Here is a 57671-nt window from a genome sequence, read left to right on the forward strand (position 1 = left end):
GGGTGGGGGGTGCGGAGTCGGTCGAGGTGGGTGGCGAGGTCGTCGAGTCGGGGGTGTTCGAAGATGGCGCGTACGGGGGTGTCGATGCCGAGGCGTTGGGAGATGGTGTCGGCGAGTTCGGCGGCGAGGAGGGAGTGGCCGCCGAGTTCGAAGAAGGAGTCGTCGGGGGTGATGGTGTCGGTGCCGAGGACGTCCTGCCACAGCTCGATCAGCACGGCCGTGGTGGCACTGCCCGCCGAGGACTTCCGGTCGGGGCCGGCGCCGTCGGCGCCGCTCGCGGTGAGGCGGACCCGGGGCGTTCGGTCGCCGAGCCGCTCGCGCAGCAGGGCCAGCGCCTCGGCCGGCACCTCGGAGGCATCCGCGGCCGCGTCGAGGGTCAGCCGGGCCGCGAGGTCGGCGTCGCCGCCGGTCGGCGTCACCACGGCACGCAGGACCGCCGGGTGGCTCCCGATCAGCCTGGCCACCTCACGGGCGTTCACCGTGCCTGCCGCTGTGCCGACCCGCTCGCCGAGCGTGCCCACCAGAGCGTGCGGGTCCTTCGCGACGGCGGTCAGCACCTCGGTGTAGTGCTCCGCCATCACCGTCAGCAGGGTGTGGCCGACCGCCCCGGTGGGGTCCTTCCACAGCACGTGGGTGCCGCCGCTGTCCTCCCGGACCATCACCGCGAGGGTGTAGTCGGCGCTGCTCTCCATGTCGAGCAGGCTCAGCACGCACGAGGCCCCGTCCACAGCCCCGTCCGCGCGCAGTTCGAACCGTTGCACGTCGACGTCCTGGCGCAGCCCGGCATGCCAGTACTGGAAGACCGTCTGGTGGCTGCGCGCGTGCGCCTGCCATCCGGTGAGGCCGACCTCGCGCAGGATCGCCGGCAGCGGCAGGTCGCCGTGGGTCATCGCGGCCCGGACCTCACCCCGCAGGGTACGGATCAGATCGGCGTAGCTGTCCGTCCCCCTGACCTGCCGACGGATCGGCAGGGCGTTGACGAAGTAGCCGACCTTGTCGCGGAGTTCCTCCTCGGAGCGGCCGTGGAACGGGATCGAGGCCAGCAGGTCGTCCTCGCCCGCGAAGCGCCGCAGCAGCGCGAAGTACGCGCCGAGGAGCACGGTGAAGTACGACACGCCGAGCTCCTCGGCCCGCTCCCGCAGGCGCGGCACCAGCGCGGCGGGCACCTCGGTGCTGAGCACCGTGTAGCCGGGCTCGTCCACCGTGGCGGGCAGCTCGAAGCCCGTGCCGCTGCCGAGCGCGGCGCGCCAGTGGGCACGCTGGGCGTCCCCGGCGGGAGTGTCGGCCAGCTCGCGCGAACGCCGGGCGAAGGCGGTCAGCGGCCCGATGTGGTCGGCCGGGGCCAGGGGCCGCCCGGCGTAGGCCTGGCGCAGCGCGTCCAGCACCAGCAGGATCGAGGCGCCGTCATGGACGAGATGGTGCACCGCGATCAGCAGTACGCTGCCCTCACTGCCGTGCAGCACGTCGACCCGGGCCAGCGGTCCCGAGGTCAGGTCGAACGGCCGTTGCCAGGTACGCCGGACCGCCTCCTCCATGCTGCCCGTCACGGTGTGCTCGGCCACCGGGATCGGCGGCGCGTCGGCCCAGCCGAGCCGCAGGCCCGCTGGCCCGTCCAGCACCCGGGCGCGCAGCTGCGGGTAGGCCGTGCCGAGCGCGGCGACGGCCTGCCGCAGCCGCTGCGGGTCGAGCGTGCCCTCGATCCGGAACGGGGTCGGAATGATGTGCGTCCACTGCCGGGGGTCGAGCCGCCAGGAGATCCACATGGCCTCCTGGCCGACCGAGAGCGGGAGTTCGCACACGGTCGCGGCGCCCGTCCCCGCAGGGACACCGGGGCCGGCCGCCTCGGTGCGCGGGCCGGGCGTCCCGTGGGTGTCGGTCATCGTCGGTTCCTCACTCATCGGCCGGCTCCGGAGGAGTCGGCGGTGGTCACGTGGTGGAGCGCAGGGGCAGGCTCCGCAGCCGTCGGCACGACGGTGCCCAGCCGTGCGACGGCGGCCCCGGCGGATTCGGGGCCCTCCTCCTGGGCGCGCTGGTGGAGCAGCGAGGCAAGGCGGGCCCTGGCCGTGGTGCAGTAGACGTCGGCCAGGTCCTGCACCTCCTGCTGACCGGCGGTGGTCGCGCTCGCGGCCCGCGCCAGGGTGAGCGACATCGTCAGCAGTTCGGTCGCGGTGCGGTTGAGCAGGATCAACAGGCGCTGCCTGGATGCGAGTTCGGCGCGCTGCGGGTGGCGGCGGGTCAGTTCGAGGCAGTCGTGACCGAAGCGGTGGACCTGCTCCCGTACGAAGCTCAGGTGCTCCAGGTTGCGGGCCGAGAGCGCGTGGTCGTCGCCGAAGTCGGCCGGCGGGGCCTGCTCCGCCGCCAGCTCGGCCGCGTGGTCGGGCTCGGGGTAGTAGTAGGACAGCAGGGTCCGGCCCGCGCTCCAGTTGTCCAGCAGGAAGTCCACACCGCCGGTGATCCGCAGGCCGCGCACGTCCCGGAAGGCGCGCTCCACGGCGAGCGGGGGCACCTGGCGCCGCTGCTTGCTCTGCGCGCTCTCGTAGCCCTCGCCACCCAGCATCGACAGGGTCCGTTCGGCGATCCGCCAGCCGAGCACCGAGCAGATGTTCTTCGACGCGTTCTGCTCGAACTTGAGGTTGACGGCCGTGCCGTGGTCCTCGCCGAGCAGGCTCCAGCGGGCCGTGCTCTCCAGCGCGAAGGTCTCGGCCTGTGTCTCGGCCAGCCGGCGCTGGATCTCCTCGTACTCCCCGAGCCCCCGGCCGTCCACCGAACGGCGCGCCACGAAGTCCCGCGCCCAGGACAGGCAGAGCTTCGCGGTGGCCAGCGAGGGCGCGGCGATGATGTACAGCCGGCCTCGGACCACCAGCAGTGAGACCGCGGGGGTGAGCCGCGAGGTGTGCTCCGGGTCCGGCTCGGCGAGCGCCAGCTCCGCCGGGACCCGGACGTTCTCCAGGTCGAGCCCTCCGAACGGCAGCCCGCGCATCCCCATCAGCTCCTGCGAACCGCTGCGCCGCACCCCAGGGGTGTCGGCGTCGACGAAGAAGAGCCGGTTGCGCTCGCTGCCGTCCGGTGCCCGCACCGAGGCGGTGACGCTGAACAGGCCCCCGCTCGGCGCGTTGACGACCTGGATCTTCCGCCCGTTGAGCAGGTAGGCGGCGCCGTCCTCCACCGGGACGGCCGTCGTGGTGCGCCCCTGGTTGGCGGCGCCCGAGGGCTCCGTGTCGGCGCTGCCGGACAGGCCCCCCGCCAGCACATGGCTCCTGACCCGGTCGGCCAGCGGACCGGGAGGCAGCACGGGGAGGAAGGCACCGGCGCCCAGGGCGTTCTCGATGCCCAGCAGCACCGCGACCGGCAGGCACCAGGAAGCGGCCTCCTCGATCACCCGGAAGGTGTTGAACGAGGAGAGGCCGTGGCCGCCGACCTCGGAGCCGGCCTGCAGCCTGAGGTAGCCGTGGCTGCCCAGATCGTCCAGGAACCCGTCCGGCAGGCTGCCCTGGACGTCGACCTCGGTGGGGTCGATCCGCTCGCGCAGAAAGGCGCCGACGGCAGCCACCGCCGCGTCGCCGCGCTCGCGGTCCTCGGGCCGCTGCTCGGGGAAGGGGTGGATCAGGTCCCAGCGGAACCGGCCCTGGTACAGCTCCTCCAGGAAGCTGGGCCGGTCCGGATCACTGGCGAGGTTGCGGGTGCGTGGAGCCATCACAGTCCTTCGGGGTACCGGAACAGGTTTTCTGACGAAGTGTCAGCCGACGGGCGACGGCTGGGGTGCCTGCCCCTGCCAGGCGGAGAGCGCCTTGCGGTCGGTCTTGCCGGACGGGTTGACCGGCAGCTCGGCCAGGTGCACGAACCGCCCGGGGAGCATGTGCGCGGGCAGCGACCGGCGCGCGTGCACGGTCAGGCGCTCCGCGAGCTCCTGCCGCTCCCCGTCCGTCGGCGGCGCGGTGTCGGGTGTCGTGTAGAACGCGGTGAGCATCGGCTCGCCGATCCGGCTGACCGTCCTGACCACCACCAGTTCCCGGACACCCGGGGCGTCCTGGAGCCTGGCCTCGACCTCGCCGAGCTCGATCCGGAAACCGTTGATCTTCACCTGGTCGTCGGCCCGTCCGGCGTAGCAGAACATGCCGTCCGGCAGCAGCCTGGCCAGGTCGCCGCTGCGGTAGTGGCGCCGGGTGCCGCCACCGGGAACGGGCAGCAGCGGGAAACGCTCCGCGGTCAGCTCGGGCCGGTGCAGGTATCCCAGCGCGACACCGGAGCCGGCCACCAGGATCTCGCCGGTCTCGCCGGGGCGGACGGGCGCGCCGTCCTCGCCGACCACCAGCATCTCCCAGCCGTCCAGCGCCTCGCCGATGTCCAGCGCGAACGCGGAGCCCTCGGGGGCGTCCGCCGCCCGGTCCAACTCCTCTTCGGTGAAGAGCCGGTAGGTGACGAAAACGGTGGCCTCGGTGATGCCGTAGGTGTTGACGAACCGGGTCCGGCGTCCTGCCTCCGCCCGCCACGCCCGCACGTCCCGGATGTCGACCGACTCACCGCCGAAGATCACATACCGCAGCGTCGACGGCACCACGCCGGTGCGCCGGGCCGCCCGCGTCAGGTGGCGGAAGACCGAAGGCACCACGTTGAAGACCGTCACGCCCTCGTGCACCAGCAGCTTCAACGTCGCCTGCGGCGAGGCCGCCGTCCGGTGCGGCACCACGACCAGCGTGCCGCCGCTCAGCAGCGCGCCCCAGATCTCCCAGACCGAGAAGTCGAAGGAGTACGAGTGGAAGAGGGTCCAGACGTCGTCGTGGCGCAGCTCGTAGCGGCGGGCGCAGGCCCGGACCAGGGCCACCACGTTGCGGTGCGGCACCTGGACGCCCTTGGGGCGGCCGGTGGAACCCGAGGTGTAGATGACGTACGCGGGTGCGTCGGCCGTCACGGAGACCGGGGGAGCGGGCACCGGGGCACCGGGCTGGGTGAGTTCGTCCAGCCGCAGTACCGGAAGCTCCGCGAGCTCGGCAGGCACCGGCTGGTCGGAGACGATCAGGCCGAGCCGGGCGTCCTGGGCGGTGAACAGCAGACGCTCGACCGGGTAGCCGGGATCGAGCGGCACGTAGGTGTGCCCGCTCTTGAGCACCGCGAGCATCGCAACGACCACGTCGGCCCCGCGCTCCAGGTGCAGCCCGACCAGTGCCCCGGGCTGCGGGCAGCGGCCGTGCAGCTCGGCCGCCAACCAGTCCGAGCGCACAGCGAGTTGGGCATAGGTGAGCGAGCCGAGGGCGTCCCGCACCGCGACCTGGTCGGGGAATCGGGCGGCACGCTCGTCGAACAGCTCGTGCAGGAGCGGGTTTTCGGGGGAGAGCTCGTCGGGCAGTGGCGCGCCGACGGCCGCCGGGTCGGCGGGGGAGTCGATGCGGACGACGTCGGTCATGGGCAGGGCCTTCGCTGAGGTCGGGGTCTTCTCGGTGGTCCGCGCCGCGTTGGCGGGCCGCTGCGCGGGAACGGTGCTCACAGCGCCAGCCTGATCCGGCGGCTGCGCAGCCAGCCGTCCAGCTGGAGCACCATCTCGGTGTCGGCCCGTCCCAGCCAGCCGCCGCGGTCCAGCAGCCTGGGATCGTCCACCACCTTCCAGGCGGACGGCAGGTCCAGCAGCGGCAGCACCGGTGCGCCCGGGTCCTCCAGCACCTGGCGCAGCCGGGTGGCCAGCGACTGCTTGTACCCGGCGTGGTAGGTGATCGGGAACGGCACCTTGGGCCGCTCCAGCACCGAGGTGGGCAGCAGATCCTTGGAGATCGCCCGCAGCAGGCTCTTGTCCCGGCCGTCGAAGGACTTCATCCGCCAGGGGACGTTGTAGAGGTACCCGAACAGCCGGTGGTCGGAGAACGGGAAGCGGACCTGGAGCCCGGCGGCGGCGCCCAGGCGCTCCGAGTGGTTGACCGCCTGCTCGTACAGCCTGGTCATGTGCAGCCAGTCGATCTCGCGGGCGCGCCGGTCGTCGTCGGCCGCACCGGCCAGGTGCGGTACCTCGTCCCTGGCCTCCTGATAGCGGGCCGCGCAGAAGGAGGTGTAGTCCATCTCGCGCAGCAGCTCGTCGTCGAAGAGCCCGTTGCCGATGCCGTGCGTCATCCCGAAGGTGCGGGCCCGTTCGATCCACGGGAAGGTCCGGTGCTCGGAGGAGGCCCGCTCCTGCCCGCTGATCAGGCCGCCGAACACCGCGTCGGCGGCCTCCCCGCTGAGCGCCACCGGCGTGTGCTCGGCGACCTGACGGTAGAACAGGTAGGGGGTGAGGTTCTTGTCGCCGAACGGTGAGGGGAAGTCCTTGGCGGCCAGGACCGCCTCCAGAGCCAGTGGATCGGTCAACTCGCCCGGCTCGACCAGGACTTCGCGGTGGTCGCAGCCCAGTCGCTCCACCACGGCCTGGGCGAACGGCCGGTCGGGCACCGCGGCGGCGCTGTCGCCGAAGGAGACCGTGAAGGTGTGCGGAGCGCCGCCCGCGACCTCGGAGACCAGGCCGGTGAGGGCGCTGGAGTCCAGGCCCCCGGAGAGCAGGACCGTCGGCGTCCCGGCGCCCGCCTCCCTTGAGATCACGTCGTCGAGCAGGCCGCGTGCGGTCTCGATGGTCTGCGCCAGGTCCTGGGTGTGCGGCCGGGCCTCCAGCGACCAGTAGCGCTGCTCGACCACCCCGTCCTTGCCGAACCGCACCAGGTGCGCGGGCCTGACCTCGCGCAGACCGCGCAGCACCGCGTGCCCGGGCCTGCGCACCTGGGCCAGCACCGAGCACAGGCCCTCGGCGTCCAGTTCGGTGCTCACCAGCGGGTGCGCGGCCAGGGCCGCCACCTCGGAGGCGAACAGCACCCCGTCGGGCAGCGGCAGATAGCTCAGCGGCTTGACCCCGAACCGGTCGCGGCAGAGCAGCAGTTCGGAACTTCTGACGTCCCAGACGGCGAACGCGAACAGTCCCTCCAGCTTCTCGGCGACCGCGCGGCCCCAGCGCAGATAGGCGCGCAGCACCACGTCCGCATCGGTGGCCAGCGGGCCCCGGCGGCCGTCCGAGGCCAGCTGCGAGCGGAGCTCTGGGGCGTTGTAGAGCACCCCGTCGAAGGTGATCACGGCGATCGGGCCGCCGTGCTCCTGGACGACGGCGGGCTGCGCGCCCACCGTGTCCAGGGCATCGGCGCGATGGCCGAGGACGGCGGAGCGGCTGGACCACAGCCCTTCGCCGTGGCGGCCGCGTGTGGCGAGCCGGGCCGTCATCACGGACGCGGCCAGACCCTCGCGGGTCAGGTCGCGGCCACGGTCGACCCAGCCGGCGATCCCGGACATAGCAGTACCTCTCGGAGGAAGGAAGGAGCGGAAGGCGGACGCCGGTGGGCGCGGACCGGCTCGGTCAGTCGACGAGCAGCGGCAGTTCGCGCACCCCGCGGACCGAACCGGCCCGCCAGCGGAGCTGGTCGGCGGGCACCGCGAGTCGCAGCGTCGGGTGGCGGCGAAGCGCCGTGGCGAGGGTGATCTCGACCTCCAGCTGGGCCAGCCGGGCACCGATGCAGTAGTGCAGGCCGTAGCCGAAGCCGAGCTGCTTGGCGGTCGCCGTCCGGGTGACGTCGAAGCGGTCGGGCTCCGCCCAGCGGCGGGGATCGCGGTTGGCGGCGGCCACGCCGAGGATCACGTAGGAGCCCTGCGGGATCGTCACACCGCCGATCTCGACGTCTTCCAGCGCGTAGCGGTTCAGGCCCGGGTTGACCGGGCCCTCGAAGCGCAGCACCTCGTCGACGACGCCCGGCAGCAGCGCGGGATCGGAGCGCACCGCGGCCAGCTGATCGGGGTGCTGGAGCAGGGAGAGCACCGCACTGCTGATCAGCTGTGCCGAGGTCTCGTAGCCGCCGAACAGCAGCAGCCCCGCCATGCTGACCAGTTCGTCGTCGGTCAGGCCCTGGCCGCCGGTGGTGACCTTGGTCAGCTCGCTGAACAGGTCGGGGCCGGGTTCGGCGCGCCGCGCCGCGACGAGGGAGCGTACGTAGGTGTCGAAGGCGTCCAGGGCCTCGATCGTCCGGCGGGCGGCCTCGTCGTCCGGCACGAAGCCGCCGAGGACACTGGCCGCGGTGCGGAACAGGTCCGCGTCCGAGGACGGTACGCCCAGCAGCTCGCAGATCACCGTGATCGGCAGCTGGTTGGAGACCGCCTCCACCAGGTCGAACTCCGTGCGCCCGTCGAGCGCGTCGAAGAGCTCGTCGGTGATCTCCTGGATACGTGGGCGCATGCCCTCGATCCGCTTGGCACTGAAGGCCCTGACCACCAGCTTGCGCAGCCGGTCGTGGTCCGGCGGGTCGAGGTTGGCCATCGCCCGGCCGAGCAGCCTGCTGGTGCGCAGCGCTACCTGCCAGCTCGGCGGCAGCGGCTCGGGCGGCAGCACCTTCTGCAGGCCGCGGGCCAGTTCGTTGCTGAGCCGGGGGTCGGCCAGCGCCGCCATCACCTCGTCGTAGCGGGTGATCAGCCAGCGCTCGGTGCCGTTCGGCAGCTGTACCCGGTGGACGGGGCCTGCTTCGCGCAGTCGCTCCAGGTCGGGGAAGGGGTTCTGGGTGAAGTCGGCGTCGAGTTGGTGGACGGTGTCGGCTGCGCCCGCGAGGTACGGGCAGCTCGCCTGATCGGTCTCTGACACGGGGATCCTCTGTCTGCCGGACGGTTGGTCCGGGCATGGCTAGATCGGTCGGGTTCGTTCGGTCTCGTTCGGCTCTACGGGGGGCGCCGGCTCCGAAGGTGCGGCGCGGGAGGGGCTCGGCCCGGGCCGGGCACGCGGGCAGGGCTGCGCCCGGAGCCCGGCCGCCTCGGTGTGCGGTGGGAGCCGTCGTACGGTGGGGCGGAGCTCAGTCCAGCGGTTCGAGGTACGGCCGCAGCCGGCCCGCGAGTGTGGCGGCGTGCTCGGGGCCCAGGGCCGACCAGTGGTCGCCGGGCACCGGCTCGACCCGTACCTCGCCCTGGTAGAGCGGGGCGAGGCGCCGGGCGAGCTCCGCGCACAGGGTCCTGTCGGCCGCCGCCTTGAACAGCACCAGGCCGCACGGGGCGGGCTGCGGACGGTGGCGCAGCATCGCGGTGAGGTTCGCGTTGTGCACCCGGACGAAGTCGGGCACCCCGGCGGCGGTGGCCCCGGCGAGGTCGCCGATCCGGTTCAGCCCGCCCTGTGCCGCGTCGCCGTCTCGGCCGGGACCTGCACCGATCAGCTTCGAACGGCCGCGCTTGACCAGCGCCTCCACCTGGAAGGACAGCGCCTGCTTCAGCCAGCGGGGCCGGGTGGCGACCGGGCGGCCCCCGGTGTCCGGCAGATAGCCGTCGATCGCCAGCAGCAGCCGAACCTGCGCTCCCTCGGCGGTGAGCTGACGGGTCATCTCATGGGCCACCATCGCCCCGAACGACCAACCGCCCAGCAGGTAGGGGCCGTTCGGTCGGGCGCGGCGCAGGACCCCCACCTGGTGGGCGGCGATCTGCTCCAGCCGGTACAGCGTGCGGCGCCGGTCGTGCATCCCCGGCGACTCGATGCCGTAGACGGGGCGGGAGTCGTCCATGGCCGCGGCCAGGTGGCGGTAGCTCAGCGTGCTGCCGCCCGCCGGTGCGAGCAGGAACAGCGGGTTACGCGGGCCGCCGTCGCGCAGCAGGGTCAGTCCCGGGACGTCGGGCACCGCGGTACGGCCGGCCGACGACGTGCCGGTGGTGCCGGTGGCGCGGGCCGCCGTCGGGGTGCCGGCCTCCGGCGCCTTCTCCCGCACCATCGCGACGAGCTGGCGGAAGGTCAGAGAAGTCGCCACGGCTGCGGCCGGGATCTGCGCGCCGGTCTCCGTCCTGACCTGGGCGAGTAGCCCCACGATCATCAGGGACGAGCCGCCGAGCTCGTAGAAGTCGTCTCCCGGGAGGGCGGTGCCGACACCCAGCGAGGCGCGCCACAGCGCTGCCACCCGCTCCGCGAGCACGTCGAAGGAGCCGGCCCGGCCGGTCCCGGCCGGCTCGGGCTGCCCGCCCCGGGGCGCCAGGGGCTGCGCCGGCCGGTCTGCGGGCTGCACGGACCGGGTCTCGACGGCCTGCTCCGCGACGGGGCGGTCCTCGATCGGCCGCTCCCCGGCGGACTGCCCTCCGGTGAGCTGCTGTCCGGCGCTTGCGGGCTGGTCCTGGCGGGGTGCCGGGCGGCAGCGGGTGCCCGCCATCGGGTGCGGCGGGAGCGAGACCAGCCGGCTCCGGCCGTCCGGGCGCAGCTCATCCCAGGGCACCTCCACTCCGTGCTCCCAGAGGCGGCCGAGACCGCGCAGCACGGCGGCGCTCTCCTGCCCGGGGTCGCGACCGAGGAGCGGCACGGCCGCGGCCGGGACCTGAGTACCGAGTGAGCCGCCGAGGGTCTGCCGGGTCAGGCCGTCGCCCGGCCCGAGCTCGATCAGGACCTTCGCACCGCTGCCCGTCAGGGTGCGCAGCCCGTCCTCCAGGCGCACCGTGCCCAGCAGCTGCCCGGCCCAGTACTCGGGATCGCCCACAGCGGCCGGGTCGGCCCAGTCCCCGGTGAGATTCGAGGCGAACGGCACCCGGGGGGCCTGGTGTGCGGTCGCGGCCACCGCCCGGCGCAGCGCATAGGCCGAGGACGCCATCAGGGGCGAGTGGAAGGCGTGCTCGGTCTCCAGCAGCCTTCCCTGGACGCCAAGTTCGCGCTGTGCCCCGGCCAGCTCGGTGATCCGCGAGACGGGGCCGGAGAGGACCACATGGTCGCCACCGGCCACCGCGAGGGACACGTCCGCATCGAGCAGGGCGGCGGCCTGGTCCGCACCGATCCGCAGGGCCAGCATGCGGCCCGGAGCGGCGTCGTGCATGGCCTGGGCACGCTGCCAGACCAGGCCGAGCGCATCCGGCAGGTTCCAGACGCCGGCCACCGCGGCGGCGGTGTACTCGCCGATGCTGTGCCCGAACAGCGCGGCCGGGTGCACCTCCCAGCTCTCCAACTGCCGGGCGAGGCCGTAGCCCAGGATGAACAGGCCGAGCTGCTGGTGCCTGGTGTCGGCGAACCACGCCGGCGGGGTAGCCGGGTCGAGCATGGCGGCGATCTCCACGCCGAACCGCCGCCGCACCTGCTCGCGGCAGTCCTCGAAGACGTCCCGGAACACCGGCAGGAGGGTGTGGGCACCCAGCCCGTAGCCCGCCCGCAGGGCGCCCTGGCCGGGGAAGAGGAAGGCCGTCTCGGGCTCGCGCCCGGCGAGTGTGACCCGCTCGGCCTCGCGCAGCCGCTGGGCGGCCTCGCCGGGGGCGCCGGCCGCCACCGTGACCCGGTGGCGGAAGCGGCGCCGGGCGGCGAGGGTGCGGGCGGTGTCGGCGAGGGCCGGGGCATTCGGTGCGCCGAGCCGGTCGGCGAGCTGCTCGCGCAGGGTGTGCAGCGTCTCGGGGGAGGACGCCGACAGACACAGAACGGCCGGCTCCACCACCGGCTCGGCGTCCTGCCGGCCTTCGTGCTGCCCGGCTTCCTCGGGGCCGGTCGGCGGCGCCTCCCCGAGCACCACATGTGCGTTGGTCCCACCGATCCCGAACGAGCTGACCCCGGCCAGTCGTGCTCCCCCGCCCGCCCAGGGTCTCAGCTCGGTACTGATCCGGAACGGCGTGGTGTCCAGTTTGAGTTCGGGGTTGGGGCGCTTGAAGTGCGGGGTCGGCACGAACTCGCGGTGCTGGAGCATCAACGCGGTCTTGATCAGCCCGGCGACGCCGGACGCGGCCCCGGTGTGGCCGATGTTGGCCTTCGCGGCACCGAGCAGGCAGTAGCCGACGCGGTCGGTGCCCGCCCGGTACGCCGCGGTGAGCGCGGCCAGCTCGACGGGGTCGCCGACCCGGGTCCCGGTGCCGTGCGCCTCCACATATCCGATCTCGTCCGCCCCGACACCGGCCTGAGCCAGCGCCAGCTCGATCACGTCGCGCTGGCCGGTCACCGAAGGAGCGGTGAACCCGATCTTCTCGCCGCCGTCGTTGTTGATCGCCGAACCGTGGATCACCGCGATGACACGGTCCCCGTGCTCCAACGCGTCGTCCAGCCGTTTGAGCACCACCACACCGACCCCGCTGCTGCTCACCGTTCCGCTGGCGGCGGCGTCGAAGGCACGGCAACGGCCGTCCTTGGAAAGGATGTTGCCGTCCTGGTAGAGGTAGCCCCCCGCCTCCGGCAGCCGGACTGTCACGCCGCCCGCCAACGCGGTGTCGCACTCGTAGCCGAGCAGCGCGCGGCAGGCCTGGTGCACCGCGACCAGGGAGGTCGAGCAGGCGGTCTGGACGGTGACCGCAGGGCCGCGCAGGCCCAGCTTGTAGGCGACGCGGGTGGCCAGGAAGTCCTTCTCGTACCCGATGATCCGCATGGTGGCCCGAGCCGGGTCGGCGCCGGAGGCGAGGGGCGCCGCGGCGGTGTCGCAACCCGCGTAGACGCCGATCCAGCCGTCGGTACGGGCCGGGTCGGTACCCGCGTCGTCCAGGGCCTGGGCCGCGCACTCCAGGAACACCCGCTGCTGGGGGTCGATCCCCTCGGCCTCGGCCGCGCTGTAGCCGAAGTGCTCCCAGTCGAACCGGTCACCGCCGGCGATCACGCCACGGGCCGGCACATAGTCCGGATGTCCGGCCAGCGCCGGATCCACACCCGCGGCCAGCAGCTCGTCCTGACTGAAACGGCTGATGCCGTCCGCGCCTGCCCGCAGATTGCGCCAGAACTCCTCGACGTCCCGGGCTCCGGGTAGGCGGCAGGACATCCCAATGATCGCGATCGCGTTTTCATGGCTCATCGGGACAACCCTTACTGGGAGCAACTGAACGGCGGGCACCCGGTCCGGCCCACTGCGGATCGCGCGGTGAGGGCCTGAGCCGAGGAGTGGTGCGCCCCGGCCACGGAGGCGGGCCGAAGCGTCACCGTTTCCGTCGCGGGCGCTGCTCGCCTCCTGACATCCCGAAAGCTAGCCGCAGTTGATCAATGGTTGATCTACGAAAGATCAACTGGCCGTTGATGGACGTCGACCGGCTTCGACGACCGCCGGGGTGCACGTACCCGTCTGCCGGGAACAGTCCCGGTCGACGGCGTCGTTGATCGCCGCCCACCGACCGTGCCGACCGGGTAGTCCCGTCCTCCCCGGTCCCGCAGAGTTCGACGGGCGAAGCCCCGCCCCTATCTCCGTGCGTCAGCCTCGAAACTCAAATCGCCATCGCGCGTGCCACGCTCAATTCAGGTTGAGACCGTGGGCGCGCTGCACAGCGGCACCGGCGCTCCGGCCGAGCGCCCCGACCTGCTCTGACGTACCGTCTGGTCGCTCGGTTCTTGCGGATGCACTTTGCTGGTGCGGGTGTCCCCGAGATGGTGACGCGCCGGACGAGCGAGTGGGTGGCGGGGCAGCGCCCGCCTGAGTATCAGCGTCAACAGCAGGGTTAGCGCGCACGAGCACCAGTGGACGGTGCGCACCCGGCTACCGAGGCGAGTGCCCCCGAGCAGGTTCCGGAGGCCGGCACACCGACCAGCAGTCCGACCCGGACGGTGCCGACGGTCCGCCCGGGATGCTGGCAGATGCAAGCAGGCGGTGTCTTTCGTCGCTGGTTGATCCTCCAGTCCGCAGGTGAATCACTGGTGTGCGGCACCACTCGTTCCGGCCGTCCTGCGTTGCTTCAATCGCCGTAGTCGAGTTGTCGAGGACGGTGGAGCGACGTGGATCTGAACACGGTGGCGGAGATGCGCGACGCCCGCCGTCGCGATACCTGGCGGCCGGGGGATGCCTGGTTGGGCGGCGGCACGTACCTGTTCTCCGAGCCACAGCCCCATATCCGCCGGCTGATCGACCTGAGCCGGATGGGCTGGGAGCCGCTGACGGTGACCGCCGAGGGAGGCCTGGAGATCGCCGCGACCTGCACGATCGCCGAGCTCTCCCGCTTCCCGAAGCCGGCGCGGTGGACCGCCGGGCCGCTGTTCGAGCAGTGCTGCCGGGCGTTCCTCGCGTCGTGGAAGATCTGGAGCATGGCCACCGTCGGCGGCAACCTGTGCAACGGGCTGCCCGCCGGACCGATGATCTCGCTGACCGCAGCGCTCGACGGCGTCTGCCTCCTGCAGTCCCAGACGGGCGCTCTGCGCCAGCTCCCGGTCGCGGACTTCGTCATCGGCGCCGGTGTCAAGGCGCTCGAACCCGGCGAGCTGCTCCGTTCGATCACCCTGCCGGCCCGTGCACTGGGCAGTCGCACGGCGTTCCGGCAGGCCTCGCTCTACGGGTTGGGCCGATCCGGTGCGCTGGTGATCGGCGCACTCGACCCGGTCGACGCGATGCTCACCATCACCGTCACGGCCTCGACTGTGCGGCCGATCCGCATGCGGTTCGCGCTGCCGCCGAACGCCGAGGCCCTGCGCGAGGCGCTCGAGTACGCGATCGAGCCGAACGAGTACTTCGACGACATCCACGGACTTCCGGCCTGGCGACGGCACATGACCTTCCGCTTCGCCGAGGAGATCCGCCGCGAACTGACCGAGGAGGGCGGACGATGAGCTTCGCGATCCGCGTCAACAACCAGGACTTCGACGCCGAGCCCCGCCCGGGCCAGTGTCTGCGCACCTACCTGCGCGACCGTGGCTGGTTCGGGGTGAAGAAGGGCTGCGACGCGGGCGACTGCGGTGCCTGCACCGTGCAGGTCGACGGCAAGCCCGTGCACAGCTGCATCTACCCCGCCCGGCGCGCCGAGGGCCGCTCGGTGACCACGGTCGAAGGGCTGGCCAAGGACGGTGAACTGCACCCGATGCAGCAGAAGTTCCTGGATGCCCAGGGCTTCCAGTGCGGGTTCTGCACCGCCGGGTTCCTGATGACCACCGCGGCCCTCGATGAGGAGCAACTCACCGACCTGCCCCGGTCGTTGAAGGGAAACCTGTGCCGCTGCACCGGCTACCGCGCGATCGAGGACGCCATCCGCGGGGTCAAGCACACCGAACAGCCGTGCGCCGGGCAGGCCGTCGGCCGCAGCCTCGGCGCGCCCGCCGGACCGCAGGTGGTCACCGGCACCGCCCGCTACACCTTCGACGTCGAGGTGGAGGGGCTGCTGCACATGAAGCTGCTGCGCTCCCCGCACCCCCACGCCCGGATCGTCTCCATCGACACCTCAGCCGCGCTGCGGGTGCCCGGCGTGCACCTCGTGCTGACTCACCACGATGCGCCGGACAAGCTGTACTCCTCCGCCCGGCACGAGCACCCCACCGAGGACCCGGACGACACCCGGGTGCTGGACGACGTGGTCCGCTTCGTCGGGCAGCGCGTGGCGGCAGTGGTGGCCGACAGCGAGGGGGCCGCCGAGGAGGGCTGCCGCCGGATCGTCGTCGAGTACGAGGAACTCCCGTACGTTGTCGACCCGGAGCTGGCGATGCTGCCTGGCGCACCGGTGATCCACCCGAAGGGACCGGAGTCGCGCATCCTCCGTGCGGCGGACAACGTCTGTGGCGAGGTGCACGGCGAGATGGGCAGCGTCGAACAGGGTTTCGCCGAGGCGGATGTCGTCTACGAGGAGATCTTCCAGACCCAGCGGGTGCAGCATGCTAGCCTGGAGACGCACGGCTGTGTCGCCTGGTTCGAGGAGCACGAGGAGACCGGCGAGGAGCGGATCGCGGTCCGCTCGTCCACCCAGGTGCCGTTCCTGACCCGGCGTGCGCTGTGCGCGCTGTACGACCTCCCGGAGGACAAGGTCCGGGTGGTCGCGGGCCGGGTCGGCGGCGGGTTCGGCGGCAAGCAGGAGATGCTGACCGAGGACATCGTCGTGCTGGCTGCGCTGAAGCTGCACCGTCCGGTGAAGCTGGAGTTCACCCGCCCCGAGCAGTTCTACGGCGCGACCACCCGCCACCCGTTCAAGATCACCGTGAAGGTCGGCGCCCGGAAGGACGGCACCCTGACGGCTCTGCAATTCCGGGTGGTCGCCAACACCGGCGCGTACGGCAACCACGGCCCGGCGGTGATGTTCCACAGCGTGGGCGAGTCGATGGGCGTGTACCGGGCGCCGAACAAGAAGGTGAACGCGTACTCCGTGTACACCAACTGCGTGCCCGCCGGGGCTTTCCGCGGCTACGGACTCGGCCAGGTCACCTTCGCCCTGGAATCGGCGATGGACGAACTGGCCCGTCGGCTGGGCGTCGATCCGCTGCTCCTGCGCGAGAAGAACGTCATCGGCCCCGGCGACCATATGGAGGGCCCCTGCGGCGAGGAGGAGGATCTGCACATCGCCAGCTACGGCCTTGACCAGTGCCTCCAGGTGGTGCGCAACGCCCTCGCCGACGACCGCAGCGCCGAACTGGCCCCCGAGGGCTGGCTGGTCGGTCAGGGCTTCGCGATGGCCGCCATCGCCACCGGCCCGCCCGGGGGCCACTTCGCCGACGCCACGGTGAAGCTGCTGGAGGACGGCACGTACGACATCGCCGTCGGTACGGCGGAGTTCGGCAACGGCACCACCACCGTGCACAAGCAGATCACCGCCGGGGCGCTCGGCACCACGGTGGACCGCATCGCCATCCGGCAGTCCGACACCGACGTCGTGCGGCACGACACCGGCGCCTTCGGCTCCGCAGGTACGGTGGTGGCGGGCAAGGCCGTGATGAAGGCCGCCAACGCGCTGGCCGAGCAGATCCTCTCCTTCACCGCCGAGTACGCCCGCACCTCCCGCAGCCTGCTGCGGCTGACCGCCGACGCGGTCGAGTGCGACGGGCGACTGGTCTCGCTCAAGGAGATCTTCGAGGCCGCGAGCGGCAAGGGAGCCGACCTCGCAGCCGACGGGCACTGGGGCGGCTCACCCCGCTCGGTCGCCTTCAACTCGCAGTGGTTCCGGATCGCCGTCGACCCCGGCACCGGCGAGATCAAGATCCTGCGCAGCGTCCACGGGGCCGACGCCGGCAAGGTCATGAACCCCCTGCAGTGCCGCGGCCAGGTCGAGGGCGGCGTCGCCCAGGCCCTCGGCGCCACCCTCTTCGAACAGGTCCTCGTAGACGACCGCGGCGAGGTCACCACCGCCGCCTTCCGCCGCTACCGCCTACCCGCCTACGCCGACGTGCCGCGCACCGAGGTCCACTTCACCGAGACCTTTGACGCCATCGGGCCGCTCGGCGCCAAGTCGATGAGCGAGAGCCCCTTCAACCCCGTCCCGCCCGCCTTCGCCAACGCCCTGCGCGACGCCACCGGCATCCGCTTCACCGAGGCCCCCTTCCTCCGCGACAAGGTCTGGCAGGCCATCACCGAGCACCGCGCGAGGACGCGTGCGCAAGGTGGGTGAGAGGTCCTCTCCGGTCTGAACCGCCGTCTCCGCGAGCCACCGGCACCCGTATCGGCTCGGCCGGATCCGTCACCTCCTGCCGGATCACGGTGCCTTCGGTGCGCAGTCCGAACTGCCGCAAGCGCGACAGCAGGCGGCGCTCCCGGACCGCGGCCCACAGGCACGCCGCTCCGGCGGCGGTGCAGAACGCGACGCCCACGGCCATTGCCGTTCCTGGCATGCCTGGCCCCTGTTGATTCGAAGGATGGCGGACGAGATCGTGCAGGTGCGTCACACGTCGTGCCGGAACGCGTGGACCCAGATCACAAGCTGGGTTTTTCCGGCGCCGCCAGAGGCGGAGTCGTCGAGGCACTTACCGGATCCCGGGTTGTAGGGAGTTGTTCCCACAATGCGCCACACCTGGTTCCACCGGCCGTTGCACAGGTCGAGATCGACCGGGGCCCCGTCGCCGGTGTAGCCCTCTCCGATGTCCAGGCACCAATTGTTGTACGCCGCATAGTGGATGGGCGCTCGCCGCGTCCGGCGGCCTGGCGGGCCCGCTCGGAGGGCACCGGGCAGGCGGCTATCGCGCGCCCTGGTGCTCGCGGGCGAAGGCGGTCATGTGCTGGAGGGCGTGCGCGGTGGAGTCGGGAGCGAAGGCGCTGTCGAGCCCTTCGGCCGCGCCTTCGGCCGCCTCGGCGGCGCGGGGCAGCATGACGGCCTCGTAGGCCTTGACCGCGTCGTCGAGGTTCACCTCGGCGGCGATGCGCTCGGCGAGTTCGGCGGCGTCCATCATGGCCAGGTTGGCGCCCATCCCGGAGAACGGGGACATCAGGTGGGCCGCGTCCCCGAGGAGGGTCACGCCGGGGGTGGAGGTCCAGGTGTGCGGGACGGGGAGGGCGAACAGCGGCCGGTTGACAAAGCCGCCGTCGCTGTCGGTGATCAGGCGCAGCAGGGCGGGAGACCAGCCGGTGAAGTGCCCGCACAGCGCCTCGCGCACGGCCTCGGGGTCGTCCATGTCGAGGCTCTCGCACCAGTCGCGGTCGATCCGCAGGCCGGCGTAGACGCGGATGTGGTGGTCACTGTTGCGCTGGGCGACCAGGCCCTTGCTGTCGGCCAGGGCCATCATGCTGCCGTCGCCCACCAGGGCGGCGAGTTCAGGGTGGCGGGTGTCGGCGTCGTCGAGACCCGTCTCGACGAACGTCACCCCGGTGTAGCGGGGGATGGCGTCGCTGAGAAGCCGGCGCACTCGCGACCAGGCCCCGTCGGCGCCGATGACGAGGTCGACGACGGTGCTGGTGCCGTCGGCGAAGTCGAGGCGGTGAGTGCCGTCGCCCAGGGGGGTGGCGGAGGTTAGCTTCTGGCCCCACCGCACAGTGGCGGGCGCGAGGGAGTCCAGCAGCAGGCCGCGCAGCCGGCCCCGGTCGATCTCCGGCTTGTAGCCCTCTTCGATGCCGGGGGCGGCGTCGAACAGGACGGTGGCGTCCCGGTCCAGCAGGCGTACCCGCTGGCCCTCGGGGCGCGCGAGTGCGTGGAAGCGGTCCAGCAGGCCGGCCGCGCGCAGGGCCCGCTGGCCGGAGTCGGCCTGCATGTCGAGGGTGCCTCCCTGGGCACGGGCGCTGCCGGAGGCGTCGAGGTCGTGGACGGTGACCGCGATGCCGTGCTGCTGGAGTATCCGTGCGCAGGTCAGGCCGCCGGGGCCGGCGCCGATGACAGCGATGCGGGGTGTGGACGTGGTGTTGCTCATGGCGAGGTCCTCTGCTTGAAGTGGGCTGCTGAGCCTCAGGGTTGAGGGGGCCGACAGGCCTTCGCGGGCACCGCGGCGGCGCCGGGAAGCCCCAGCTGGATCCAGAAGAGCACACTCACTAAAAAAGTGCAACGAGTCAACTTTCGAATCGAGTCAGCCGAAGGTTAGGATGGTGCCCGTGAGCGAGACGATGGGGCGCCGGGAGCGCAAGAAGGCCGCCACCCGCAAGGCGCTGGCTGACGCGGCGTTGGAGCTGTTCCTTGAACGCGGCTACGACCAGGTGAGCATCAAGGACGTGGCCGAGGCCGCCGACGTGTCCACCACGACGCTGTTCAAGCATTTCTCCGGCAAGGAGGCGCTGGTCTTCGACGAGGAGGCCGAGATCGAAGCCGGCCTCGTCGCCGCGGTGCGCGAGCGCCCGCCCGGCCGGCCGATCCCGGCTGCCCTGCGCGACTACGTCCTGCTCGCGCGGATCGACGCCGCCGCCGACCCGGGGTTCGCCCCGTTCCTCAAGCTCATCGACGACACCCCGGCACTGCGCGACTATGCGCACCGGATCTGGATGCGCCACGAGACCGCCCTGGCGCACGCCATCGCCGAGGACATCGGCGCCCCCGAGGACGACACCACCTGCGCAGCCCTGGCCCACTTCGCACTGGAAACTGTCAACCTCGCCCGCGGCCAAGCCGATCCGCGTCGGACCGTCCAGCACGCCTTCGATCTGCTGGACCGCGGCTGGCAGGCAGCCACCCACAACCGCACTGCCGCTGACTGACCGGCCCTACCAACCGCTCCGCTACAGGCCCTTCGACAGTGGTAGCGGGCGCGTCACCGTCAGGTGGACGGATCGGCGGCCGCACTGATGGAGCCGTTCGCCACATCGCGCCACATCGCCCAGACCGGGCAGCGGTTCGACTGTGTGCAGCCAGCAATCACGTCCATGCCGCGACATCGGGCCGCATCGGGGGCTTGGAGCGCGGGGCGTCGGTCTGGTGTGTGCGGGTTCAGCGGTCGGAACCTGGGCTGCGAATGCCTGCGGGGCCTTTGACGGTGTGCAGGACCAAAGAGCTTTCGAAGCTCTGGACAGCCGCAAGCGTGGAGATGGCGGTCGTCAGGTACGTGTAGATCCCTGGGATGCTGGGGGTGGCAACGCTGGCGTACAGGTTGCGGGCGTGGTTCTGGGCGCTGTCGTTCCCGCTCGGCTCACGAGCCGTCAGCGGTGGTCACGAATCGACTTGTCAGGCGCCTTCGGGCGGGCATCGGACCAGTGGCTGAGGATCGCCGACTGGGGTGCTTGCGGAGCACGACGGCGGTCGGGTGCGCGCGGAGGCGCTCGCATCCGGCCGCCGTCATGTCAATCAACTAGCCCTATCTGCAGGCTGGTTACGCGTCCATCCGATGTGCGGACGATGAGTCGGAGAGTCTGTTCATTCGAAGTCGAACTCTGCCGTGACCGGCGCGTGATCGGACCAGCGCTCGGCGTGCGAGGCGGCCCGTTCGACGTACGCCGTGACGCATCTGTCCGCAATTATCTGACTGGCCATCAGGTAATCGATCCTCCAGCCCGTGTCGTTGTCGAAGGCGCGGCCGCGGTAGGACCACCAGCTGTAGGGGCCGTCCTGGTCGGGGTGGAGGCGGCGGACGACGTCCACGTAGCCGGCCTCGTCCAGGACCCGGGTCAGCCAGGCGCGCTCCTCGGGGAGGAAGCCGGCGTTCTTCTGGTTGGCCTTCCAGTTCTTGAGGTCGGCGCTCTGGTGGGCGATGTTCCAGTCGCCGCAGACCACGACCTCGCGGCCCTGCTCGGCCGCGCGCTCGCGCAGTTCGGTGAGGTGGGCGAGGAACTCCGCCATGAAGCGTTCCTTCTCGTCCTGGCGCTCGGTGCCGACCTCGCCGGACGGGAGGTAGAGGCTGGCCACGGTCAGCCCCGGCAGGTCGATCTCCGCATACCTGCCCGAACCGTCGAACTCCGCCGAGCCGAATCCGATCGCCGTACGCTCCGGCGGCCGGCGCGACAGCACGGCGACCCCGGCCCGGCCCTTGGCGGCAGCCGGTGCCCACACCGCGTGCCAACCCGGGAGCTCGCGCAGTTCGGCAGGCAGCTGCTCCGGTTCGGAGCGCACCTCCTGCAGGCAGACCACGTCCGCCTCGGTGGCCGCCAGCCACTCCAGGAAGCCCTTCTTGGCGGCGGCCCGGATGCCGTTCACATTCACACTCGTCACCACGATCACCGAGGAAGGGTATCCGCCCTGCTCCCGGACCCGCGAGTGGCCGCACTCGGCGGCAGGGCGCGAAGAGGGGGCGCAGAGGGCTCGTATGAACAGCGCATGAGAAGGACGTACGCGTTGTCATTGGTCTTGACCATCTCGTCGGGCACCCCCTAGGGTCACTTACTGCAAGGACCTTTAATAAAGAAGGACTGATAAAGCCCGCCCCTCCCACCTGCCGCAACACCGGGCACGGGGCAGGTCCGAAGTCCTTCAGGGTGGAGGACACGGTGGGGCAAGGACAGCTCGCGGCAGTACCGGAGCCTAAGTACTGGCACCTGCGCACGGTGCTGCTGCGTACCATCGACGCGGAGTTCTCCACCGGCCAGGTCCTCCCGAACGAGCGTGAACTGTCCGCCCGTTTCGGTGTGGCCCGCGCCACCCTCCGGCAGGCGCTGGACCAGCTGGAGCTGGAGGGCCGTCTGGTCCGCCGCCGTGGTATCGGCACGCTGATCGCCGCGCCCCGGGTCGGTGTCCCGGTGAGCAGCCCCGGCGAGAGCGGGCCCGGTGTCACGGGTGGCAGCCAGACCTGGCGCGCGGTGGACTGCGTCAGCGCCCCGGCCTCCGCCCGGCTCGCCCTGGCCCTCGGCATTCCGGCCGGCCAGACGGTCCACACGGTTCGCCGACTGCGGCTGGTGCAGGGCCGGATCATGGCCGCCGAGTCGCTGCACGTACCGGACTCCGCCGTGCCGCACCTGCCCGCTGTGCCGCACGTGGTCGGCGGTACCGCCGAGCAGGACCAGGCCAGGTCGGTGCTCAGGCAGCTGGAGCGGCTCGCGGTGGACGGTGAGTCCCGCGCGGTCGAACTCGGCGTCGCCGAGGCCGAGGAGGCCGCCCTGCTGGAGCGCCCGCCCGGCACTCCGGTGCTGGTCGTCACCACCCAGTACGCGGCCGCCGGGCGCCTGGTCGCCCTCGCCGTCTCCACCTACCGGGCCGACACCTGCAAGCTGACCTTCGGCGAGACCGGCAAGGTCGAGGTCACCCCCGTCCGGGCAGGCGCGATCCGCACCGCCTCCTGAGACCGCCAGCCCCGTCGGGCCCGTACGCAGCACCATCGCGTACGGGCCCGACGCATCTCCCCGGGCGGTGAAGCGCGCACTGCCCCACGCCCCCGAAGCGTGCACGGTCGTCGGCTGCGCAAAGACGGCTGCGCAAAGACGGCTGCGCAAAGATCGGCGGACCGGTCCTAGCGTGCCCCGGAGCCCGGCGGGTCGACCGCGAAGAGCTGCTCCTCGACGTGGTCCAGCGCGACCCGCAGTGCACCCATCGCGACAACCTCCTCGCCCAGCGAGGCCGGCGCCACCTCCGGCGCCCGCAGGCAGTACAGCGCCAACTGCTCGCGCAGCGGCTCCAGTACGCCGTCCAGCCCGGCAGCCCAGCCGCCGACGACCACCAACTCCGGGTCCAGCGCCAGCACCAGGGCAGCGACGTCGTGCACCAGTCGGCGCAGGAAGCGGTCCGTCGCCACCTGCGCCACCTCGTCGCCCTCGCGCGCCAGGCGCAGCACCCGGGCGACGGCCGCCTCGTCCAGCGGGTCCAGCGGTTTGCCGGTGGTGGACAGCAGCCGCTCGGGGGTGGCCTCCTGGCCGAGCAGGTGCAGTGCGCCGATCTCACCGGCCGCGCCGCCGAAGCCCCGGTGCAGCCTGCCGTTGATCAGCGAACCCGCGCCCGGGCTGAGCCCGGCCATCACGAAGACCACATCGCCCTTGCCGACCGCAGCGCCCTGCCAGTGCTCGGCGATGGCGGCCAGGTTGGCGTCGTTCTCGATCAGTACGGGACAGCTGAACGAACGGCGCAGCCGGGCGCCCAGGTCCAGGCCGGTCCAGCCGGGCATGGCGGTGCCGAGTCTGATCGTGCCGTCGCGGTCCACGATGCCGGGGGTTCCGACGGCCACGGCCCAGAGGTGGTCCCGGGAGACGCCGGTCTTCTTCAGCACCTCGGCGACGGTCGAGCGGACGGTGCAGAGCCGCTCCTCGGCATCCAGGGTCTCGGCCACGTCCTTGGCGTGGCTGCCGAGCACCTTGCCGGTGAGGTCGGCGACGACGACCCGCAGACCGTGCACCCCGATCTCGATGCCGAGAACGTGTCCGGCCTCCGCGCGGAAGCGGAACCAGCGGGCGGGGCGGCCGCGCTGCCGGGTGCCCGGCTGCCGCGAGGTGGTCCGGGGGTGCTCGACCTCGGCGACCAGGCCGGACTCCATCAGGCCCTCGATCACGCCCTCGACGGTCGGCCGGGAGAGGCCGGTGTCGCCGACGAGTTGAGTGAGTGTGACCGACCGGCCGTTCCGCAGCGCGCGCAGCGTGACCGCCGCGTTGATCCGTCGCAGCAGGGAGGAGTCCCCTCCGGTGAGTCGATCCGCCAAGGCGCTGCCCTTCCGCGTGCGCGCGACAGCTCTGGCGCGCGTTGCCGAGTGCGCGGAGACCCCCAAATGTCCCGCGAGCATTCGCCGACCGGACGGCGTGACACGGGGTTACGGCGCCGGAGGGCGTGAGCCGGATGCTACTCGGGAGTCAGCTTCGTAGCGAGCATTTCCGCAGCTCATAACGGCTTCGGTATCGAAACGGTACGTACTTGGCGATGGTCTGGGGACGGCAGAGGGCGAGCGGGGCGGACGAAACGGAACAAGGCCCACCGCCGGGTTGACGGGAGCTCGGACGGCCGGGCGCGAGGAGGCCGGGGCCGGACTCAGGAGGAGAGCCGCCACACCACCGACGTCTTCACCGGGCGGTCCTCCAGATCGGCCGCCACCGTCACCTGGTACGAGGCGACCTCGGTGAACCGCTCCCTCGGGAGGTACGCGCGCCCGGGGTCGCCGACCAGAACCAGCGCGCCGCGCGCGTGTGCCCGCTCCAGAAAGGGCAGCACACGCTGGGCCATCGCGCGCTCGTAGAACACGTCGCCGGCGAGGACGACCTCGGCCGGGGCGGCGTCGCCGTCCAGCAGGTCGGCGCAGTGGGCGTCCACCGTGACGCCGTTGGCGGTGGAGTTGAGTTCGATCGCGGCGATCGCGTAGGGGTCGATCTCGACGGCAGTGACGGTGGTGGCCCCGCGCAGCGCGGCGGCGACCGCGACCAGGCCCGATCCGGCCGCGAGGTCGAGTACGGCCCGCCCGGCCACCGTCCCGGGATGGTCCAGGACGTAGCGGGCGACAGCCTGGCCCCCGGGCCAGGCGAAGCCCCAGAAGGGCGGGGCCAGGCCGGCCTTGCCCTGGGCCGTCTCGGTCTCCTCCCAGAGGGCGATGGCCTCGGCGGCCTGGTGGAGGCGGATCTCGTCGACGAAGGGAACGGGAGCCAGCCGGGTCTTGGCCCGGACGAACTCCTGCACGGTGGCGCTGGTGGCGGGGGAGGCGGCGGTGGCAGACATGGCGTCTTCTCCTTGCACGGTCCGGTGTGCCCAGACCCTACGCCATCCGACAGCCGTTCAACCTGCGCCGAGTCCGCCGGCCCCCGCCAGGTGAACTGTGCGGAGACGTAGGGCTGCGGAGGTCCGCGATGGGCGGAACCCGTGCGGCTTCCCTGCGGGTCGTCCTGGTCTGCGGGCTTTCCGGCGGGCACAATCGAGGGGTTTCGATCACCGTCGGATGCCGATGTCACGGCGCCTCAGCAAGGAGTTCCGCATGAAAATCGCGGACCTGTTGGTCGATGCCTTCGGTCGAGTCCAGGAGGCGGTCCACGACGCGGTCGAAGGCTTCACTCCCGAGGAACTGACCGAGCGTCTCGACGCGAAGAGCAACACGATCGCATGGCTGGTATGGCATCTGACGCGTGTCCAGGACGATCATATTGCCGATATCGCGGGGACCGAGCAGATCTGGACCGCACAGGGCTGGGCCGACCGCTTCAAACTCCCCTTCTCCGTCCGGGTTACGGGCTACGGCCACACCAGCAAGCAGGTGGCCGCCGTCCGCGTGGACTCCGTCGAACTGCTCACCGATTACTACGACGCGGTGCACGAGTACACCGTCCGCTATGTGCGCGGGCTCAGCGGTGTCGCCCTCGACCGTGTTGTGGACGAAGGCTGGACCCCGTCCGTGACCTTGGGCGTCCGGCTGGTGAGTGTGATCTCCGAGGGCCTTCAGCACGCCGGCCAGGCAGCTTTCATCGGTGGCGTGCTGCGGCGTCGGTAGCCGAGTTCGAGGACGCGCTTTCGGCGGTGCCCGCCCGGGCCCTCGGCGGCTTCCGCGGCTTCCGCGGCGGATGGATCGGGGCGGGAACGTCAGTGGTCCGCCCTGCTCGGTGGGGAGCGGGGGCGGACCACGTGTGCGGGGACCAGCCGAGGGCGGCCGGGGGTCAGTGCTGGGCCGGGATGATTCCGGTGAGCCACTTGAAGGAGGGGTCGACCATGGGCTTCCAGGTCACGCTCAGGTGCGGCCCGGTGGTTTCGAGCGGCGTCACCGTGGTCGGTGCCTTCGCCGCCTTCTGGAGCGCCACTGCGTCCTCGAAGCCGTCGCCCTTGTTGCCGGTCACGTAGAGAGCCACCTTCGGCGGGGCCTCGGAGTGCGTCAGGATGTACAGCGGGTTGGAGATCTCCCGGAGGTGGGCGTCCTTGGCGGTCAGCGAGTCGGACTCCCCGATCGGGTCGTTGTAGCCGGACATGCTGATCGCGGCCCGGTAGCGGTTGGGGTGCTCCAGGGCGAGCTTGGTGGCGCAGTGCGCGCCCGCCGAGTAGCCGGCCAGTGCCCAGCGGTCGGGGGAGGCGTCGACCCGGAAGTTGTCCAGGACCATCTGCGGGACGTCACGCGACAGCCAGGTGTCCGCGTTGACCTTGCCCGGTACGTCCGCACAGCCCGTGTCGGTGTTCCTGCCGAGCAGCGTGACCCGGGGCGAGACCAGGATGAAGGGCGCCACCTGACCGGACTTCATCAGCGGCGCGAGCTGCTTGGAGACCTCCATGGTGCCGAACCAGGTGCTGGAGGAACCGGGGAAGCCGGCCAGCAGCTCGACCACCGGGAAGGTCTTGTCCTTGTACGCCGGGTCGTCGTACTGCGGCGGCGTCCACACCAGGACCTCGCCGTCGACCCCGGAGAGCTTCCCCTTCAGGTCGGTCGTCTTCACGTCCTTGGGCACCGCGTTGTCGTCCACGGCCTGGAAGGACTGGATGACCTTGGCCCTGGTCGAGTCGGCGGCGAGACCGTTGTCCTTCGGGGGAGTGGGCACGGCCCGGACGTGGTTGCCGGTGCCCAGCAGATCGCCCCAACTGTCGTAGATCAGGTTCGAGTTGTTGACCAACACGAAGACCAGCGTCACGGCGGTGGCCTGACAGAACAGAACGGTGCACAGGTAGGCGAGGAACCGCAGCGGTCCGCGACCACTGTCCTTCGCCCGTCCCCTGCCGTTCTCCCTCCCCCGCCGGGAGCCGCCGCTCCTGCCCTTTCCCCACTGCAACATGGCCAGCCCGATGGAGGCCACGAAGAGGATGATCGTGAGGATCAGGAAGGGGGTGCCGGTAAGTTTCATCGGGCTCTCATATCCGGGTCATAGACCGCCCGGGCCCATTCGCCCGGTGCATACTCCTCAGGGGTGGACAGCCGCGAACGCACGTACGGTTGCCCGCTCGGCCGGGACGAACCTGAGAGCCGCGTCACACTTCCTGGGTGTCCGCCGGACGCCCGGACGCGACGACGGTTGTCGACGGGACCGCCACCGTCGCCGCACCGGCTCGGCGGCAGCTCGCCCCGGCGGCCGAGGCTTGGACCCGCCGACCGTCGTGCCACCCGTCCTCCCTCCCGGCGATTGGTGAAGAGCCTATGCGCAGAGGGGAGTTGGGGACGCGCCGCAGTCGGATTCTCCCTCGATGAGGTGGCGGTGGCGGCCATGGCCCAGGCGCCGTAGACGGCCCCGAGTCAGGCCGCCGGCCGGTGCCGCGCGGTGAAGGCCGCCGCGTCCCAGTCGCCGCCGAGGGAGGGTGCGAGCGCCATCCGCGCGCGGGCCGCGAACGAGATGCACGCCCCGGTGGCCAAGTGCTCGGGGAGGGCACCCAGGAGCGGGGCGCCGGCGGCAGTGGGGAGGTCGGCGAGGTTGCAGCGGGCGGCCAGATCCGGTCCGGCCGGCCAGGAGCCGACCACCACACCCAGGAGGTCGAGACCGCGGGCACGCAGGGCCTCGGCGGTCAGGGCGGTGGAGTTCAGGGTGCCGAGCCCGGCGGCCGCGACCAGCAGGACCTCCGTGCGCAGGCCGAGTCCGGCCGTCGCGAGCGCCATGTCGGCGAGCGTGTGGCCCGGTTCGTCGTACCGGACGAGCAGGCCGCCCGCGCCCTCGACGAGGACCAGGTCGTACTGCTCGGCCAGGGCGGCCACGGCCTCGGCGACCTGCTCGGGCCCGACCGTGGCCAGCCCGGACCGCTGGGCGGCGGTGTCGGGGGCCAGCGGCTCGGGGTACCGGGCCAGTTCGCTCGTACGGACCGGACCGGCCAGCCGCCGGACCTCGTCCACGTCTCCCGGCTCGTCCGGGCCGACACCGGTCTGGCCCGGCTTCAGGACGGCCACGCTGCGCCCGGCGGCTCGCGCCAGCGCCGCTACCGCCGCCGTGGTCACGGTCTTGCCGACCTCGGTGCCCGTGCCGGTGACGAAGAGGATGCTCATTGGGTCGCCTCGCTGCCTGCTCGACTATGTTTGTGATCTTGTGCATGTGGCCGGCCAGGCACTGTCCGGGGGCGCGAGGCTCTGTCTGCGCAGAGGCCTACCGGACAGTGCATGGCTGACGTCGGTTCAGCCCGCCGCTGCCGCGGCGGTCACGGCGGTGCCGATCCGGGCCAGGTCCTCGTCGCCGGTGATGTAGGGCGGCATGGTGTAGATCAGGTCGCGGAAGGGGCGCAGCCAGACGCCCTCGCGGGCCGCCGCCTCGGTCGCGGCTCGCATGTCGACCGGGTGGTCCAGCTGCACCACGCCGATCGCGCCCAGCACCCGAACGTCCCGTACTCCCGGTGCATAGACCGCACCGGCCAGAGAGGCCCGCAGGCCCGTCTCGATCCGCTCGACCTCGACCTGCCAGTCCTGGCGGAGCAGCAGGTCGATCGAGGCGCCCGCGACGGCGGCGGCCAGCGGGTTGCCCATGAAGGTCGGGCCGTGGGCGAGGACGGGCATCTCGCCCCGGCTGATGCCGTCCGCGATCTCGCCGGTGCACAGGGTGGCGGCCATGGTCAGGTACCCGCCGGTGAGCGCCTTGCCCAGGCACATCACATCGGGGGAGACCCCGGCGTGGTCGGCGGCGAACAGCGCGCCGGAGCGGCCGAAGCCGGTGGCGATCTCGTCGAAGACCAGCAACACGCCGTGCCGGTCGCACAGTTCGCGCAGCAGCCGCAGGTACTCGGGCGAGTGGAAGCGCATCCCGCCCGCGCCCTGCACCACCGGCTCCACGATCACGGCGGCGAGCTCGTCGGCGTGACGTTCGATCAGCGTGGCCAGTTCCTCCGCATACGCGGGGTCGAGCGGGGTGTCGAACCCGGCCGGAGGCTCGCTCGCGAAGAGCTGGTGTGGCAGTACCCCGCCCCACAGCCGGTGCATCCCGCCCTCGGGGTCGCAGACCGACATGGGGTGGAAGGTGTCGCCGTGGTAGCCGCCGCGCCAGGTGAGCAGCCGCCGCTTCCCGGGCCGCCCGATCGACTGCCAGTACTGGAGGCACATCTTCATCGCGACCTCGACGGACACCGAGCCCGAGTCGGCCAGGAAGACGTGTTGCAGCGGCTCGGGGGTGATCTCGACCAGCCGGGCGGCGAGCCGGACGGCGGGCTCGTGGGTGAGCCCGCCGAACATCACATGGCTCATCCGGCCCAGCTGCTCGCGGACGGCCTCGTCCAGCTCGGGGTGGCCGTAGCCGTGGATGGCAGCCCACCAGGAGGACATACCGTCGATCAGTTCACGCTGCCCGGCCACCGGTTCGGCGAGCCGCAGCCGTACCCCGGACGCGGACTCGACCACGTACGGGGTCGCGGTGCCCGGCATCGGCGCGTACGGGTGCCAGACGTGCGCCCGGTCCAGCGCGAGGAGGGTTTCCGGCGGGAGCGGGCTGCCGGAGGAGAGCTGTGCCATGTGCGGGATCCTCAGGCGTTCGGCGCCAGTTCGGTACCGGCACCGCGGCGCCGCACCCGCACCAGCTCGTTACGGGACTCCTCCTCCTCGGCGGCGGGGGTCTCGCCGCACGGTCCGCAGCCGCCGCCCGAGCCGCAGGAGCCGCCCGAGCCACCGGTCGCGACGTCCGAGCGGTGCCGAGGCAGCGTCATCTCGTCCGCGCCCTCGATCTCGAATCCGGCGTCCTTGATCATGTCGAGGTCGGCCTGCCCGGCCTGGCCCTCACTGGTCAGGTAGTCGCCGAGGAAGATCGAGTTGGCGATGTGCAGGCCGAGCGGCTGCATCGAGCGCAGGTGCACCTCGCGGCCACCGGCGATCCGGACCTCGACGTCCGGGCAGACGAAGCGGACCATGGCCAGGATGCGCAGGCACCGCTGCGGGGTGAGGTTCCACTCCTTGGCCAGCGGGGTGCCCTCGAAGGGGATCAGGAAGTTGACCGGAACCGAGTCCGAGCCCAGCTCACGCAGTGCGAAGACCACGTCCACCAGGTCCTCGTCGCTCTCGCCCATGCCCGCGATCAGGCCGGAGCAGGCGGAGAGACCGGCGCCGTGCGCCTTGGTGACGGTGTCCACCCGGTCGGCGTAGGTGTGGGTGGTGGCGATGTCGCCGTAGGTGCTCTCGGAGGTGTTGAGGTTGTGGTTGTAGGCGTCGGCACCGGCCGCGCGCAGCCGCTCGGCCTGGTTGTCGGAGAGCAGGCCGAGGCAGGCGCAGATCTCGACGTTCTCGTGGGCGTCCTTGATGGCGGAGATGGTGTCGGCGACCCGGTCGATGTCACGGTCCGTCGGGCCGCGCCCGCTGGCCACCAGGCAGACGCGCTTGGCGCCACCGGCCAGCCCGGCGGCGGCGGCCTCGGCGGCCTGCTCCGGCTTCAGCCAGGTGTACTTGAGGATCTCGGCCTTGGAGCCCAGCCGCTGCGAGCAGTAGGAACAGTCCTCGGGGCAGAGTCCGCTCTTCAGGTTCACCAGGTAGTTGAGTTTGACCCGGCGTCCGAACCACTGACGGCGCACCCGACCGGCGGCTGCGACAACGTCCAGCAACTCGTCGTCGGTGGTGGCGAGAACGGCGAGCGCCTCCTCGCGGGTCGGGAGTTCCCGGCGCAGGCCCTTGGCGGTGAGCGTGTCGAGCAGATCCATGTCCTTGATCCTGCCCGGACAGCCGGGGCTCGCGCTAGAGAGAACCCACCAAGATGCCCCCCATGATGGTGTGCGAGTTGTCACAGTGCCGGTGATCTTCGATCACTCTCGAAGTGGGCAGGTGGTTCAGGTGTTCGGTGGCCCGTCTGCTTAGAATCTCCGCCATGACCACGCAGGGGGAGCGCGACCCGCGCCCGGTAGGCCAGCAGGACGGTAAGCCCGCCCACACCCATCGGGGAGGGGGACGCCGGCCGGTTCTGGTGTGGTGCGCGCTGGCGGTGGTCGCGGCCACCGGCGCAGGCTGGATCGCCACCAGTTCGAGCAAGGGCGACCTCATACCCGGCCTGGGCCGGACCAGTTCGGATACAAACAAGCCCGTACCGGCAGGTGGTGCGGCCTCGGGCGATCCGCTGACGGAGGCCCAGCTCTTCACCGCCGAGCACTACTTCCCGGCGCAGAAGGGCATCGAGCAGGAGGGCTACAAGGCCCGCCGTACCGCCGGGAAGCAGGGCGACAACTGCGGCGAGAGGCTCCAGGACCCGGGCCACGACGTGCTGCGCGACGCCGGCTGCCAGGGCTATCTCGCGGTCGCCTTCGGCCAGGCCGACCAGCCGGTGGCCACCAGCGTGACGGTGCTCCGTTTCGCTGACGAGGCGTCCGCCCGCAAGGCCTTGCAGGCGCTCAAGGACGACCCGGGCGCGATCTCCTTCCTCACACCGGAGACCGCGACCGCCCCTGCCACCCCCGCGCCCACGCAGTCGCCCGGGGCGCCGAGCCCGCAGGCCCCGGCCTCGCAGCCGGCCACCCAGCAGACGCCGACCCAGTCGAGCGGGGCCAAGCCGCTGACCGACAGCCAGGTGGAGGCGGTCGGCCACTACCTGACCGTCACCACCTCCCGCTACGCCGACCTCCGCGCCTCGGGCCCCACCTCCGACGCGGTCCTGGACCGGGCCACCCGGGCCGTCTCCTTCACGGCCGGGTCGGCCTTCCTCTGGATGTAGCCGCGCGCCGATTCCTGGGTGCTCGGCCGGCCGTGCAGTGCTTTCAGGGGCGCGGGGCGCTGTCGGATCAACTGCGTGCGCGGGTAACCATGCACCTCCGTAGAGGTTCTCTCGCTCAGTTCCCCGCGCCCCTGAGGGCACACGCCTGCCGTCCGCGGAACGCCTTCGCTCAGCCGCCGAGGCGGTCCACCGCCGTCACCCGCAGCACCGCCCGGCCCTCCTCGTCCGAGCCGAACAGGTCGACCTCCGCGCTGATGCCCCAGTCGTGGTCGTCGTTCGGGTCGTCGAAGATCTGCCGCACCCGCCAGGCGGAGTCGTCCTCCTCGATCAGCAGCATCCTGGGGCCGCGTGCGTCGGGGCCGGTACCGAGGTCGTCGTACTCCTCCCAGTAGCCGTCCAGCGCGTCCGCCCAGCGGTCGGCGTCCCAGCCGTACTCGCCGTCCAGCTGGCCGAGCTCCTCGTAGTGCTCCAGCGCGCAGAGCTCCACCCGGCGGAACATCTCGTTGCGCACCAGCACCCTGAAGGCGCGGGCGTTGGCGGTGACGGGTGCGGGCTTGTCGTCCAGGCGGACCTCGGCCGTCTCCGGCTCGGTCGGGTTGGCCAGCTGCTCCCACTCGTCCAGCAGGCTGGAGTCGACCTGGCGGACCAGTTCGCCGAGCCAGGCGATGACGTCCTTGAGGTCGTCGGTCTTGATGTCCTCGGGGACGGTCTGCTCCAGCGCCTTGAAGGCCCCGGCCAGGTAGCGCAGCACGATGCCCTCGGTGCGGGCCAGCTCGTAGTGGCCGACGTAGTCGGTGAAGGTCATCGCCCGCTCGTACAGGTCGCGGACCACCGCCTTGGGCCGCAGCGGGTGGTCGCCGATCCAGGGGTGTGCACGACGGTAGACGTCGTACGCGTGGTCGAGGAGCTCTTCGAGCGGCTTGGGGTAGGTGATCTCCTGGAGCCGCTCCATCCGCTCCTCGTACTCGACACCGTCCCGCTTCATCTCGCCGATCGCCTCGCCGCGCGCCTTGTTCTCCTGGGAGGCGAGGATCTGGCGCGGGTCGTCGAGGGTGGCCTCGACCACCGAGACCACGTCCATCGCGTAGCTCGGCGAGGTCGGGTCGAGCAGTTCGAAGGCGGCCAGGGCGAAGGTGGAGAGCGGCTGGTTGAGGGCGAAGTTCTCCTGGAGGTCGACGGTGAGGCGGACGATCCGGCCCTCGGCGTCGGTCTCGGGCAGCCGCTCGACCACGCCGCCGTCCAGCAGCGAGCGGAAGATGGCGATGGTGCTGCGGATGTGGCGGCGCTGGGCGGCGCGGTCCTCGTGGTTGTCGGTGAGCAGCTTGCGCATCGCCTCGAAGGCGTTGCCGGGACGGCCGATCACCGAGAGCAGCATGGCGTGGCTGACCTTGAAGCGGGAGACCAGCGGCTCGGGGTCGGCGGCGATCAGGCGCTCGAAGGTCTCCTCGCTCCAGCCGACGAAACCTTCCGGTGCCTTCTTGCGCACCACCTTGCGGCGCTTCTTGGGGTCGTCCCCGGCCTTGGCGAGCAGCTTCTCGTTCTCCACCACGTGCTCGGGCGCCTGGGCGACGACCTGGCCGACGGTGTCGAACCCGGCCCGGCCCGCACGCCCGGCGATCTGGTGGAACTCCCGGGCGCGTAGGGTGCGCACCCGCTGGCCGTCGTACTTGGAGAGCGCGGTGAACAGCACGGTGCGGATCGGCACGTTGACGCCGACGCCGAGGGTGTCGGTACCGCAGATGACCTTCAGCAGACCGGCCTGGGCGAGGCGTTCGACCAGGCGGCGGTACTTGGGCAGCATGCCCGCGTGGTGGACGCCGATACCGTGCCGGACGTAACGCGACAGGTTGCGGCCGAACTTGGTGGTGAAGCGGAAGTTGCCGATCAGGTCGGCGATGGCGTCCTTCTCCGCCTTCGAGCACATGTTGATGCTCATCAGCGACTGCGCCCGCTCCACCGCTTCCTTCTGGGTGAAGTGCACGACGTAGACCGGCGCCTGACCGGTCTTCAGCAACTCCTCCAGGGTGTCGTGCATGGTGGTGCGGCGGTACTCGTAGAACAGCGGCACGGGGCGGGTCGCGGAGCGGACCACGGTGGTCGGCCTGCCGGTGCGCCGGGTGAGGTCCTCCTCGAAGCGGCGGACGTCGCCGAGCGTCGCGGACATCAGCAGGAACTGCACCTGCGGGAGTTCGAGGATCGGGACCTGCCAGGCCCAGCCACGGTCCGGCTCGGCGTAGAAGTGGAACTCGTCCATCACGACCTGGCCGACGTCGGCCCGCTCGCCGTCGCGCAGCGCGATCTGCGCCAGCACCTCGGCGGTGCAGCAGATGATCGGCGCGGTCGGGTTGACGCTGGCGTCGCCGGTCATCATGCCGACCTGCTCGGTGCCGAACATCTTCACCAGGTCGAAGAACTTCTCCGAGACCAGGGCCTTGATCGGCGCGGTGTAGAAGGTCCGCTTGCCCTCGGCCAGCGCGGCGAAGTGCGCACCCGCCGCGACCAGGCTCTTCCCGGAGCCGGTGGGGGTCGCCAGGATCACGTTGTTCCCGGAGACGAGCTCGATCAGCGCTTCCTCCTGGGCAGGGTAGAGGGTGATGCCCCGCTCCTGCGCCCACTCGGCGAAGGTCTCGTACAGCGCATCGGGGGTGGCAGGGCTCGGCATCAGGTCCAGGAGGGTCACGCCGCTATCTTGCCTGTTCCGGATGACCTCGGGCAAAGGCCGCTGCCCGGCACCGGGGGCCGGGCCGGCCCGGACGGCGCCGGACCGGGTCCCTCGATCGAATTGTGATGTTTATCGGAAATGAATTCCGATTCGGTGGTGCGGTGCAACGAAAAGAACCGCCGACGTTACAGCGTGGCACTGTAAAAGGTGCCACCGAAGTCCTAATCTCAGCGGTCTACAGCGCCTTCCCCGAAGGAGAAGACCGATGAGCCGAGTCGTTCGAGCAGCTCTCTTCCAGGCCTCCTGGACGGGAGATCCGGAAACGATGATCGCGGCCCACGAGAAAGCGACCCGGGACGCGGCGGCGCAGGGCGCCAAGATCATCGGATTCCAGGAGGTCTTCAACGCCCCGTACTTCTGCCAGGTACAGGAAGCCGAGCACTACCGCTGGGCCGAGCCCGTCCCCGACGGGCCGACCGTGCGCCGGATGCAGGAGCTGGCGCGCGAGCTGGGGATCGTGATCGTGGTCCCGGTGTACGAGGTCGAGCAGTCCGGTTTCTACTACAACACCGCCGCCGTGATCGACGCCGACGGCTCCTACCTCGGCAAGTACCGCAAGCACCACATTCCGCAGGTGAAGGGATTCTGGGAGAAGTACTACTTCAAGCCCGGAAACCTCGGCTGGCCGGTCTTCGACACCGCCGTCGGCAAGGTCGGCGTCTACATCTGCTACGACCGCCACTTCCCCGAGGGCTGGCGGGCCCTGGGCCTGGGCGGCGCCGAGATCGTCTACAACCCCTCGGCGACCAGCCGGAGCCTGTCCTCCTACCTCTGGCAGCTGGAACAGCCCGCCGCCGCCGTCGCCAACGAGTACTTCATCGCCGCGATCAACCGGGTCGGCGTGGAGGAGTACGGCGACAACGACTTCTACGGCACCTCGTACTTCGTCGACCCGCGCGGCCGGTTCGTCGGCGAGGTCGCCTCCGACAAGGACGAGGAACTCCTCGTCCGCGATCTCGACCTCGATGTGATCGAAGAGGTCCGCCAGCAGTGGGCCTTCTACCGCGACCGCCGCCCCGAGGCCTACGGCCCGCTCACCGAAGCCTGAGGAGGCCGATCGTGAACCGTACGGTGATCCGCGGCGGTCTTGTCGTCACCGCCGCCGAGGAAGTGCATGCAGACGTCCTGGTCGAGGGCGAGAAGGTGGTCGCCCTGGCCTCCTACGGCAGCAGCGCCGCCGAGGGCTGGACGGCCGAGCGCGTCCTGGACGCACGCGGGCTGTACGTCATCCCCGGCGGCGTGGACGCCCACACCCACATGGAGCTGCCCTTCGGCGGGACCTCCGCCTCCGACACCTTCGAGACCGGCACCCGGGCCGCGGCCTGGGGCGGCACCACCACCATCGTCGACTTCGCCGTCCAGTCGGTGGGCTCCTCGCTGCGCGAGGGACTCGACGCCTGGCACGCCAAGGCCCAGGGCAACTGCGCGATCGACTACGGCTTCCACATGATCCTCGCCGACGTCACCGAGGACAGCCTCAAGGAGATGGACCTGCTGGTCGCGGAGGGCGTGACGTCCTTCAAGCTCTTCATGGCCTACCCGGGTGTCTTCTACAGCGACGACGGCAGGATCCTGCGCGCGATGCAGCGCGGTGCCGACAACGGCGGCCTGATCATGATGCACGCCGAGAACGGCATCGCCATCGACGTCCTGGCCGAACAGGCCCTCGCCGCCGGGAAGACCGACCCGCGCTACCACGGCGAGGTCCGCCGTGAACTCCTGGAGGCCGAGGCCACCCACCGCGCCATCGCGCTGGCCCAGGTCGCCGGGGCCCCGCTCTACGTCGTCCACGTCTCCGCCGCGTCCGCCGTCGCCGAGCTGGCCACCGCCAGGCGCCAGGGCCTGAACGTCTTCGGCGAGACCTGCCCGCAGTACCTCTTCCTCTCCACCGACAACCTGGCCGAACCCGGTTTCGAGGGCGCCAAGTACGTCTGCTCCACCCCGCTGCGCCCCCGCGAACACCAGGCCGAGCTGTGGAAGGGCCTTCGCACCAACGATCTCCAGGTGGTCTCCACCGACCACTGTCCGTTCTGCTTCGCCGGCCAGAAGGAGCTGGGACGCGGCGACTTCTCCAAGATCCCCAACGGCCTGCCCGGCGTGGAGAACCGGATGGACCTGCTGCACCAGGCCGTGGTCGAGGGACGGATCTCCCGCCGCCGCTGGATCGAGATCGCCTGCGCCACCCCCGCCCGGATGTTCGGCCTCTACCCGCGCAAGGGCACCGTCGCGCCCGGGGCCGACGCCGACCTCGTCCTGTACGACCCGACGGCCCGGCAGACCATCTCCGCCGCCACCCACCACATGAACGTCGACTACTCGGCGTACGAGGGCAGGGAGATCACCGGCAAGGTCCGCACCGTGCTCTCGCGGGGCACCGTCGTCGTCGACGGCGACCGCTACCTCGGCCGGGCCGGCCACGGGCGCTTCCAGCCGCGCGCCACCTGTCAGTACCTCGACTGAACGGTCGATCCGTCGACCCGTCGCTGAACTCTTAGGAGAAGTGTGGACATCGGACTTGTGCTCCAGACCGACCCGCCCGCGCGGCTGCTCGTCGAGCGGATGAAACGGGCGGAGGCGGCAGGCTTCACCCACGGCTGGACCTTCGACTCGGTGGTGCTCTGGCAGGAGCCCTTCGTCATCTACAGCCAGATCCTCGCGCAGACCCGCCGCCTGATCGTCGGCCCGATGGTCACCAACCCCGCCACCCGCACCTGGGAGGTCACCGCCTCCCTGTTCGCCACCCTCAACGACATGTTCGGCAACCGCACCGTCTGCGGAATCGGGCGCGGTGACTCCGCGATGCGGGTGGCCGGGCGCCACCCCGCCACGCTGGAGCGGCTCTCCCACGCCATGCACGCCATCAAGGAGCTCGCGGAGGGCCGCGAGGTCGAGGTGGACGGCACCGCCATGCACATCCCCTGGGTCGAGGAGGGCGCCCGACTGCCGATCTGGATGGGCGCGTACGGCCCCAAGGCGCTTGCCCTGACCGGCCGTCAGGCCGATGGCTTCATCCTCCAGCTTGCCGACCCCTTCCTCACCGAGTGGATGGTCAAGGCCGTCCGCGCCGCCGCCGTCGAAGCCGGACGCGACCCCGCCTCGCTCACCATCTGCGTCGCCGCCCCCGCGTACGTCACCGAGGACGACTCGCCCGCCGCGCTCGCCCACGCCCGCGAGCAGTGCCGCTGGTTCGGCGGCATGGTCGGCAACCACGTCGCCGACCTCGTCGCCCGCTACGGCGAGCACTCCGGGATGGTCCCCGAGACCCTCACCGCGTACATCAAGAACCGGCACGGCTACGACTACGCCCACCACGGCCGCGCCGGAAACCCCGACACCGCCTTCGTCCCCGACGAGATCGTCGACCGCTTCTGCCTGATCGGCCCGCCCGAGGCCCAGCTCGCCCGCCTCGCCGAACTGCGTGCCCTCGGCGTCGACCAGTTCGCCGTCTACGCCATGCACGACGCGGTGGAGGCGACCATCGACGCCTACGGCAAGAGCGTCATCCCCGCCCTCAACTGACATCCAGTCGGGTGGCCCGTCCGATGCCGGGCGGGCCACCCGACCGTTCGCCGAAGGTGGTCCCGCCATGCACCCCACCACTCAACTCACTTGTCCGGACGGCAGAGTGACCCTTGCGGACGGTGTCCGCCTGGACGACCCCCGCTTCGCCAACGACGACCTGACGCCTGTGCCACTGGAAAGGCGCACCTGGGGTGTTTACAACTATTTCAGCCTCTGGGTGGGAATGGCTCACAACATTCCGTCCTGGACGCTGGCTTCCGGGCTGGTCGCTCTCGGCATGGACTGGAAGCAGGCCGTGCTCACCATCGCGCTGGGCAACCTGATCGTGCTGGCGCCGATCCTGCTCACGGGCCACGCAGGGACGAAGTACGGTATCCCGTTCCCGGTGTTCGCGCGGGCGTCGTTCGGGCTGCGGGGGGCGAACCTGCCGGCGATGGTGCGGGCGGCCGTGGCGTGTGCGTGGTTCGGGATCCAGAGCTGGATCGGCGGGGAGGGGATCTTCCTGCTCGCCGGAAAGCTGCTCGGTGCGTGGTGGCAGGACGCAGGTCGTGTGGCCGGACAGCCGTGGACGCTCTGGCTGGCGTTCGGCGTGTTCTGGCTGGTCGAGATGGCGGTGATTGCGCGGGGGATGGAGACGCTGCGGCGGTTCGAGAACTGGGCGGCGCCGTTCGTGATCGTGGGCGCGCTGGCGCTGCTGGTGTGGATCTCGGTCAAGGCGGGCGGCTTCGGTGCGCTGCTGTCGCAGCCGTCCGCGCTGGGCTGGGGGAGCGGTTTCTGGAAGGTGTTCTTCCCGTCGCTGATGGGCATGATCGGTTTCTGGTCGACGCTGTCGCTGAACATCCCGGACTTCACCCGCTTCGGCGGCAGCCAGCGTGCCCAGACCTATGGCCAGGCCCTCGGCCTGCCCACCACGATGACGCTGTTCGCGCTGCTGTCGGTCCTGGTGACCTCGGGATCGCAGGCGGTGTACGGGGCACCGATCTGGGACCCGATCGCGCTGGCGGCGAAGATCGACAACGTCGCGGGGACGCTGTTCGCGCTGTTGGTGGTGCTGGTCGCGACCCTGTCGGTCAACATCGCGGCGAACGTGGTCAGTCCGGCCTACGACCTTGCCCACCTGCTACCGCGGTTCGTCAACTTCCGTACCGGTGCGCTCATCACGGGCGTGGTCGGGATCGCCATCATGCCGTGGAAGCTGATCGCAAACCCGCATGTGTACATCTTCACCTGGCTCGGCGTGGTCGGAGGCCTGCTCGGCACGGTCGCGGGCATCCTGATCTCCGACTACTGGCTGGTCCGCCGCACCGACCTGGTCCTGGACGAGTTGTACCGCCCCACCGGCCGCTACTGGTACACGGCCGGCTGGAACCCGCGCGCCATTCTCGCCCTGCTCGTCGGCGGCGTCCTCGCCGTCGGCGGTTCCTACTCCGCCGTCGATGCCCACGGTGTCAGGCAGGGCCCGTTTCCCGCCGACGGCCTGATCCCCGTCCTCAAACCCCTCGCCGACTACGGCTGGGCCGTCGGCCTTGCCTCCGCCTTCCTGCTCTACGCCGTTCTTGCTCTCGGCTCCCGCGCCGCGCGCTGAGGGCCCCGAAACCGTGAAAGACCCGCCCGGGAGCGGGCTTTCACGGGATGCGAGTCCTTCGAACTCGCAACACGATCAAAGGCGTTGGGTGTCGAGCCGTCGCCAGGAATGCGATCGGGACATGTGGCCGGGGAGTGCCACAGACCGTCCGGGCGCGGCGGTCGCGTCGATCGCGGCAACGGCTGGGCCGGGGCGGCGAGGCGGCCCGGGACCGCTCTGGCAGACTGAGCCCCCGACTGACGGCCCGCTGGGTCGGGCATGACAAGGGGTCCCGCGCCGGAGACCCGCCGGCAGTGGCCGGCTGGGGATTCCAGGGTGCGCAACGGTGGGTGGGTCTGCGGGATCCGCGGCACGCGGAAGGGCCGGAGGTGGTGTGTCCGGTCCTTCCGCGTGTGTCGGGACGTCAGTTTGCAGCTGAAGGGTCGACTACTCGCAGACGGCCTGTACGGTGCCCGCGGCGACGGTTCGGCCGCCTTCGCGGACGGCGAAGCCCAGGCCGGGTTCGAGCGGGACGGGCTGGCCGAGGGTCACCGTCACGTCGACGGTCTCACCCGGCAGTGCCGGCCCGTTGCCCTCGCCCAGCTCGACGTCGCCGACCACGTCGCCCGTCCGAAGGTAGAACTGCGGACGGTAGCCGCTGGTGACGGGTGTACGGCGGCCGCCCTCCGTCGCCGACAGCAGATGCACCCGCGCGGTGAAACGCGTGTGCACCGAGGTGCTGCCGAGGGCGGCGACGACCTGCCCACGGCGGACCTGCCCGCGCTGCACACCGCGCAGCAGCAGCGCGACATTGTCGCCCGCCTCCGCGGACTCCATCGTCCGGCCGAACGTCTCGACGCCAGTGACAACGGACACCACGTCAGCGCCGTAACCGAGGACCTCCACCCGGTCGCCCATCCGGATCCGCCCGCGCTCGACGGCGCCGGTCACGACGGTGCCGCGTCCGGTGATGGTGAGCACGTTCTCGACCGGCAGCAGGAACGGCGCGTCGGTGTACCGCACGGGTGTCGGAACGTAGGCGTCCACCGCGTCCAGCAACTCCAGCAGCGCCGCCGACCACCGCGGGTCGCCCTCCAGCGCCCGCAGCCCGGACACCCGGACCACGGGCAGCCCCGCACCGTCGTATCCGTGGGCCGTCAGCAGCTCACGAACCTCCAGCTCCACCAGTTCGAGCAGCTCGGGGTCGCCGGTGTCGGCCTTGTTCAGCGCCACGACGACGTGCTCGACACCGACCTGACGTGCCAGTAGCACGTGCTCCGCGGTCTGCGGCATCACACCGTCCTGCGCGGAGACGACCAGGATCGCGCCGTCCAGCTGGGCAGCGCCCGTGATCATGTTCTTCACGAAGTCGGCGTGGCCGGGCATGTCCACGTGGGCGTAGTGGCGGGTCGCCGTCTCGTACTCGACGTGGGCGATGTTGATGGTGATGCCGCGCGCAGCCTCCTCCGGGGCGCGGTCGATGCGGTCGAAGGGGACGAACGCGCCGCCGCCGCGTTCGGCGAGGACCTTGGTGATGGCGGCGGTGAGAGTGGTCTTGCCGTGGTCGACGTGACCCATGGTGCCGATGTTGAGGTGCGGCTTGGTCCGCACGAAGGCCTGCTTGGCCATGACGGGGATCTTCTCCGGGAGTCGTAAGTGTGGTGACGGGACCTCATCGACGGGCCGACCTTCCCCGTCTGAGGTCCGGGACGTCCCGGGGAAGGTCAGCTTCGTGCGCCGTCGAATGCGGCTGCGACTGCCGGAGCAGCAGCCATCGCACCCGCGACTGCGGGGAACTCGGCGATGGCGTACTGGAACATGCGGATCATCCTGCCCGCGCCGCGAGGTGGGACGCCACCGATTTTCCGAGTGCAGATCTGACGTATCGTCAATTCTGTTGATCCGGGCCTTGTCGGGAGGAGCAGGGCGTCGGTGTTCGCCGCAAGGCCGAACCCGGGACCCCCGATCACGACGCGATGCTGCTCCTCGCCCGGCCGACGACGGGCGGCTGGTCGCCGGCCGGACGGCGCTGCCGGTGATCACCCGGCTCGGTTCCCCACCTCGTAAATGATGTTGAAGGGTGTCTCGGCCGCCCGCCGGAACCGCCCGAAGCCGGCCTCCGTCGCAACCTCGTGGATCCGCTGCTCTCCGGCCTGCGCTCCGAGTGCCCGCCCCACCTCCTGGGACTGCGAGGCGGGGACACAGATCAGTGAGGAAGCCGAGTAGAAGGCCCGGCCGAGCGGGTTGAGGTTCTGCGAGACGTCGTCGTGGGAGAACGGTTCGACCAGCATCACGGTGCCGTCCGGTGCCAGTTGCTCGCGGGTGTGTGCCAGCACGCCGACCGGGTCGCCCATGTCGTGCAGGCAGTCGAAGTAGGCCACCAGGTCGTACGGACCGCCGCCGAAATCCTTGCCGCCCGCGACCTCGAACGTCACCCGTGCGCCCTCGCCGCTCTCACCCGCACCGCTCTCACCCGCACCGCTCTCACCCGCACCGCTCTCGGCCGCCAGCTCGCGGGCTGCGTCGATCGACGGTGCGTGATAGTCGAAGCCGCTGAAACGGGAGCCGGGGAACGCCTTCGCCATCAGCAGGGTTGAATGGCCGAGACCGCACCCGACGTCGGCGACGTTCGCCCCGACCCGGAGCCTGTCCACCACACCGTCCAGGGCAGGCAACCACTCGGCCACCAGGTGCAGCGCATAGCCGGGACGGAAGAACCGGGCCGTGCCCGCGAACAGGTCCCGGTGGTGCTCGTGCCAGGCCACCCCGTGACCGTCCAGGAAGGCACGTTCGAGCCGGTCACGGGTCTCCGGACGGGCCGCGGCGGCGAAGGCCTGGAATCCGCCCAGGACGAAGACCGGGCTGTCCTCGTCCGTGAAGACCGCGACCTGCTCGGGCGAGAGCCGGTAGCGCCCTTCGCCGACGTACGTCACGTAGCCGCTGGCGGCCATCGCCGCCAGCCACTCGCGGACATTGCGCTCGACCGTCGCGGTCCGCTCGCCGAGTTCGGCCGGGGTGACAGCCTCGCCGTCAGCCAGCGCCCGGAACAGCCCCAGTCGCTCCCCGATCGACAGGAGCGGTGCCAGCGCGATCGCCCCGAGGTCTGTCACCACCTTCCCCATCAGTTCGTCGAGCGCGTCCCCGTCGAGCGCGCCCAGGTCCACAGCCATGGGAGAACTCCCTTCGCCCGCCCGCCGACGGCAGCTACCACCGCTCGTCGCGGACGATGTCCAGGTTCACGAAGCGCGGCTCGCCGACGCAGAGGCCGCGCAGCTCCTCGGCGATGTGCTGGGTCTCCGGGAGGCTGCTGTTGTCCATGGCCTTCTCGTAGGTGGGGAACTCGACGATGTTCACGAAGTGCGACGGCTTGTCGCGGTCCTGGCCGAGCATCTCGTGAGTAGCGGTGCGCTTGCCCTCGGTGGCTTCCAGCCACTCGTCCATCAGATGGTCCACCCGGGCCTTCTGGGTGGTCTCGTACTCGATGAGCTGGAGAAATGTCATCGTGGTCACCTTCTTCGGTGCAGACGGAGACGGGTGTTCAGCACCCCGCCGTTCACTACCCCGACATTCAGCATCCCGCCACCGCTGGACGGCCACCACCCGGACGTACCAACGACCCGTGGACCGCGCTGCTCCCCCCTCACCCCACGAACCGCACCTCGGGAAAGGCGGGGGAGGGCCGGTCGAGCAGGTGGTTGTCCGCGTTGCGCAGCCGGCGGTCGAAGAACGCGGTCGTGTACGCCCGCTGCGCGGCGACGGCGCGGTCGGGCGTGATCGTTCCGAGGGCCTTGGTGACCGCGGTCGGCGGCAGGTCCAGCTGCCGGGCGATCTGCGGCAGAGGCGGGTGTCGGCCACCCGCACCGCGACGAGCTTCTGCATCAGCGCGGTCATCTTCTCCGCTCGCTTCTGCGGATCCGGCTCCTGGAGAACCCTGGCGATCTCCTCGTCCATGCGGCTGCGCTCCACCCGGCCACCGGGGAACTGCACCGCGGGTGCCTCGTAGGTGTGGTCGATGGTCACCACGAGGTATCCGCGCGAGGCCAGGTCGTCGCAGAGGGTGCTCCCCAGCGAGCGGGGATCGCCGGCACCGGGCGAGTAGAGCACCACCGGGAGGGGACCACCGCGTCGGTCCACGGGCGCACCCTCGTGCGCGTGGGTGAGGGTGCCCGCCCAGTCGACCCTGTCCATGGGAACGCCGTCGAACGTGTGCACGGAGAAACTCCCTTTGGCAGGAAGCGGCAGAACGGTTCTGCCGCTTCCTGCCAGGGTTTCGCAGTCGTGCACCGCCCAACAGCGTGGCTACCCCCTACCGGCCGGTGGTGCTACCACGACAAGTAACGCGGAGCCGCGGTCGGTCCAGCCGCTGTACTCGGATTTACTCGTGGAACTGAAGGCGCCACGCCTGGCGCTGGTCACTGACGTCGAGGGGGCGCAGGGCGACCCGGGGCGGGAAGATCTTCAGCAGGCTGAAGTCCAGGGCGAGTTCGTGGCCGTCGATGGGGCCGCCGGGGACGACGATGTGGAAGGTGAAAGGCTCGGCGCTCTGGTAGAGGGCCCACTCGCGGGGCTCGCGCCGCCCGGTGATCGTCTTGTTCACCTCCGGCTCGCCGTCGTAGCCCAGGAACGTCTGGTGCTTGAGGTTGCGGATCGTGACGTTGCCGTTGTCGAGCCCCTCCACCTGCCACTCCTGCTCACCGGGGTTGCCGGTGGGCGGAAGGATGAACACAGGTTCCTTCGGCTCCAGCAGGCTGAGAAGCTGCTCATGGGGACGGGAAATCGCATAAACGCCGTTCGGTACGGGTGCCATGGCCGACTCCACTTCTGATGTGCGGCGCCGCGCGGCGCCGTCGATCTACTGGCGGCTCGATCCAATCGCTGATATGTCACCAGATGTGGCGGAAACGCCATTGGTTCGCTCTTTGAGATGAATTGATACATTGGGGTGTTTGGGAGGGCGTGCTGTCAAGGCCGTGTCAGGGATCGCGCCGGTGGTGTCAACGCGTCGTCAGGAAGCCCGGACGGTGAGTGTTGTCCGGTCCGCCGTCGGAGAGGTTCCGAAGGAGCCGGGGCAGCTCGGGGGCTGGTGCTGCGCCGGGTCTGCCCCTGCCGGCTGCCACTCATGACGAGGAGCGCAATCTCATGACCACGGTCTCCGCACGCCCGATCACCGGCCACTCGCCCGAAGGCAGCCCGCTGGGCAGTCCCTGGCCCGCCTCCGCCCGATCCGTCTCCGGTGGGGAACTGCTGGTCGGTGGTGTGGGGTTGGCCGAGGCCGCCGACCGGTTCGGGACTCCGCTGTACGTCCTGGACGAGGCCGAGGTCCGGGCCCGCTGCCGGGCCTACCGCGAAGCGCTGCCGCAGGCCGAAGTCCTCTACGCGGCCAAGGCGTTCCTGTGCAGCGCGATGGCCGACTGGGTCGCCGAGGAGGGGCTCGGGCTGGACGTCTGCTCGGCCGGGGAGCTGAGGCTGGCCGCCGCAGCCGGTTTCCCGCCGCAGCGCATGCTGCTGCACGGCAATGCCAAGACTCCGGAGGAACTGCGGCTCGCGCGGCGGCTGCGGGTCGACCGGATCGTCATCGACGGCCTCGCCGAGATTCCCCGGCTGGCCGCGCTCGCCATCGCGGACGTCCCGCAGCGGGTGCTGGTGAGGGTGCTGCCGGGTGTCGCCGCCGGGCACCACGCGGCGGTACGGACCGGGGTCGACGGCCAGAAGTTCGGCTTCCGGATCGAGGGTGGCGACGCGGCCGAGGCGATCGAGCGCGTCCTCGTCCAGCCGAGCCTGCGACTCGTCGGCCTGCACTGCCACCTGGGTTCCCAGATCACCGAGGTCGAGCCCTATCTCGCCGCCCTGGACCGCCTGGTCGGGCTGCTCGCCGGGATCCGTGACCGGCACGGCGTCGAACTCCCCGAACTGGACCTCGGCGGCGGCCACGGAGTGCGCTACCTCCCCGGGGACCAGGAACTCGAACCGGCCGACTTCGCCGCCAGGGTGACCGAGCGGCTTCTCGCACGGTGCGCCGAGTACGGCCTCGCCCTGCCCCGCCTGGTGGTCGAGCCCGGCCGCGCGATCGCCGCACCGGCCGGAGTGGCCGTCTACCGGGTGCTGTCGGTCAAGCACACGGCCGACGGCCGGGTCTACGCTGCCGTCGACGGCGGCATGAGCGACAACCCGCGCCCCGCGCTGTACGGCTCCGGGTACACCGTGCGCCTGGTCGGCAGGGGCTCCGGCACCGCGCCGACCCGTACCGACGTCGTCGGCAGGCACTGCGAGGCCGGCGATGTGCTGGTCCACGACGCGATGCTGCCCGCCGGTCTGCGGGCGGGTGACCTGCTGGCCGTCCCGGCCGCCGGGGCGTACCAGCTGTCGATGGCCTCCGGCTACAACCTGGTCGGCCGGCCCGCCGTGGTCGCGGTCCGCGACGGGCGCGCCCGGCTGCTGATCCGGCGGGAGACGGTCGAGGACTTCCGTGCTCGTGAGGTCGGGCGATGACCCGCCGGTGAGGCGGGCGGACAGCGAGCCGCGACGGCGGAGCCGGACCTCCGGAGGGTCTGAGAGCGTCTGCCGGTAGGTAACCCATCAGAACGGGGCATCCCAGAGCCTCGCGCACCCTGGACGGTGCAACTGGCTCCGGTGGGCGCCTACTGGCGGAGCCTCCGAGCACGTGCGTCATGTCCACACGCTTGGGATCGAACTCCCCCCGGCACTGGGGGAACCCCTAGAAACCGCAACCGGGCCCGGTGGTCCCGCCCCTGTCGGCGGCGAAGTCTCGAAAATTCCTTAGCTTGTCTGTGCTTCGCTGGTGCTGCCGAGAACGGCCTGCGAGGCACGTCCGGGATCGCGGACTCCAACCCCGCGGTGCGAACTGAACTTTGACTGTTCGACGGGTCTTTTCCGTGGCGTGAGAGGGGAATGGATGTCCAAGCGTGCGTTGATCACCGGGGTCACCGGTCAGGACGGGTCCTATCTGGCGGAGCATTTGATCTCCCTTGGCTACCGGGTCTGGGGGCTGAGCAGGGGGCAGGCGAACCCGCGCAAGGACCGCATCGCCCGGCTGATACCCGACCTGGAGTTCATGGACGGCGACCTGATGGACCAGGGCAGCCTGGTCTCGGCCGTGGACGCCGTCCAGCCGGACGAGGTCTACAACCTCGGAGCGATCTCCTTCGTCCCGATGTCCTGGCAGCAGCCCGAGCTCGTCACCGAGGTCAACGGCACCGGGGTGCTCCGGGTGCTGGAGGCGATCCGGATGGTGAGCGGGCTGAACAAGCCGTCCGGCGGAGGTGACGGCTCCGGGCACATCCGCTTCTACCAGGCCTCCTCCTCCGAGATGTTCGGCAAGGTGGTGGAGAGTCCGCAGAGCGAGTCGACCTCGTTCCACCCGCGCAGCCCGTACGGCGTGGCCAAGGCCTACGGGCACTACATCACCCGCAACTACCGTGAGTCCTACGGGATGTACGGTGTCTCGGGGATCCTGTTCAACCATGAGTCTCCACGGCGCGGACCGGAGTTCGTGACCAGGAAGATCTCGCTGGCGGTCGCGCAGATCAAGCTCGGCCTCAAGGAGAAGCTCAGCCTGGGCAACCTCGATGCCGTGCGCGACTGGGGCTTCGCCGGGGACTACGTCCGCGCGATGCACCTGATGCTCCAGCAGGACAGGCCGGGCGACTACGTGGTGGGCACCGGGCGGATGCACTCGGTGCGCGACGCGGCCCGGATCGCCTTCGAGTGCGTAGGACTGAACTGGGAGGACCACGTCGTCGTCGACCCCCGGCTGGTCAGGCCGGCCGAGGTGGAGACGCTGTGCGCCGACTCCGTCAACGCCCGTCAGGAGCTCGGCTGGGAGCCGAAGGTGGACTTCGCCGAGCTGATCCGGATGATGGTGGAGTCCGACCTCAGCGAGGCCCGTCTGGTGCGTGACTACGGCGCGGCGCTCTCCGGCACACGCTGGTAGGCGCCTGGGCGGCCACACTCGAAAGCCCTGCGGGTCCCCGGTCCGAAGGCCGGGGACCCGCAGGGCTTGTCCGGTGGGTCTGCTCCGCAAACGGTGGCCATGCAACCGTCCGGGGGTGCATGGCCGAGGTCCTGGGAGAAACTCGGACGGAGAGTCCTAGAGCGGTACCTCGGCGCTGCCCGTGGCGTGGGCGGCGGACCGTGACAGGGCGAGGATCGCCAGGGCGATCCCGACGCCGGGTTGCCCCAGGCGGGTGGCGTACTGCCGCATCATCGCGGTCTCCTCGGCGAGCGTGGTGGCCGGAAGGCCCGCCGCGCGGCGGCTGAGCTGCTGGTCCCGGGCGCAGTGCACCCGCAGGACCAGCTGGGCGATGAGCTGTTCGTCGAGTCGGTCGAGCTCGCCGACCCCGTCCGCAACGGTCGCGGACACGGCCGGCCGAAGTCTCGACGCGTCGACGTTCTGCACGGTTTCGGGCATGGGACTCCTCGTCGGATGTCGGTGGTCGGGTGGTCCCGGCACCCCGGGTCTCGCGAGTCCTGCGATCGTCTTCCGGCCGCGCCCGGCAAATCCCTAGTCCTGGCGTGTTCTTCGCCGCGGCCCGCAACCGCCGACACTAGTGATTTTCCTGGCCGGATGGACCCGACACTGTGCGCTGGTATGCGGGAATGCGAGCGCTGTGCGTGTGGGTCCACGCCGGATGTCCACATCGAATCCCCCCTGCAGTCCGCCGGTCCTCCAGATGGGTTGAGTTGATATGGACAAGGAACAGAAGCTCCGGGACTATCTCAAGCGGGCCGGCGCCGACCTCCAACGCTCGCGCCAGCGGGTGAACGAGCTGGAGGCGGCCGCGAGCGAGCCGATTGCCATCGTGGGCATGAGCTGCCGCTACCCGGGAGGGGTGGCGAGCCCGGAGGACCTCTGGACCATGCTCGTCAACGGTGAGGACGGGATCTCCGGCCTTCCGGCCGACCGGGGCTGGGAGCTCGCCGCCGAGGACGGGCCGACCGAGATCTCCGGCGGATTCCTGCGCGACGCCGCGGAGTTCGACCCCGACTTCTTCGGGATCTCGCCGCGCGAGGCCCTGTCCATGGACCCCCAGCAGCGGGTACTGCTGGAGTCGGCCTGGGAGGCGTTCGAGGGGGCGGGTATCGACCCCGCGTCGGTGCGGGGCACCAGGACCGGTGTCTTCGTCGGCGCGATGCCCCAGGAGTACCAGGTCGGCCCGGAGGACGACGTCCAGGGCTTTGTGCTGACGGGCAACGCGACCAGCGTCATCTCGGGGCGGCTGTCGTACTTCTTCGGGACGGTCGGGCCCGCGGTGACCGTCGACACCGCCTGCTCCTCCTCGCTGGTGGCGCTGCACCTGGCCGCCCAGTCGCTGCGCTCGGGGGAGTGCTCGCTGGCGCTCGCCGGTGGTGTCACGGTGATGTCCAGCCCGACGACCTTCGTCGAGTTCGCCCGGCAGGGCGGTCTGGCGGCGGACGGCCGCTGCCGGTCCTTCGCCGACTCCGCCAACGGCACCGGCTGGGCCGAGGGCGTCGGCGTCCTCGTTCTGGAGCGGCTCTCGGAGGCCCGGCGCAACGGGCACCGGGTGCTGGCCGTCGTCCGCGGCACCGCCGTCAACCAGGACGGTGCGTCCAACGGGCTGACCGCGCCCAACGGCCCCTCGCAGCAGCGGGTGATCGAGCAGGCGCTGATCAACGCCCGGCTCTCGGCCGACCAGGTCGACGTGGTCGAGGCCCACGGCACAGGTACGACCCTCGGCGACCCCGTCGAGGCGCAGGCGCTGCTGGCGACCTACGGCCGCAGCCGCGACCCGGAGCGTCCACTGCTGCTGGGCTCGGTCAAGTCGAACATCAGCCACACCCAGGCCGCGGCCGGTGTCGCCGGTGTGATCAAGATGGTTCTGGCGATGCGGTACGGCGTACTGCCGAAGACGCTGCACGTGGACGCACCGTCCTCGCACGTCGACTGGAGCGCGGGAGCGGTGCGGCTGCTCACCGAGCAGACCGCATGGCCGGAGCGGTCCGAGCCGCGCCGGGCGGGCGTCTCCTCCTTCGGCCTCAGCGGCACCAACGCACACGCCATCATCGAGCAGGCCCCGCCCGTGACTCAGGCGTCGGACGAACCGGCGGTGGCGGACCCGGCAGCGGACCCGGCGGCCGAGACCGTCCGCGTGGACGTGCTGCCGTGGCTGGTGTCCGGGCGGAGCCCCGAGGCCCTGCGTGCCCAGGCGGCGCGACTGCTCGCCTTCCTCGATGCCGATGCCGATGCCGATGCCGATGCCGATGCCGATGGCGGCGCCGACGCCGGCAATGCCGATGCCGACCTCGCCTTCTCGCTGGCCACGACCAGGTCCAGCCTGGAGCACCGCGCGGTGGTGACCGCCGCCAACCGCGCGGAGGCCGTCGCCGCGCTCACCGCGCTGGCCGAGGGCGAGCCGTCGGTGGGAAGCCTGGAGCGGGGCAGCGCGCAGCAACGCGCCAAGTTGGCCTTCCTGTTCGCGGGCCAGGGCTCTCAGCGGATCGGCATGGGCCGGCAGCTCTACGGCCGTTTCCCGGTGTTCGCCGAGGCGCTCGACGAGGTTGTGCGCCATCTGGACGCCGGTCTTGAACGGCCGCTGAGGGAGGTGCTGTTTGCGGCCGAGGGCACGCCCGAGGCCGAACTGCTGGACCAGACCGGCTACGCGCAGCCCGCCCTGTTCGCCATCGAGGTCGCCCTGTTCCGGCTCGTCGAGTCGTGGGGCGTCAGGCCGGACTTCCTGGCCGGACACTCGATCGGTGAGATAGCCGCCGCCCATGTGGCCGAGGTGTTCACCCTCGCCGACGCCGCGACCCTGGTGCTCGCGCGCGGGCGGCTGATGCAGGCGCTGCCCGTCGGCGGCGAGATGGTCGCGCTCCAGGCGACCGAGGCCGAGGTCCTCCCGCTGATCGAGGGCCGCAGCCACCGGGTGTCGATCGCCGCCGTGAACGGCCCGGCGGCCGTCGTCGTCGCCGGTGCGGCATGCGAGACCACCGCAGTGGCGGAACACTTCGCCGGGCTGGGGCGCGAGGTGAAGCGACTGCGGGTCTCGCACGCCTTCCACTCGCCCCTGATGGAACCGATGCTCGACGAATTCCGCTCCGTGGTGGCGGAGTTGTCGCCCCAGGCTCCCGTGCTCCCGATCGTCTCGGCCCTGACCGGCACTCTCGCCACGGTCGAGCAGCTGACCTCCGCCGCCTACTGGGTCGACCACGCCCGCGAGGCCGTCCGCTTCGCGGACGCCATCGCCTGGCTGAGCGGGCACGGCACGGGTACCTTCCTCGAACTCGGCCCGAGCGGCGTGCTGTCCGCCCTGACCCGGACCTGTCTGGACGAGGACGGGGACGAGACCTCGGCCGCCCTCGCCGTCCTTCGGCCGGGCCGCCCCGAGACCGAGAGCCTCACCGCGGCCGTGGCCGGCCTGCACGTACGGGGAGTCCCCGTCCAGTGGAAGCACTACTTCTCCGGCATCGGCGCCCGGCGCGTCGAACTGCCGACATACGCCTTCCAGCACCGCCGGTTCTGGCCGAAGAACGTCCCCACGCGCGCCGGTGACGTCCGCGCCGCGGGACTCGGCGCCGCACACCACCCGCTGCTGGCCGCCGCCGTGTCCCTGGCCAACTCCGACGGGCTGCTGCTGACGGGCCGTCTGTCCGCGCAGACCCACCCCTGGCTCGCCGATCACGCCGTACGCGGCACGGTGCTGCTCCCCGGTACCGCCTTCCTGGAGCTGGCCGTACGCGCCGGTGACGAGGTCGGCTGCGACCGGGTCGAGGAGCTCACACTGGCCGCACCGCTCGTCCTGCCCGAGCAGGGCGGTGTCCAGGTGCAGGTCTGGGTCGGCAGCCCGGGCGAGGCCGGGCGGCGCACCCTGACCATTCACTCCCGTCCCGACGGAGTGGACGAGCAGCCGTGGACGCAGCACGCGGAGGGCATCCTCGCGGCGGGCGAACACCGGGCCGAGGCCGAGGACTTCGCCACCGGGACGTGGCCCCCGGCCGACGCGGCCCCGGTGGAACTGGACTGCCTCTACGAGCGGCTGGCCGCCGCCGGTTTCGCGTACGGGCCGGTGTTCCGGGGCCTGCGGGCCGCGTGGCGCCGAGGCGACGAGGTCTTCGCCGAGGTGGCGCTGCCCGACACCGGTGGCCTGGACGCCGGAGCCTTCGGGATCCACCCAGCCCTGCTCGACGCCACCCTGCACGCCTCCGTCCTCCTGGACCTCGGCGAGCACGGGCGCGGCGGACTGCCCTTCTCCTGGCAGGACGTGAGCCTGCACGCCAGTGGCGCCTCGGCGGTCCGGGTACGGCTGACCTGGGCCGGGGACGACGCGGTGTCGATCGCCGTCGCCGACACCGAGGGCGGAGCGGTCGCCGCCGTCGGCTCGCTGGTGCTGCGCGCAGCGGCACCGGAGGAGATGCCGGACGCCAGTGCCGCGTCCGTGCGGAGCGCCATGTTCGAGCTGCGCTGGAGCCGCCTGCGCGGTGGCGCGGCGAGTACTCCCGAGCCGACGGCGGTGCTGGGAGAGGATCCGTTCGGGCTCGGCCTGGCGCCTCTCGACGACGCCACCGTCCCCGCGATCGTCCTCGCCCCCGTCGTGGGCGGCCGTGGCGAGGACACGGTCGCCTCGGCCCACGCCCTGACGGCGCGGGTGCTGGGGCAGCTGAAGGACTGGCTGGCGGACGAGTCGAAGGCCGAGTCGCGGCTGGTCCTCGTCACGCGCGGCGCGGTCGCCGCCACCGAGTCGGAGCCGGTCGCCGACCCGGCGGCGGCCGCCGTGTGGGGACTGGTGCGCTCCGCGCAGGCGGAGCACCCCGGCCGGTTCGGCCTGCTGGACCTCGACCCCGAGGCGGGGGCCACCGTACCGCCGCAGGCTCTGGGCGGCGACGAGCCGCAGGCGGCCGTGCGCGGCGGCGAGGTGCTCGTCCCGCGCCTGGCGCGGGTGCGTGCCGCAGCCGGGCAGGGCGGTCCCGGCACCGCCTGGAACCCCGACGGCACGGTCCTGCTCACCGGCGGTACCGGTGCGCTCGGCCGGGTGCTGGCCCGTCATCTGGTCGCCGAGCGCGGCGTGCGGCAGCTGCTGCTGGCCAGCCGCCGGGGCGCCGCCGCCGAGGGCGCCGAGGAACTGGCCGAGGAGCTGCGCGCGCTGGGCGCGCGGGTGTCCGTCGAGGCGTGCGACCTCGCCGACCGCGCTGCCCTCGACCGGCTGCTGGCCGGTGTCCCGGCCGAACACCCCGTCACGGCGGTGGTGCACACGGCGGGCGTACTCGACGACGGCGTGATCGAGTCACTGACCCCGGAGCGGATCAGCACGGTGCTGCGGCCCAAGGCCGACGCCCTGTGGAATCTGCACCGGGCCACCGGCGGACTCGGCCTGGCCGCGTTCGTCGTCTTCTCCTCCCTCTCGGGCACGGCCGGCGCGCCGGGCCAGGGCAACTACGCCGCCGCGAACGCCTTCGCCGACGCTCTGGTGAGGATGCGCAGCGCCGCCGGGCTGCCCGGCCTGTCGCTGGGCTGGGGCCCGTGGGCCCCGACCGGCGACACGAGCGGCGGTATGACCGGCGCCCTGTCCGAGACCGAGCTGGACCGGCTGGCCCGGATGGGCACGCCCGCGCTCTCCGAGAGCGACGGCATCGCGCTGTTCGACGCCGCGCTCGCCCTTGCGGCACCCGTCCTGCTGCCCGTCCGCCTGGACCTGTCGGTGCTGCGCGCCCAGGGCGAGGTGCCGCCGCTGCTGCGCGGCCTCATCCGCACCCCCGTCCGGCGCTCGGTGGTGGCCGGATCGGAGGCGGCGGCGAGCCTGGTGCAGCGCCTGTCCAGGCTGGAGGGGACGGCGCGCACCGAGGCCGTGATCGAACTGATCCGCACTCAGGTGGCCGCCGTGCTGCGGCACCGGAGCCCGGCGGACGTCGATCCGCTGCGGCAGTTCCAGGACCTCGGCTTCGACTCGCTGACGGCCGTCGAGCTGCGCAACCGGCTGCGCACGGTCACGGGTCTGCGGACCTCGGCCACCGTCATCTTCGACTACCCGACGGTCACGGCCCTCGCCGCCCATGTCGTCGACGAACTCATGGGCGAGCAGGGCCCCGTGGCCGTGACGACCCCGCGCGCCGCCGCGGCCCGGGCCGACGACCCGATCGTGATCGTCGGTATGAGCTGCCGCTACCCGGGCGGCGTCTCCTCGCCCGACGACCTGTGGCGGCTGGTCCGCGAGGGGACCGACGCGATCTCCGGGCTGCCCACCGATCGCGGCTGGGACCTGGAGGCGCTGTACGACCCGGACCCGGACCACCTCGGCACCGCCTACACCCGCTACGGGGGATTCCTGCACGAGGCCGCGGAGTTCGACCCGGCGTTCTTCGGCATGAGCCCTCGCGAGGCGCTGGCCACGGACGCGCAGCAGCGCCTGCTGCTGGAGACCTCCTGGGAGGCGATCGAGCGCGCCGGTATCGACCCGCTCTCGCTGCGCGGCAGCCAGACCGGCGTCTTCGCCGGTGTGATGTACAACGACTACGCCGCCACGCTGTCCGGCGGGCAGTTCGAGGGGCACCAGGGCAGCGGCACCTCGCCGAGCATCGCCTCCGGGCGCGTCTCCTACTCCCTCGGTCTTGAGGGCCCCGCCGTCACCGTGGACACGGCGTGCTCCTCCTCGCTGGTCGCGATGCACTGGGCGATGCAGGCGCTGCGGGCGGGGGAGTGCTCGCTCGCCCTGGCCGGCGGTGTCACGGTGATGTCGACCCCGACGTCCCTGATCGAGTTCTCCCGTCAGCGCGGCCTGTCGCCGGACGGCCGGTGCAAGGCGTACTCCGACAGTGCCGACGGCGTCGGCTGGTCGGAGGGTGTCGGCGTGCTCGTCCTCGAACGCCTCTCCGACGCACGGCGCAACGGGCACCGCGTGCTCGCCCTCGTCCGGGGCAGCGCGGTGAACCAGGACGGCGCGTCCAACGGACTCACCGCCCCTAACGGACCCTCGCAGCAGCGGGTGATCCGGCAGGCGCTGGCCGGTGCCGGACTGACCACCACCGACATCGACGTGGTCGAGGGACACGGCACCGGGACGACCCTCGGCGACCCCATCGAGGCCCAGGCCCTGCTGGCGACCTACGGACAGGAACGCGACCCGGAGCGTCCGCTGCTGCTGGGCTCGGTCAAGTCGAACATCGGCCACACCCAGGCGGCGGCGGGCGTCGCCGGTGTGATCAAGATGGTGCTGGCGATGCGGCACGGCGTCGTGCCGCGCACCCTCCACGCCGACCGGCCCTCCTCCCACGTGGACTGGGAGGCCGGGGCGGTGGAGCTGCTCGCCGAGGAGGCCGACTGGCCCGAGACGGGCAGGCCCCGCCGGGCCGGCGTGTCCTCCTTCGGCATCAGCGGCACCAACGCGCATGTGATCGTCGAACAGGCGCCGGAGGTACGGGCCGAGGCGGCGCCCGAGGCCGCTCCCGCGACCGTCGCCGCGTGGCCCCTCGCCGGGCGCAGCCGGGCGGCGCTGCGCGCACAGGCGGCCCGGCTCCGCTCCCACCTGGAGGAGCACCCGGAACTCGACCCCGCAGAGGTCGGTCTCTCGCTCGCCACCACCCGGTCCGGGTTCGAACAGCGCGCCGTCGTGGTGGGCGGCCGGGAGGAACTGCTGCGCTCGCTGACCGCACTGGCCACCGGCGCGCCCGACCCGGTGCTCGTCGAGGGCGAGAGCGGTGGCGCGGGCCGGCTGGCCTTCCTGTTCGCGGGCCAGGGCTCTCAGCGGGCCGGCATGGGCCGGCAGCTCTACGGCCGTTTCCCGGTGTTCGCCGAGGCGCTCGACGAGGTTGTGCGCCATCTGGACGCCGGTCTTGAACGGCCGCTGAGGGAGGTGCTGTTCGCGGCCGCGGGCACGCCCGAGGCCGAACTGCTGGACCAGACCGGTTACGCGCAGCCCGCCCTGTTCGCCATCGAGGTCGCCCTGTTCCGGCTCGCCGAGTCGTGGGGCCTGCGGCCCGACCACCTGCTCGGTCACTCGGTCGGGGAGATCGCCGCCGCGCATGTCGCGGGCGTCCTCGGCCTGCCGGACGCCTGCACCCTGGTGACCGCGCGCGCCCGGCTGATGCAGGCCCTGCCCGCAGGCGGAGCCATGGTGTCCGTCCAGGCCACCGAGGAGGAGGTGCTGCCCCGCCTGGCGGACGGCGTCTCGGTGGCGGCGGTCAACGGCCCGCAGGCCGTGGTGATCGCCGGTGAGAGCAGTGAAGTCCTGCGCATCGCCGAGGAGTTCGCGGCCCAGGGGCGCAAGACCAAGCGGCTGCGGGTCTCGCACGCCTTCCACTCGCCGCTGATGGACCCGATGCTGGAGGACTTCCGGCAGGTGGTGAGCGGCCTGGCCTTCCAGGCCCCGCAGCTGCCGCTGGTGTCGAACCTGACCGGCGGACTCGCCACCGCCGAGGAGCTGTGCACCCCCGGCTACTGGGTCGAGCACGTCCGGCGCACCGTCCGCTTCGCCGACGGCGTACGCACCGTGCGCGCGCTCGGCGCGGCCACCTTCCTGGAGATCGGTCCTGACGGCGTGCTGTCCGCACTCGCCCAGGACACCCTCGGCGACGACTCGGCCGTGGACCTCGTCCCGCTGCTGCGCGCCGACCGCCCCCAGGAGCAGGGCACGACCACCGCGCTCGCCCGTCTCCACGTGCGCGGGATCCGTGTCGACTGGGCGGCGTACTACGGCCGTACCCCGGCGCACCGGATCGAGCTGCCGACCTACGCCTTCCAGCGCGAGCGCTACTGGCCCGAGACGACGGCCCTCCACACGGCCCGGGCGGCCACCGACCCGGCCGACGCCCAGCTGTGGGGAGCGGTCGAACGAGGCGACGCAGGCGAACTGGCCACCCTGCTCGGCCTGCGCGACGAGCAGCACGCCAACCTCTACGCCCTGCTCCCGGCCCTGTCGACCTGGCGCCGCCACCGGCACGAGAAGAACGTGCTGGACGGCGCCCGCTACCGGGTGCAGTTCAAGCGCGTCACCGCGAGCGCGGCGCCGGTGCTGGAGGGCACCTGGCTGGCCGTCACCACCGACGGCATCGACGACACCGAGCTCCTCGACGTGCTGCGCGGCCACGGCGCCCAGTTCGAACGGCTCGTCCTGGACGCCGGCTGCCTCGACCGGGCGGAACTCGCCGCCCGGCTCACCGAGGCCGGCGGCGTATCCGGGATCCTCTCCCTGCTGCCCCTGGCCGACGGACCCGAACTGGGCGCCGACGAACTGCCGATGGGCTTCGCACTCGGCGTCGTCCTCGCCCAGGCCCTCGCGGACACCGGCCTGAGCGCACCCCTTTGGACGCTCACCCGTGGAGCCGTCTCCACCGGGCCCACCGACCCGCCCGTCAACCCCGTCCAGGCGGCCGCCTGGGGCCTGGGCCGGGTCGTGGCCCTGGAGCGCCCGCAGCCCTGGAGCGGCCTGATCGACCTGCCGCCCGCACTCGACGCCCCCACCGTGCAACGCCTGGTCAGCGCCCTGGCGGCCCGGGGCACCGAGGACCAGCTCGCGCTGCGCGCCACCGCCGCGTACGGCAGGCGACTGCTCCGCCACCCCGGCGCCGAGCTTCCCCAGGCCGACGACTTCACCGCCACCGGCACCGTGCTGATCACCGGCGGCACCGGCGCGCTCGGCGCCGAGGTCGCCCGCTGGCTCGCCCGCGCCGGAGCCCAGCACCTCGTGCTCACCGGCCGACGCGGCCCCGACGCCCCCGGTGCACGCGAACTCGCCGCGGAACTGGAGGAGTTCGGCGCCAAGGTCACCGTCGCGGCCTGCGACATCGCCGACCGGACGGCGCTGGCCGAGCTGCTGGCCGCCATCGAGGACGAACACCCGCTGACCGGCGTCGTGCACGCGGCCGGAATCGGCCAGGCCGCCCCGCTCGCCGCCACACCGCTCGCCGCCGTCGCCGAGACGACCTCCGCCAAGATGCGCGGCGCCGCCAACCTCGACGAGCTGCTGGCCGACCGCGACCTGGACTTCTTCGTCCTGTTCTCCTCCGTCGCCGGGATCTGGGGCAGCGCCGGGCAGAGCGCCTACGGCGCCGCCAACGCCTACCTCGACGCGCTCGCCGAACACCGCCGCGCACGCGGCCTGGCCGCGACCTCCGTCGCCTGGGGCCCGTGGGCCGGGGACGGCATGGCCGCCCACGAGGCCGTCTCGGACAGCCTGCAACGCCAGGGCCTGCGCTTCCTCGCCCCCGAGACGGCCATCGCCGAGCTGCGCCGCGCCGTCGTTCAGCGGGACGTCACCGTGACGGTGGCCGACGTCGACTGGCAGCGCTACGTCCCCGTCTTCACCTCCTCGCGCCCGAGCGTCCTGTTCGACGAACTGCCCGAGGTACGGGAGCTCGCCCACAGCACCGAGGCGGGCGACGCCGCCGCCTCCGAGTTCGTCCGGCGGCTGCTCGCCCTCGACGAGGCCGAGCAGGAGCGCCTGCTCGTGGACCTGGTCCGCCGCGAGGCGGCCGT

Annotated in this window: 33 protein-coding genes and 1 pseudogene (1 of these 34 running past the window's edge); 13 read left to right on the forward strand and 21 right to left on the reverse strand. The window is 71.6% G+C overall.

Translation table 11 applies throughout. From position 1 onward, the window contains the following. The 6 genes from P3T39_RS27280 to P3T39_RS27305 form a co-directional block, all read right to left on the reverse strand. The coding region (locus tag P3T39_RS27280; RefSeq protein WP_280701614.1) for a condensation domain-containing protein at window positions 1-1880 on the reverse strand (1880 nt) is incomplete at its 3' end. A gap of 14 nt (window positions 1881-1894) precedes the next feature. Further along, complete coding sequence (locus tag P3T39_RS27285) at window positions 1895-3694, reverse strand: acyl-CoA dehydrogenase family protein (RefSeq protein WP_280701615.1); 1800 nt, start codon at window positions 3692-3694, stop codon at window positions 1895-1897. 42 nt (window positions 3695-3736) lie between these two features. Continuing rightward, window positions 3737-5482, reverse strand: a complete 1746-nt coding sequence (locus P3T39_RS27290; protein ID WP_280701616.1) for an amino acid adenylation domain-containing protein — start codon at window positions 5480-5482, stop codon at window positions 3737-3739. Next, a complete protein-coding gene (asnB, locus tag P3T39_RS27295) occupies window positions 5479-7293 on the reverse strand; it encodes an asparagine synthase (glutamine-hydrolyzing) (protein WP_280701617.1) in 1815 nt (604 codons plus the stop codon). Before asnB ends, P3T39_RS27290 begins: the two co-directional genes overlap by 4 nt. Window positions 7294-7357: 64 nt before the next feature. Next, window positions 7358-8626 (reverse strand): cytochrome P450, encoded by a 1269-nt coding sequence (locus P3T39_RS27300; protein WP_280701618.1) that lies wholly within the window; start codon window positions 8624-8626, stop codon window positions 7358-7360. Between the two features lie 205 nt (window positions 8627-8831). Then, the gene (locus P3T39_RS27305; protein ID WP_280701619.1) at window positions 8832-12749 is read right to left on the reverse strand and encodes a beta-ketoacyl synthase N-terminal-like domain-containing protein; all 3918 of its coding nucleotides are present in this window, start codon (window positions 12747-12749) and stop codon (window positions 8832-8834) included. Window positions 12750-13657: 908 nt separating this feature from the next. On the opposite strand from P3T39_RS27305, the gene P3T39_RS27310 reads away from it, so the two are divergent. Then, window positions 13658-14482, forward strand: a complete 825-nt coding sequence (locus tag P3T39_RS27310; RefSeq protein WP_280701620.1) for an FAD binding domain-containing protein — start codon at window positions 13658-13660, stop codon at window positions 14480-14482. Continuing rightward, the gene (locus P3T39_RS27315) at window positions 14479-17235 is read left to right on the forward strand and encodes a molybdopterin cofactor-binding domain-containing protein (RefSeq protein WP_280701621.1); all 2757 of its coding nucleotides are present in this window, start codon (window positions 14479-14481) and stop codon (window positions 17233-17235) included. The genes P3T39_RS27310 and P3T39_RS27315 overlap by 4 nt, the downstream gene beginning before the upstream one ends. Before the next feature lie 562 nt (window positions 17236-17797). Here P3T39_RS27315 and P3T39_RS27320 read toward each other — a convergent pair. After that, complete coding sequence (locus tag P3T39_RS27320; protein WP_280701622.1) at window positions 17798-18961, reverse strand: NAD(P)/FAD-dependent oxidoreductase; 1164 nt, start codon at window positions 18959-18961, stop codon at window positions 17798-17800. A gap of 190 nt (window positions 18962-19151) precedes the next feature. Here P3T39_RS27320 and P3T39_RS27325 point away from each other — a divergent pair, with 190 nt between their 5' ends. Continuing rightward, on the forward strand, window positions 19152-19736 hold the full coding sequence (locus P3T39_RS27325) for a helix-turn-helix domain-containing protein (RefSeq protein WP_280701645.1): 585 nt from the start codon (window positions 19152-19154) through the stop codon (window positions 19734-19736). 652 nt (window positions 19737-20388) lie between these two features. Here P3T39_RS27325 and P3T39_RS27330 read toward each other — a convergent pair. Beyond that, window positions 20389-21189, reverse strand: a complete 801-nt coding sequence (locus tag P3T39_RS27330) for an exodeoxyribonuclease III (RefSeq protein ID WP_280701623.1) — start codon at window positions 21187-21189, stop codon at window positions 20389-20391. A 266-nt stretch (window positions 21190-21455) separates the two neighbouring features. Here P3T39_RS27330 and P3T39_RS27335 point away from each other — a divergent pair, with 266 nt between their 5' ends. Next, window positions 21456-22244 carry a GntR family transcriptional regulator gene (locus P3T39_RS27335; protein ID WP_280701624.1) on the forward strand — a complete coding sequence of 263 codons (789 nt, stop codon included), beginning with the start codon at window positions 21456-21458 and terminating at the stop codon, window positions 22242-22244. 167 nt (window positions 22245-22411) lie between these two features. Here the strand turns inward: P3T39_RS27335 and P3T39_RS27340 are convergent, their stop codons facing one another. Continuing rightward, window positions 22412-23587 carry an ROK family protein gene (locus P3T39_RS27340; protein WP_280701625.1) on the reverse strand — a complete coding sequence of 392 codons (1176 nt, stop codon included), beginning with the start codon at window positions 23585-23587 and terminating at the stop codon, window positions 22412-22414. Window positions 23588-23910: 323 nt separating this feature from the next. Beyond that, on the reverse strand, window positions 23911-24588 hold the full coding sequence (locus tag P3T39_RS27345) for a 50S ribosomal protein L11 methyltransferase (protein WP_280701626.1): 678 nt from the start codon (window positions 24586-24588) through the stop codon (window positions 23911-23913). 253 nt (window positions 24589-24841) lie between these two features. On the opposite strand from P3T39_RS27345, the gene P3T39_RS27350 reads away from it, so the two are divergent. Then, window positions 24842-25351 (forward strand): DUF664 domain-containing protein, encoded by a 510-nt coding sequence (locus P3T39_RS27350; protein WP_280701627.1) that lies wholly within the window; start codon window positions 24842-24844, stop codon window positions 25349-25351. A 163-nt stretch (window positions 25352-25514) separates the two neighbouring features. Here P3T39_RS27350 and P3T39_RS27355 read toward each other — a convergent pair whose 3' ends face one another. From P3T39_RS27355 to bioB, 4 genes are all read right to left on the reverse strand, one after another. Continuing rightward, entirely contained in the window at window positions 25515-26681 is a 1167-nt protein-coding gene (locus tag P3T39_RS27355) for an alpha/beta hydrolase-fold protein (RefSeq protein WP_280701628.1), read from the reverse strand. A gap of 386 nt (window positions 26682-27067) precedes the next feature. Further along, the gene (gene bioD, locus P3T39_RS27360) at window positions 27068-27805 is read right to left on the reverse strand and encodes a dethiobiotin synthase (protein WP_280701629.1); all 738 of its coding nucleotides are present in this window, start codon (window positions 27803-27805) and stop codon (window positions 27068-27070) included. 126 nt (window positions 27806-27931) lie between these two features. Beyond that, the gene (locus tag P3T39_RS27365; RefSeq protein WP_280701630.1) at window positions 27932-29251 is read right to left on the reverse strand and encodes an adenosylmethionine--8-amino-7-oxononanoate transaminase; all 1320 of its coding nucleotides are present in this window, start codon (window positions 29249-29251) and stop codon (window positions 27932-27934) included. An 11-nt stretch (window positions 29252-29262) separates the two neighbouring features. After that, complete coding sequence (gene bioB / locus P3T39_RS27370; RefSeq protein WP_280701631.1) at window positions 29263-30423, reverse strand: biotin synthase BioB; 1161 nt, start codon at window positions 30421-30423, stop codon at window positions 29263-29265. 164 nt (window positions 30424-30587) lie between these two features. Between bioB and P3T39_RS27375 the strand changes: the two genes are divergently transcribed. Then, window positions 30588-31424, forward strand: coding sequence for a hypothetical protein (locus tag P3T39_RS27375; RefSeq protein WP_280701632.1), 837 nt, complete (start codon window positions 30588-30590; stop codon window positions 31422-31424). Window positions 31425-31593: 169 nt separating this feature from the next. Here P3T39_RS27375 and P3T39_RS27380 read toward each other — a convergent pair whose 3' ends face one another. Continuing rightward, entirely contained in the window at window positions 31594-34104 is a 2511-nt protein-coding gene (locus tag P3T39_RS27380; protein ID WP_280701633.1) for a DEAD/DEAH box helicase, read from the reverse strand. 247 nt (window positions 34105-34351) lie between these two features. Here P3T39_RS27380 and P3T39_RS27385 point away from each other — a divergent pair, with 247 nt between their 5' ends. The 4 genes from P3T39_RS27385 to P3T39_RS27400 all read left to right on the forward strand — a co-directional run bounded on the left by P3T39_RS27385 (window position 34352) and on the right by P3T39_RS27400 (window position 39253). Continuing rightward, window positions 34352-35194 (forward strand): nitrilase-related carbon-nitrogen hydrolase, encoded by an 843-nt coding sequence (locus P3T39_RS27385; protein ID WP_280701634.1) that lies wholly within the window; start codon window positions 34352-34354, stop codon window positions 35192-35194. Window positions 35195-35202: 8 nt separating this feature from the next. Continuing rightward, window positions 35203-36606, forward strand: coding sequence for a dihydropyrimidinase (hydA, locus tag P3T39_RS27390; RefSeq protein WP_280701647.1), 1404 nt, complete (start codon window positions 35203-35205; stop codon window positions 36604-36606). A 42-nt stretch (window positions 36607-36648) separates the two neighbouring features. Then, window positions 36649-37665, forward strand: a complete 1017-nt coding sequence (locus P3T39_RS27395) for a TIGR03842 family LLM class F420-dependent oxidoreductase (protein ID WP_280701635.1) — start codon at window positions 36649-36651, stop codon at window positions 37663-37665. Between the two features lie 67 nt (window positions 37666-37732). After that, entirely contained in the window at window positions 37733-39253 is a 1521-nt protein-coding gene (locus tag P3T39_RS27400) for an NCS1 family nucleobase:cation symporter-1 (protein WP_280701636.1), read from the forward strand. Between the two features lie 426 nt (window positions 39254-39679). On the opposite strand, the gene tuf is transcribed toward P3T39_RS27400, so the two are convergent. From tuf to P3T39_RS27425, 5 genes and pseudogenes are all read right to left on the reverse strand, one after another. Further along, complete coding sequence (gene tuf, locus P3T39_RS27405) at window positions 39680-40861, reverse strand: elongation factor Tu (RefSeq protein WP_280701637.1); 1182 nt, start codon at window positions 40859-40861, stop codon at window positions 39680-39682. Between the two features lie 410 nt (window positions 40862-41271). Further along, window positions 41272-42402 carry a methyltransferase domain-containing protein gene (locus P3T39_RS27410; RefSeq protein WP_280701638.1) on the reverse strand — a complete coding sequence of 377 codons (1131 nt, stop codon included), beginning with the start codon at window positions 42400-42402 and terminating at the stop codon, window positions 41272-41274. A 34-nt stretch (window positions 42403-42436) separates the two neighbouring features. Then, window positions 42437-42733 carry a hypothetical protein gene (locus P3T39_RS27415; protein WP_280701648.1) on the reverse strand — a complete coding sequence of 99 codons (297 nt, stop codon included), beginning with the start codon at window positions 42731-42733 and terminating at the stop codon, window positions 42437-42439. A gap of 546 nt (window positions 42734-43279) precedes the next feature. Continuing rightward, window positions 43280-43420, reverse strand: a pseudogene (locus P3T39_RS27420) (hydrolase); the annotation flags it as partial. A 187-nt stretch (window positions 43421-43607) separates the two neighbouring features. Next, window positions 43608-44039 carry a hypothetical protein gene (locus P3T39_RS27425; protein ID WP_280701639.1) on the reverse strand — a complete coding sequence of 144 codons (432 nt, stop codon included), beginning with the start codon at window positions 44037-44039 and terminating at the stop codon, window positions 43608-43610. Window positions 44040-44371: 332 nt separating this feature from the next. On the opposite strand from P3T39_RS27425, the gene lysA reads away from it, so the two are divergent. Together lysA and P3T39_RS27435 are read left to right on the forward strand one after the other, a co-directional pair. Continuing rightward, complete coding sequence (gene lysA, locus P3T39_RS27430) at window positions 44372-45721, forward strand: diaminopimelate decarboxylase (protein WP_280701640.1); 1350 nt, start codon at window positions 44372-44374, stop codon at window positions 45719-45721. A gap of 424 nt (window positions 45722-46145) precedes the next feature. Further along, on the forward strand, window positions 46146-47183 hold the full coding sequence (locus P3T39_RS27435) for a GDP-mannose 4,6-dehydratase (protein ID WP_280701641.1): 1038 nt from the start codon (window positions 46146-46148) through the stop codon (window positions 47181-47183). 156 nt (window positions 47184-47339) lie between these two features. On the opposite strand, the gene P3T39_RS27440 is transcribed toward P3T39_RS27435, so the two are convergent. After that, window positions 47340-47660 carry a hypothetical protein gene (locus P3T39_RS27440; protein ID WP_280701642.1) on the reverse strand — a complete coding sequence of 107 codons (321 nt, stop codon included), beginning with the start codon at window positions 47658-47660 and terminating at the stop codon, window positions 47340-47342. Window positions 47661-47937: 277 nt separating this feature from the next. On the opposite strand from P3T39_RS27440, the gene P3T39_RS27445 reads away from it, so the two are divergent. After that, window positions 47938-57671 carry the beginning of a type I polyketide synthase gene (locus P3T39_RS27445; RefSeq protein ID WP_280701643.1) on the forward strand. 18952 nt of this gene lie beyond the right edge of the window, so the window shows 9734 of its 28686 coding nt (coding positions 1-9734); its start codon is at window positions 47938-47940; its stop codon lies beyond the right edge, outside the window.

This window comes from Kitasatospora sp. GP82 (genome assembly GCF_029892105.1).
Taxonomy (GTDB): domain Bacteria; phylum Actinomycetota; class Actinomycetes; order Streptomycetales; family Streptomycetaceae; genus Kitasatospora.

Coding starts and splice junctions, on each gene's coding strand:
- P3T39_RS27350 (WP_280701627.1), top strand. CDS start 24,842: ATGAAAATCGCGGACCTGTTGGTCGATGCCTTCGGTCGAGTCCAGGAG.
- tuf (WP_280701637.1), bottom strand. CDS start 40,861: ATGGCCAAGCAGGCCTTCGTGCGGACCAAGCCGCACCTCAACATCGGC.
- P3T39_RS27305 (WP_280701619.1), bottom strand. CDS start 12,749: ATGAGCCATGAAAACGCGATCGCGATCATTGGGATGTCCTGCCGCCTA.
- P3T39_RS27400 (WP_280701636.1), top strand. CDS start 37,733: ATGCACCCCACCACTCAACTCACTTGTCCGGACGGCAGAGTGACCCTT.
- P3T39_RS27285 (WP_280701615.1), bottom strand. CDS start 3,694: ATGGCTCCACGCACCCGCAACCTCGCCAGTGATCCGGACCGGCCCAGC.
- P3T39_RS27315 (WP_280701621.1), top strand. CDS start 14,479: ATGAGCTTCGCGATCCGCGTCAACAACCAGGACTTCGACGCCGAGCCC.
- P3T39_RS27355 (WP_280701628.1), bottom strand. CDS start 26,681: ATGAAACTTACCGGCACCCCCTTCCTGATCCTCACGATCATCCTCTTC.
- asnB (WP_280701617.1), bottom strand. CDS start 7,293: ATGTCCGGGATCGCCGGCTGGGTCGACCGTGGCCGCGACCTGACCCGC.
- P3T39_RS27325 (WP_280701645.1), top strand. CDS start 19,152: ATGGGGCGCCGGGAGCGCAAGAAGGCCGCCACCCGCAAGGCGCTGGCT.
- lysA (WP_280701640.1), top strand. CDS start 44,372: ATGACCACGGTCTCCGCACGCCCGATCACCGGCCACTCGCCCGAAGGC.
- P3T39_RS27320 (WP_280701622.1), bottom strand. CDS start 18,961: ATGAGCAACACCACGTCCACACCCCGCATCGCTGTCATCGGCGCCGGC.
- P3T39_RS27385 (WP_280701634.1), top strand. CDS start 34,352: ATGAGCCGAGTCGTTCGAGCAGCTCTCTTCCAGGCCTCCTGGACGGGA.
- P3T39_RS27410 (WP_280701638.1), bottom strand. CDS start 42,402: ATGGCTGTGGACCTGGGCGCGCTCGACGGGGACGCGCTCGACGAACTG.
- bioD (WP_280701629.1), bottom strand. CDS start 27,805: ATGAGCATCCTCTTCGTCACCGGCACGGGCACCGAGGTCGGCAAGACC.
- P3T39_RS27375 (WP_280701632.1), top strand. CDS start 30,588: ATGACCACGCAGGGGGAGCGCGACCCGCGCCCGGTAGGCCAGCAGGAC.
- P3T39_RS27415 (WP_280701648.1), bottom strand. CDS start 42,733: ATGACATTTCTCCAGCTCATCGAGTACGAGACCACCCAGAAGGCCCGG.
- P3T39_RS27345 (WP_280701626.1), bottom strand. CDS start 24,588: ATGTCTGCCACCGCCGCCTCCCCCGCCACCAGCGCCACCGTGCAGGAG.
- P3T39_RS27435 (WP_280701641.1), top strand. CDS start 46,146: ATGTCCAAGCGTGCGTTGATCACCGGGGTCACCGGTCAGGACGGGTCC.
- P3T39_RS27365 (WP_280701630.1), bottom strand. CDS start 29,251: ATGGCACAGCTCTCCTCCGGCAGCCCGCTCCCGCCGGAAACCCTCCTC.
- bioB (WP_280701631.1), bottom strand. CDS start 30,423: ATGGATCTGCTCGACACGCTCACCGCCAAGGGCCTGCGCCGGGAACTC.
- P3T39_RS27440 (WP_280701642.1), bottom strand. CDS start 47,660: ATGCCCGAAACCGTGCAGAACGTCGACGCGTCGAGACTTCGGCCGGCC.
- P3T39_RS27425 (WP_280701639.1), bottom strand. CDS start 44,039: ATGGCACCCGTACCGAACGGCGTTTATGCGATTTCCCGTCCCCATGAG.